Source organism: Alteraurantiacibacter aquimixticola, assembly GCF_004965515.1.
GTDB lineage: Bacteria > Pseudomonadota > Alphaproteobacteria > Sphingomonadales > Sphingomonadaceae > Alteraurantiacibacter > Alteraurantiacibacter aquimixticola.
In genome coordinates this window covers 1022232-1078126 of the sequence record NZ_SSHH01000001.1, presented here as the reverse complement: position 1 = coordinate 1078126, position 55895 = coordinate 1022232, and the positions used below count along the sequence as shown (strand labels likewise).

Annotated in this window: 56 protein-coding genes and 1 tRNA gene (2 of these 57 cut by a window edge); 39 read left to right on the top strand and 18 right to left on the bottom strand. The window is 64.8% G+C overall.

The genetic code is table 11. The features are described from left to right. Positions 1 to 1298, top strand: the 3' portion of a protein-coding gene (locus tag E5222_RS04885; RefSeq protein WP_136692571.1) for a formate--tetrahydrofolate ligase. The gene continues 367 nt to the left of window position 1, outside the view; only the last 1298 of its 1665 coding nucleotides appear in the window; its start codon lies beyond the left edge, outside the window; it ends in the stop codon at positions 1296 to 1298. Between the two features lie 175 nt (positions 1299 to 1473). Next, positions 1474 to 3516, top strand: a complete 2043-nt coding sequence (locus E5222_RS04880) for a spermine/spermidine synthase domain-containing protein (RefSeq protein ID WP_246021543.1) — start codon at positions 1474 to 1476, stop codon at positions 3514 to 3516. 162 nt (positions 3517 to 3678) lie between these two features. On the opposite strand, the gene E5222_RS16505 is transcribed toward E5222_RS04880, so the two are convergent. Continuing rightward, a complete protein-coding gene (locus E5222_RS16505) occupies positions 3679 to 3840 on the bottom strand; it encodes a hypothetical protein (RefSeq protein ID WP_169053485.1) in 162 nt (53 codons plus the stop codon). 318 nt (positions 3841 to 4158) lie between these two features. Here E5222_RS16505 and E5222_RS04875 point away from each other — a divergent pair, with 318 nt between their 5' ends. Both E5222_RS04875 and E5222_RS04870 read left to right on the top strand, forming a co-directional pair. Continuing rightward, entirely contained in the window at positions 4159 to 4371 is a 213-nt protein-coding gene (locus E5222_RS04875; RefSeq protein ID WP_136692570.1) for a cold-shock protein, read from the top strand. A gap of 71 nt (positions 4372 to 4442) precedes the next feature. After that, positions 4443 to 4736, top strand: coding sequence for a hypothetical protein (locus E5222_RS04870; RefSeq protein WP_211196088.1), 294 nt, complete (start codon positions 4443 to 4445; stop codon positions 4734 to 4736). Here E5222_RS04870 and E5222_RS04865 read toward each other — a convergent pair. From E5222_RS04865 to recR, 3 genes are read right to left on the bottom strand one after another with little or no spacing between them, the layout of a single operon-like run. Further along, positions 4717 to 5280: a nuclear transport factor 2 family protein gene (locus tag E5222_RS04865; protein WP_169053484.1), complete on the bottom strand. Its 564-nt coding sequence runs from the start codon at positions 5278 to 5280 to the stop codon at positions 4717 to 4719. The genes E5222_RS04870 and E5222_RS04865 overlap by 20 nt on opposite strands. A 46-nt stretch (positions 5281 to 5326) precedes the next feature. Beyond that, complete coding sequence (locus E5222_RS04860) at positions 5327 to 5893, bottom strand: peptide deformylase (protein WP_136692568.1); 567 nt, start codon at positions 5891 to 5893, stop codon at positions 5327 to 5329. A gap of 44 nt (positions 5894 to 5937) precedes the next feature. Continuing rightward, positions 5938 to 6534: a recombination mediator RecR gene (recR, locus tag E5222_RS04855; RefSeq protein WP_136692567.1), complete on the bottom strand. Its 597-nt coding sequence runs from the start codon at positions 6532 to 6534 to the stop codon at positions 5938 to 5940. Positions 6535 to 6580: 46 nt separating this feature from the next. Here recR and fmt point away from each other — a divergent pair, with 46 nt between their 5' ends. Continuing rightward, complete coding sequence (gene fmt / locus E5222_RS04850) at positions 6581 to 7486, top strand: methionyl-tRNA formyltransferase (protein WP_136692566.1); 906 nt, start codon at positions 6581 to 6583, stop codon at positions 7484 to 7486. Positions 7487 to 7607: 121 nt separating this feature from the next. After that, a complete protein-coding gene (gene truA, locus E5222_RS04845; protein WP_136692565.1) occupies positions 7608 to 8348 on the top strand; it encodes a tRNA pseudouridine(38-40) synthase TruA in 741 nt (246 codons plus the stop codon). 7 nt (positions 8349 to 8355) lie between these two features. Here the strand turns inward: truA and E5222_RS04840 are convergent, their stop codons facing one another. After that, positions 8356 to 10494, bottom strand: coding sequence for a transglycosylase domain-containing protein (locus E5222_RS04840; RefSeq protein WP_136692564.1), 2139 nt, complete (start codon positions 10492 to 10494; stop codon positions 8356 to 8358). A gap of 142 nt (positions 10495 to 10636) precedes the next feature. On the opposite strand from E5222_RS04840, the gene E5222_RS04835 reads away from it, so the two are divergent. The 3 genes from E5222_RS04835 to E5222_RS04825 are packed head-to-tail and all read left to right on the top strand — an operon-like array spanning position 10637 to position 12843. Further along, positions 10637 to 11023 (top strand): DUF6152 family protein, encoded by a 387-nt coding sequence (locus tag E5222_RS04835; protein ID WP_136692563.1) that lies wholly within the window; start codon positions 10637 to 10639, stop codon positions 11021 to 11023. 11 nt (positions 11024 to 11034) lie between these two features. Next, entirely contained in the window at positions 11035 to 11829 is a 795-nt protein-coding gene (locus E5222_RS04830) for a hypothetical protein (RefSeq protein WP_136692562.1), read from the top strand. Between the two features lie 27 nt (positions 11830 to 11856). Next, a complete protein-coding gene (locus E5222_RS04825; RefSeq protein WP_136692561.1) occupies positions 11857 to 12843 on the top strand; it encodes an SMP-30/gluconolactonase/LRE family protein in 987 nt (328 codons plus the stop codon). 9 nt (positions 12844 to 12852) lie between these two features. Here E5222_RS04825 and E5222_RS04820 read toward each other — a convergent pair whose 3' ends face one another. From E5222_RS04820 to cobS, 3 genes are all read right to left on the bottom strand, one after another. After that, a complete protein-coding gene (locus E5222_RS04820) occupies positions 12853 to 13149 on the bottom strand; it encodes a PilZ domain-containing protein (RefSeq protein WP_169053483.1) in 297 nt (98 codons plus the stop codon). 125 nt (positions 13150 to 13274) lie between these two features. Beyond that, positions 13275 to 14888, bottom strand: a complete 1614-nt coding sequence (locus tag E5222_RS04815; protein ID WP_136692559.1) for a M28 family metallopeptidase — start codon at positions 14886 to 14888, stop codon at positions 13275 to 13277. A 96-nt stretch (positions 14889 to 14984) separates the two neighbouring features. Continuing rightward, positions 14985 to 15968, bottom strand: coding sequence for a cobaltochelatase subunit CobS (cobS, locus tag E5222_RS04810; protein WP_425456233.1), 984 nt, complete (start codon positions 15966 to 15968; stop codon positions 14985 to 14987). A gap of 68 nt (positions 15969 to 16036) precedes the next feature. Between cobS and E5222_RS04805 the strand changes: the two genes are divergently transcribed. The 4 genes from E5222_RS04805 to E5222_RS04790 all read left to right on the top strand — a co-directional run bounded on the left by E5222_RS04805 (position 16037) and on the right by E5222_RS04790 (position 19036). Further along, on the top strand, positions 16037 to 16699 hold the full coding sequence (locus E5222_RS04805) for a glutathione S-transferase family protein (RefSeq protein ID WP_169053482.1): 663 nt from the start codon (positions 16037 to 16039) through the stop codon (positions 16697 to 16699). Between the two features lie 91 nt (positions 16700 to 16790). Then, the gene (locus E5222_RS04800) at positions 16791 to 17465 is read left to right on the top strand and encodes a glutathione S-transferase family protein (RefSeq protein ID WP_136692557.1); all 675 of its coding nucleotides are present in this window, start codon (positions 16791 to 16793) and stop codon (positions 17463 to 17465) included. 51 nt (positions 17466 to 17516) lie between these two features. After that, positions 17517 to 18122 carry a glutathione S-transferase family protein gene (locus tag E5222_RS04795; RefSeq protein WP_136692556.1) on the top strand — a complete coding sequence of 202 codons (606 nt, stop codon included), beginning with the start codon at positions 17517 to 17519 and terminating at the stop codon, positions 18120 to 18122. Between the two features lie 53 nt (positions 18123 to 18175). Further along, a complete protein-coding gene (locus E5222_RS04790; protein WP_136692555.1) occupies positions 18176 to 19036 on the top strand; it encodes an oxygenase MpaB family protein in 861 nt (286 codons plus the stop codon). Here the strand turns inward: E5222_RS04790 and E5222_RS04785 are convergent, their stop codons facing one another. After that, a complete protein-coding gene (locus E5222_RS04785) occupies positions 19037 to 19627 on the bottom strand; it encodes a J domain-containing protein (RefSeq protein WP_136692554.1) in 591 nt (196 codons plus the stop codon). A gap of 88 nt (positions 19628 to 19715) precedes the next feature. Between E5222_RS04785 and E5222_RS04780 the strand changes: the two genes are divergently transcribed. The 3 genes from E5222_RS04780 to E5222_RS04770 are packed head-to-tail and all read left to right on the top strand — an operon-like array spanning position 19716 to position 21570. Beyond that, entirely contained in the window at positions 19716 to 19970 is a 255-nt protein-coding gene (locus tag E5222_RS04780; protein ID WP_136692933.1) for a BolA family protein, read from the top strand. Next, complete coding sequence (locus E5222_RS04775) at positions 19967 to 20674, top strand: glutathione S-transferase (protein WP_136692553.1); 708 nt, start codon at positions 19967 to 19969, stop codon at positions 20672 to 20674. The genes E5222_RS04780 and E5222_RS04775 overlap by 4 nt, the downstream gene beginning before the upstream one ends. A gap of 11 nt (positions 20675 to 20685) precedes the next feature. Beyond that, complete coding sequence (locus E5222_RS04770; RefSeq protein ID WP_136692551.1) at positions 20686 to 21570, top strand: pirin family protein; 885 nt, start codon at positions 20686 to 20688, stop codon at positions 21568 to 21570. A 15-nt stretch (positions 21571 to 21585) separates the two neighbouring features. Here E5222_RS04770 and E5222_RS04765 read toward each other — a convergent pair whose 3' ends face one another. Further along, the gene (locus E5222_RS04765) at positions 21586 to 22197 is read right to left on the bottom strand and encodes a YceI family protein (RefSeq protein WP_136692549.1); all 612 of its coding nucleotides are present in this window, start codon (positions 22195 to 22197) and stop codon (positions 21586 to 21588) included. A 113-nt stretch (positions 22198 to 22310) separates the two neighbouring features. Here E5222_RS04765 and E5222_RS04760 point away from each other — a divergent pair, with 113 nt between their 5' ends. After that, positions 22311 to 22805 carry an FKBP-type peptidyl-prolyl cis-trans isomerase gene (locus tag E5222_RS04760; protein ID WP_136692547.1) on the top strand — a complete coding sequence of 165 codons (495 nt, stop codon included), beginning with the start codon at positions 22311 to 22313 and terminating at the stop codon, positions 22803 to 22805. A 174-nt stretch (positions 22806 to 22979) separates the two neighbouring features. Here E5222_RS04760 and E5222_RS04755 read toward each other — a convergent pair whose 3' ends face one another. Next, the gene (locus E5222_RS04755; RefSeq protein WP_342773164.1) at positions 22980 to 24068 is read right to left on the bottom strand and encodes a DUF2332 domain-containing protein; all 1089 of its coding nucleotides are present in this window, start codon (positions 24066 to 24068) and stop codon (positions 22980 to 22982) included. 42 nt (positions 24069 to 24110) lie between these two features. Here E5222_RS04755 and hisG point away from each other — a divergent pair, with 42 nt between their 5' ends. The 7 genes from hisG to E5222_RS04720 all read left to right on the top strand — a co-directional run bounded on the left by hisG (position 24111) and on the right by E5222_RS04720 (position 31726). Next, the gene (gene hisG / locus E5222_RS04750; protein ID WP_136692546.1) at positions 24111 to 24779 is read left to right on the top strand and encodes an ATP phosphoribosyltransferase; all 669 of its coding nucleotides are present in this window, start codon (positions 24111 to 24113) and stop codon (positions 24777 to 24779) included. Continuing rightward, a complete protein-coding gene (gene hisD, locus E5222_RS04745; RefSeq protein ID WP_136692544.1) occupies positions 24779 to 26068 on the top strand; it encodes a histidinol dehydrogenase in 1290 nt (429 codons plus the stop codon). The genes hisG and hisD overlap by 1 nt, the downstream gene beginning before the upstream one ends. Next, positions 26065 to 26508 (top strand): transcription antitermination factor NusB, encoded by a 444-nt coding sequence (nusB, locus tag E5222_RS04740; protein ID WP_136692543.1) that lies wholly within the window; start codon positions 26065 to 26067, stop codon positions 26506 to 26508. The genes hisD and nusB overlap by 4 nt, the downstream gene beginning before the upstream one ends. Continuing rightward, positions 26505 to 27377, top strand: a complete 873-nt coding sequence (thiL, locus tag E5222_RS04735; protein ID WP_136692542.1) for a thiamine-phosphate kinase — start codon at positions 26505 to 26507, stop codon at positions 27375 to 27377. Before nusB ends, thiL begins: the two co-directional genes overlap by 4 nt. Before the next feature lie 123 nt (positions 27378 to 27500). Next, the gene (locus E5222_RS04730) at positions 27501 to 29591 is read left to right on the top strand and encodes a sodium-translocating pyrophosphatase (RefSeq protein WP_136692541.1); all 2091 of its coding nucleotides are present in this window, start codon (positions 27501 to 27503) and stop codon (positions 29589 to 29591) included. A 306-nt stretch (positions 29592 to 29897) separates the two neighbouring features. Next, on the top strand, positions 29898 to 30788 hold the full coding sequence (locus E5222_RS04725; protein WP_136692540.1) for a transcriptional regulator: 891 nt from the start codon (positions 29898 to 29900) through the stop codon (positions 30786 to 30788). 32 nt (positions 30789 to 30820) lie between these two features. Beyond that, positions 30821 to 31726 (top strand): acyl-CoA thioesterase, encoded by a 906-nt coding sequence (locus E5222_RS04720; RefSeq protein ID WP_136692539.1) that lies wholly within the window; start codon positions 30821 to 30823, stop codon positions 31724 to 31726. A 14-nt stretch (positions 31727 to 31740) separates the two neighbouring features. Here E5222_RS04720 and uvrC read toward each other — a convergent pair whose 3' ends face one another. Continuing rightward, entirely contained in the window at positions 31741 to 33699 is a 1959-nt protein-coding gene (gene uvrC, locus E5222_RS04715; protein WP_136692538.1) for an excinuclease ABC subunit UvrC, read from the bottom strand. A 98-nt stretch (positions 33700 to 33797) separates the two neighbouring features. Between uvrC and E5222_RS04710 the strand changes: the two genes are divergently transcribed. The 3 genes from E5222_RS04710 to E5222_RS04700 are packed head-to-tail and all read left to right on the top strand — an operon-like array spanning position 33798 to position 37556. Then, entirely contained in the window at positions 33798 to 35099 is a 1302-nt protein-coding gene (locus E5222_RS04710) for an APC family permease (RefSeq protein WP_136692536.1), read from the top strand. 50 nt (positions 35100 to 35149) lie between these two features. After that, a complete protein-coding gene (locus E5222_RS04705; protein ID WP_246021542.1) occupies positions 35150 to 36325 on the top strand; it encodes a GGDEF domain-containing protein in 1176 nt (391 codons plus the stop codon). A 49-nt stretch (positions 36326 to 36374) separates the two neighbouring features. Then, entirely contained in the window at positions 36375 to 37556 is a 1182-nt protein-coding gene (locus E5222_RS04700; protein ID WP_136692534.1) for a BaiN/RdsA family NAD(P)/FAD-dependent oxidoreductase, read from the top strand. A 102-nt stretch (positions 37557 to 37658) separates the two neighbouring features. On the opposite strand, the gene E5222_RS04695 is transcribed toward E5222_RS04700, so the two are convergent. Then, positions 37659 to 40496 (bottom strand): TonB-dependent receptor, encoded by a 2838-nt coding sequence (locus tag E5222_RS04695; RefSeq protein ID WP_136692533.1) that lies wholly within the window; start codon positions 40494 to 40496, stop codon positions 37659 to 37661. A gap of 283 nt (positions 40497 to 40779) precedes the next feature. On the opposite strand from E5222_RS04695, the gene infA reads away from it, so the two are divergent. The 6 genes from infA (at position 40780) to E5222_RS04665 (ending at position 45844) form a co-directional block, all read left to right on the top strand. Further along, positions 40780 to 41028, top strand: a complete 249-nt coding sequence (gene infA, locus E5222_RS04690; RefSeq protein WP_136692532.1) for a translation initiation factor IF-1 — start codon at positions 40780 to 40782, stop codon at positions 41026 to 41028. Between the two features lie 14 nt (positions 41029 to 41042). Further along, positions 41043 to 41633 (top strand): Maf family protein, encoded by a 591-nt coding sequence (locus tag E5222_RS04685; protein ID WP_136692531.1) that lies wholly within the window; start codon positions 41043 to 41045, stop codon positions 41631 to 41633. Beyond that, a complete protein-coding gene (locus E5222_RS04680) occupies positions 41626 to 42585 on the top strand; it encodes an Rne/Rng family ribonuclease (RefSeq protein ID WP_136692529.1) in 960 nt (319 codons plus the stop codon). The genes E5222_RS04685 and E5222_RS04680 overlap by 8 nt, the downstream gene beginning before the upstream one ends. Continuing rightward, positions 42582 to 42755, top strand: a complete 174-nt coding sequence (locus E5222_RS04675; protein WP_136692528.1) for a DNA gyrase inhibitor YacG — start codon at positions 42582 to 42584, stop codon at positions 42753 to 42755. Before E5222_RS04680 ends, E5222_RS04675 begins: the two co-directional genes overlap by 4 nt. 90 nt (positions 42756 to 42845) lie before the next feature. Beyond that, positions 42846 to 42920: transfer RNA gene (locus tag E5222_RS04670), tRNA-Phe, on the top strand. 131 nt (positions 42921 to 43051) lie between these two features. After that, a complete protein-coding gene (locus E5222_RS04665) occupies positions 43052 to 45844 on the top strand; it encodes a bifunctional diguanylate cyclase/phosphodiesterase (protein ID WP_136692527.1) in 2793 nt (930 codons plus the stop codon). Positions 45845 to 45855: 11 nt separating this feature from the next. Here the strand turns inward: E5222_RS04665 and E5222_RS04660 are convergent, their stop codons facing one another. The 3 genes from E5222_RS04660 to E5222_RS04650 all read right to left on the bottom strand — a co-directional run bounded on the left by E5222_RS04660 (position 45856) and on the right by E5222_RS04650 (position 48387). After that, positions 45856 to 46059 (bottom strand): hypothetical protein, encoded by a 204-nt coding sequence (locus E5222_RS04660; protein ID WP_211196087.1) that lies wholly within the window; start codon positions 46057 to 46059, stop codon positions 45856 to 45858. A 128-nt stretch (positions 46060 to 46187) separates the two neighbouring features. Beyond that, entirely contained in the window at positions 46188 to 47960 is a 1773-nt protein-coding gene (locus E5222_RS04655) for a sodium:solute symporter family protein (protein ID WP_136692525.1), read from the bottom strand. 121 nt (positions 47961 to 48081) lie between these two features. Beyond that, a complete protein-coding gene (locus tag E5222_RS04650; protein ID WP_136692524.1) occupies positions 48082 to 48387 on the bottom strand; it encodes a DUF4212 domain-containing protein in 306 nt (101 codons plus the stop codon). A gap of 153 nt (positions 48388 to 48540) precedes the next feature. Between E5222_RS04650 and wrbA the strand changes: the two genes are divergently transcribed. Continuing rightward, the gene (wrbA, locus tag E5222_RS04645; protein ID WP_136692523.1) at positions 48541 to 49143 is read left to right on the top strand and encodes an NAD(P)H:quinone oxidoreductase; all 603 of its coding nucleotides are present in this window, start codon (positions 48541 to 48543) and stop codon (positions 49141 to 49143) included. A 22-nt stretch (positions 49144 to 49165) separates the two neighbouring features. On the opposite strand, the gene E5222_RS04640 is transcribed toward wrbA, so the two are convergent. Then, a complete protein-coding gene (locus E5222_RS04640; protein WP_136692522.1) occupies positions 49166 to 49906 on the bottom strand; it encodes an SDR family oxidoreductase in 741 nt (246 codons plus the stop codon). Between the two features lie 119 nt (positions 49907 to 50025). On the opposite strand from E5222_RS04640, the gene E5222_RS04635 reads away from it, so the two are divergent. The 4 genes from E5222_RS04635 to E5222_RS04620 are packed head-to-tail and all read left to right on the top strand — an operon-like array spanning position 50026 to position 52933. Then, positions 50026 to 50475: a winged helix-turn-helix transcriptional regulator gene (locus E5222_RS04635; RefSeq protein ID WP_136692521.1), complete on the top strand. Its 450-nt coding sequence runs from the start codon at positions 50026 to 50028 to the stop codon at positions 50473 to 50475. A 33-nt stretch (positions 50476 to 50508) separates the two neighbouring features. Next, a complete protein-coding gene (locus tag E5222_RS04630) occupies positions 50509 to 51801 on the top strand; it encodes a cation:proton antiporter (protein ID WP_136692520.1) in 1293 nt (430 codons plus the stop codon). Next, positions 51798 to 52127: a hypothetical protein gene (locus E5222_RS04625; protein ID WP_246021541.1), complete on the top strand. Its 330-nt coding sequence runs from the start codon at positions 51798 to 51800 to the stop codon at positions 52125 to 52127. The genes E5222_RS04630 and E5222_RS04625 overlap by 4 nt, the downstream gene beginning before the upstream one ends. Further along, positions 52127 to 52933, top strand: a complete 807-nt coding sequence (locus tag E5222_RS04620) for a formate/nitrite transporter family protein (RefSeq protein ID WP_136692519.1) — start codon at positions 52127 to 52129, stop codon at positions 52931 to 52933. The genes E5222_RS04625 and E5222_RS04620 overlap by 1 nt, the downstream gene beginning before the upstream one ends. On the opposite strand, the gene E5222_RS04615 is transcribed toward E5222_RS04620, so the two are convergent. Beyond that, on the bottom strand, positions 52930 to 55188 hold the full coding sequence (locus E5222_RS04615) for a TonB-dependent receptor (protein WP_136692518.1): 2259 nt from the start codon (positions 55186 to 55188) through the stop codon (positions 52930 to 52932). The two genes, E5222_RS04620 and E5222_RS04615, sit on opposite strands and share 4 nt — an antisense overlap. Positions 55189 to 55370: 182 nt before the next feature. Here E5222_RS04615 and purC point away from each other — a divergent pair, with 182 nt between their 5' ends. Further along, a protein-coding gene (gene purC, locus E5222_RS04610) for a phosphoribosylaminoimidazolesuccinocarboxamide synthase (RefSeq protein ID WP_136692517.1) crosses the window boundary here: on the top strand, positions 55371 to 55895 show its 5' portion. Its footprint extends 282 nt past the window's final position; only the first 525 of its 807 coding nucleotides appear in the window; its start codon is at positions 55371 to 55373; its stop codon lies beyond the right edge, outside the window.

The following is a 55895-nucleotide window of genomic DNA, read 5'->3' as shown; positions in this document are numbered from 1 at the left end:
TCACCGGTGACTTCCACGCCATCACCAGCGCGCACAACCTGCTGAGCGCGATGATCGACAACCACATCTACTGGGGCAATTCGCTCGACATCGACCTGCGCCGCGTCACCTGGCGCCGCGTGCTGGACATGAACGACCGCGCGCTGCGCCAGATCGTCGGCCCGCTGGGCGGCGTGTCGAACGGCTTCCCGCGCGAAACCGGTTTCGACATCACCGTGGCTTCCGAGATCATGGCGATCCTGTGCCTCGCTTCGGATCTCGACGACCTGCAGAAGCGCCTGGGTGACATCATCATCGGCTATCGCCGCGATCGTACGCCGGTCTTCTGCCGCGACGTGAAGGCGGACCCCGCCATGACCGTGCTGCTGAAGGACGCCATCCTGCCCAACCTGGTGCAGACGCTGGAAAACCGCCCGGCCTTCCTCCATGGCGGCCCCTTCGCCAATATCGCGCATGGCTGTAACTCGGTGATCGCCACCAAGACCGCGCTGCGCATGGCCGACTATGTCGTGACCGAGGCTGGCTTCGGCGCCGACCTGGGTGCGGAAAAGTTCATGGACATCAAGTGCCGCCTCGCCGGCCTGAAGCCCGATGCGATCGTGCTGGTCGCCACCGTGCGCGCACTGAAGATGAATGGCGGCGTCGCCAAGGCCGACCTGACCAAGGGTGAGAATGTGGACGCCGTGCGCGCCGGTTCGGTGAACCTGAAGCGTCACATCGAAAACGTGAAGAAGTTCGGCATCACGCCGACCATCGCGATCAACCACTTCTACCTCGACACCGATGCCGAAATCGCGGTGATCCAGGAAATGGCCAAGGAATTCGGCGCCGATGCCGTGATCTGCAAGCACTGGGCAGAAGGCGGCGCGGGCGCGGAGGAGCTGGCGCAGATCGTTGCCACCAAGGCCGATGCGGGCGCTCCGGACTTCGACCAGCTCTATCCTTCCAGCATGCCGCTGGCCGACAAGATCACCACGGTCGCGACCGAAATCTACCGTGCCGAAAACGTCGCCATCCCCACCGCCGTGCGCAAGCAGCTGAAGCAGTGGGAAGAGATGGGCTACGGCGAATTCCCGGTCTGCATGGCGAAGACGCAGTACAGCTTCTCCACCGACCCGACGCAGCTGGGCGCACCCACGGGCCATGAAATCGCCATCCGCGAAGTGCGCCTGTCCGCAGGTGCCGGCTTCGTGGTCGCCATCGCCGGCGACATCATGACCATGCCGGGCCTGCCCAAGGTTCCTTCGGCCGAGGGCATCTATCTCGACGAGAACGGCCAGATCGAAGGCCTGTTCTAAGCTTTCCCCGGATTACCGGACACACAGCAAGGGCCGCTCCTTCAGGGGCGGCCCTTTTTGCTTGCCCGACAACCACTCCCGCGACGGGTTGATTCAAAAGGCAGGTTTGGTGAATATTTTGGAAAGACTTGCCCCCCTATAGGGGTCTCATAACGGGATTCCGGGGGCATCTATAGTGACTGAAGCAGTAGCGACCGCAAGCGAGTTCGAGCAGGCGGCCAAGGAACAGACCGACGATCCGGCAGCGGTGAAGCGGCTGGTCATTTCGGCTTGCCTGATGCTGTTCCTGGAACTGGCCCTGATCCGCTGGCTCGGCTCCAACGTCATCCACCTGTCCTATTTCTCCAATTTCGTCCTGCTCGGCTCCTTCCTCGGCATCGGCGCGGGCTTCCTGATCAGCCGCAAGGACTGGTCGGTATGGCCCTTCTCGCTGCCGCTGCTGACGATCCTGCTGATCGGCGTGACGCTGTTCCCCGTCACGATCCAGCGCAGCGGGTCGGACATCATCTACTTCACCTCGCTGCAAGTGTCGGGCCCGCCTGCGTGGCTTGCCCTCCCCCTGGTGTTCCTGCTGGTCGCGGCGATCCTTGCCGGCCCGGCGGAGCTGGTCGGCCGCTGCTTTGCCAAGATGCGCCCGCTCTCGGCCTATCGCTACGACCTGATCGGTTCGCTTGCTGGGATCATCCTCTTCACCACGCTCAGCTTCCTGCGTGCGCCGTCGATCGTCTGGGGCGTGATCGCCATCGCGCTGTATATCGTGCTGAGCGAGAAGAAGCGGCGCATCCTCTCCGTGGGCTGGGGCGCCGCCTCGCTGGCCATGCTCCTGATGGAGACGCTTACGCCGGGCGTCAGCTGGTCGCCTTATTACAAGGTGCAGACCCACTCCACGAATCAGGCCGCCGATGGCTTCATGCTGATCGAAGCCAATGGCGTACCGCACCAGCTGATGGCGCCCGCGCAGTGGAAAATCGACGAGGGCGAGCGGATCTACGAGACGCCTTACCTGCGCCTGCCCGAAGGCCGCCAGCTGGAGAACGTCCTGATCGTCGGCGCGGGTTCCGGCTCGGACGTCGCCATCGCGCTGCGCAATGGCGCGCAGAATGTGGATGCGGTCGATATCGACCCGCGCATCATGGAGCTGGGCGCCGAATTCAATATCGACCGCCCCTACCAGGATCCGCGCGTCACCCGCCATGTCGATGACGGGCGCGCCTTCCTGGAACGGACGGACAAGAAATACGACCTGATCCTCTTCGCCCTGCCGGATTCGCTGACACTGGTGAGCGGCGCCTCGCAGATCCGCCTCGAAAGCTTCCTCTTCACCGAAGAAGCCGTGCAGTCGGTGCGCGACCGCCTGAAGCCCAACGGCACCTTCGCCATGTATAATTACTATCGCGAGGACTGGCTGATCGACCGGCTGGCGGGCACTGCCGCCAAGGTCTTCGGCCATGCGCCCTGCATCGATACTTTCAGCGGTGCACAGGCGGTGGTGACGGCGGGCATGACGGTGAACGACCAGTCATGCGCGCAGGAATGGCGGCAGACCTCCGCCGGGCCGGTGGAAACCGTGACCGACGATGCTCCCTTCCTCTATTTCCGCGGCGACACTTTCCCGCCGCTCTATGCCTTCACCCTCGCCGCGATCCTGATCGCCTCGCTGGTGACGGTGCGCACGCTGGGCGGCCCGCTGGGCCCAATGCGCCCCTATGCCGACCTGTTTTTCATGGGCGCGGCCTTCCTGCTGCTGGAAACCAAGAACATCGCGACCTTCGCGCTGCTGTTCGGCACGACCTGGTTCGTCAACGCGCTGGTCTTTGCCGGCGTGCTGGTAATCGTGCTGGCGGCGGTGGAGACGACGCGGCGGTTCAAGACGCCGCCGCTGCCGGTGGTCTTCGCCGCGATCGCCGCCTCGCTGGCGCTCGCATGGGTGGTGCCGGAGGAATGGCTGCTGTCGCTGCCCTTCGTGCCGCGCCTGATCATTGCGACGCTGCTGGCATTCGTGCCGATCTATCTCGCCAATGTCGCCTTCTCGAAGCGCTTCCGCGAGAGCGGGGATTCGCAGGCGGCCTTTGCGATCAACCTGCTGGGCACGATCGTGGGCGGCTGCTTCGAATATGCGGCGCTGGTGACCGGATACAACAATCTGCTGATCCTCACCGGTCTGCTCTACCTCGCAGCCTTCCTGCTGGTTCCCAAGGGCGCGGTGCGGTCAGCTTGAACCAGGTGAGATGCAAGGCATAGCCGTCCCTGTATCAATCGTCCGGGTCGGGTAGCAAATTGGCTGCCGTGATGGCGCAGGCCATCGCCGTCCCGAATTGCACATTCTCCTCGCGTAGCTTCACCAGTCGGCGAGCAGGCAGCTGCGGCCTGTCACTAACGGTCACAGGCGGCCCGACAGGCCGTTTTCCGCCCGATAACGCTGAATCCGGCGCACATAGTGCCGCGCAAGGTCGAAATAGATGGCGTCGGATGACGCGTCCGCCGGACGGCTGGCGTTCATCAAGGCGATCTGGTGGTGATAGAGAAGCTGGTTCAAGTCCATGATATTGCTCCCATTGATGCGGGAGCGCGCACGTCTCTCAGCCACTGGGCGCATCGGGGGCAGACCCTGTGATATGCGCATAATACACCAATTGCCCGAAATAGCGAGGCGAAAGATCACTCTACATTCATACCGGGCTGTGCTAAGAGCATATTGCTGACGTCGGAATATGCGACGGACTTCGGCATTTGACTTCTCGCCTTGCCCTATGGGCCTCGGTGAAAAACCAGACGGCGACTTCCTTTCATTCAACGATTTGACGCACGACCCGCGGGCAATTCTGCCTACGGGCAACTCGTTTTCCTGAAAGGAAACATCATGGCCAAGACTGGCACCGTAAAATTCTTCAACACCGACAAGGGCTATGGCTTCATCCAGCCCGATGACGGCTCGGCCGACAGCTTCGTGCACATCAGCGCGGTGCAGGCCGCCGGCATGACCACGCTCGATAAGGAGCAGCGCCTCAACTACGACGTGGAGCGCGGCAACAACGGCAAGGAATCGGCCGTCAACCTGTCGGCTGCCGACTGATCCAGTGCACCCCTTCCGCCGTATCGGCGGGAGGGGTTTTCCTTGTCTTCCAGCCGACCGGAGCCGCCGACATGAGCCTGACCTTCGACTTCTATGACGAACGCGCCCGCGAAGCCGCTGCCGAGGCGAAGGCCGCCACGCTGGAAAATGTGCGCGAACGTGCGCTGCGTTCGGAGAAAACATGGCGCGGCCTCGCCAACCAGGCGAAGAAGCTCCAGCGGGAGCGTGCCAAGGCGGATGCCGAACGGGCCGCCCGGCGTGAGCGCGAGGCGGAAGAGGCGCGGCAGGCCGAAGAGGCCCGGCGACTGGCCGAGCAGCAAGCGCCCGTCCCCTTCACCGGCTCGTTCAGTCCTCCAGACTATTGAGGCCGCGCGCTTCGATCTCGGCCACCCATTCCTCCGGTGTCGGCATCACCGTGTGATCGACGCGCTCGGCGATCTTCCAGCCTTCTTCGGTGCGCACCAGCCGGTCATGATACTGGCCTGACAGTTCGGGCATGGGCGCCCCGCCCTCGCCGCGCATGAAGAAGATGAAGCGCGATTTTGACCGCGCCTCGTCACCCTCCACGTCCACCTCGAAATTGGCGATATAGTGGAAGCTGGAGAGGTTGACGTAATCCTCCTCCACCTCGCCGAACAGGCCCTCCAGCATGGCGCGGATTTCCTCGCGCCCCTCGCGCCTTGTATTGCCGTTGGCCCAGACCCCATCCTCGGTGAAGAGGCCGACATAGCCATCGTAATCGCGCGCATCGAGATGGGCGGAATAGTCGGTGATGACGCGCTGGATCGCCAGCTGGTCCTCCACCGCCTGCACCCGCGCCTCCAGCGCCTCCAGCGCCTCCAGCGCCGACGTGTCATTGCATGCTGACAGCGCCAGTGCTGCAGCCGCTATGGCAAAGCGAATTTTCATGTGATCCCTCCCCCGAATCATGTTTCAGGAGAGGGAGACTAGCGCGTCACGCCGCCTTGCGCGCCTTTTCCAGCTTCTTGAGCGCCATGTTGCGCTTCAGGCGCGAAAGATGGTCGATGAACAGGATGCCGTTCAAATGGTCCATCTCGTGCTGGATGCAGATGGCGAGCAGGCCGTCCATCGCTTCCTCATGCTTGTTGCCTTCAAGGTCCTGCCAGCGCACGCGGCAGGTCTTGGGCCGGTCCACATCGGCGAAGATATCGGGCACGGACAGGCAGCCTTCCTGGTAGGTGCCCAGCTCTTCCGCCGGATCGAGGATTTCCGGGTTGATGAAGATGCGCGGCTCCTTCTTCAGGGGCTTGTGGTTGTGGCCGCAGCCCTCGTCACCGCAATCCTCTTCCTCCGCATCCTCGTCCTCGGGCTGGAGGTCGATCACCAGCACGCGGCTAGGCACACCCACCTGGATCGCAGCGAGGCCGATGCCGTTGGCGGCATACATCGTCTCGAACATGTCATCGACGAGCACTTTCAGCTCCGCGTCGAAAGTCTCGACGGGAGTGGATACGGTCTTCAGCCGGGGATCCGGCGCTTCAAGGATTTCACGAATAGCCATATGTTTAATATAGGCCCGGCCACTTCCTACGACAAGTGAACCAGTTACCCGACAGGCCGCCTTGCCCTGAGCGCCTGCGCGAGGGTGCCCTCATCAAGGTAATCGAGCTCGCCGCCCACGGGCAGGCCATGCGCCAGCTGCGTGATACGCACAGGGTAATTCTCCAGCTTTTCAGCGATATAGTGGGCGGTGGTCTGCCCCTCCAGCGTGGCGTTCATGGCGAGGACCACCTCGTCCACGCCGCCAGCCGCCACGCGGCCCACCAGCGCATCGATGGTCAGGTCCTCAGGCCGCACGCCGTCGAGCGCCGACAGCCTGCCGCCGAGCACGTGATAGGTGCCCGAAAACAGCTTCGCCCGGTCGAGCGCCCACAGATCGGCCACATCCTCCACCACGCAGATCTGCTTCACATCGCGGCGCGGATCGGCGCAGATGCCGCAGGGGTTCTGCGTGTCGACATTGCCGCAAATGTCGCATTCGGCCAGCCGGTCACGCACAGTGGTCAGCGCTTCCAGCACCTGCAGCAGCGACGTCTCGCGCCGTTTCACCAGCCACAGCACAGCCCGCCGCGCCGAACGCGGGCCGAGGCCGGGCAGCTTGGCCAGCGCCGATGCGAGGGTTTCGATCTCTTGCGATGCCATGACACGGGAGATAGGGCCGCTGGCGGACAAGGGAAAGGCCCAACGCATGCGCTTGATCTTCATGGGAACGCCGGATTTCGCCGTGCCGACCCTCTGCGCGCTGGTGGAGGCCGGACACGATGTCTGCGCCGTCTACTCGCAGCCGCCCGCCCGCGCCGGTCGCGGCAAGCAGCTGCGCCTCTCCCCCGTCCACAGGAAGGCGGAGGAGCTGGGGATCGAAGTCCGCACGCCTGCAACCATGCGCGATATCGCCACGCAGGCCGATTTCCACGCGCTGGAGGCCGATGCGGCGGTGGTCGTCGCCTATGGCCAGATCCTGCCGCTGGAGATCATCAACGGCCCGCGCCTCGGCTGTTTCAACGTTCACGGATCGCTGCTGCCGCGCTGGCGCGGGGCGGCGCCGATCCAGCGCTGCATCCTTGCGGGCGACAGCCTGACGGGCATCACCACCATGCAAATGGAAACCGGCCTCGATACCGGTCCCATGCTGCTGAAGGGCAAGACCGAGACCGAGGACAAGACCGCGGGTGACCTGCATGACGAGCTGATGGAGATGGGCGCGCGGCTGATGGTCGAAACGCTCGCGCGGCTGGACGAGATTCGCCCCGAAAAGCAGGACGATCGAGAGGCGACCTATGCCGCCAAGATCGAAAAGGCCGAAGCCGCGATCGACTGGACGGAGACGGCACTCCATATCGAGCGGCGGGTGCGCGCCTTCTCCCCCTTCCCCGGCGCCTGGTTCACGCTCGATGGCGAGCGGGTGAAGCTGCTGCGCGCGCGCATGGTCGGCGTGAACGGCGCGCCCGGCACGGTGCTCGACGAGCAAATGACGATAGCCTGCGGCAATGCAGCCATCCGTCCGGTAGAGCTGCAGCGCGCGGGCAAGCCGGCGATGAAGGCGGAGGATTTCCTGCGCGGCAAGCCTGCGCCTGTCGGGGCGGTGCTCCCATGACCCTGCGGTCGTCATTGCGAGGAGGCCCGAACTTGTTTCGGGGCGAGGCGGCAATCCAGGGCCGTTGTGCGCCTCGCCCTGGATTGCCGCGCTTCGCTCGCAATGACGGGAAAATCGCGGCGTGACCCGCTACGCCCTGACCCTCGAATTCGATGGCGGCCCCTTCATGGGCCTGCAGCGGCAGGTCCACGGCCCCAGCGTGCAGCAAAGCGTGGAAGAAGCGGTGCTCGCCATTACGGGTGAGGATGTGCGCATGCATTCGGCGGGGCGCACCGATAGCGGCGTGCATGCGCTCGGCATGGTCAGCCATGTCGATATCGAAAAGAGCTTCGATCCGTTCCGCCTGTCCGAAGCGCTGAACGCCAAGCTCCGGCCCGATCCGATAGCGGTGCTCGATTGCGAGGTGAAGCCCGATGACTGGCATGCGCGCTTTTCCTGCGTGGGCCGCGCCTATGAATTCCGCATCACCAACCGCCGCGCACCGCTGACGCTGGAACGGGGCAAGGCCTGGCACGTCGCCCGTCCGCTCGACCACGAAGCCATGCACGAGGCGGCGCAGCACCTTGTCGGTTGTCACGATTTCACCACCTTCCGCTCGGTCAATTGCCAGGCGAAGGACCCGGTAAAGACGCTCGACCGCCTCGAGGTGACGCGAGAGGGCGAGCATGTGATCATCCGCGCGGAGGCGCGCAGCTTCCTCCACCACCAGGTCCGCTCGATGGTCGGCACGCTCTCGCTGGTCGGCCTCGGCCAGTGGACGCCTGAGCAGGTGCGCGAAGTGCTGGAAGCGAAGGATCGCCAGCAGCTGGGCCTCAACGCCCCACCCGACGGGCTGTACTTCGTGCGGGCGGTCTATCCTTGATGCGGCCCTAATCCGGTGCCTCGGCCGGCTGGATCGAGAATTCGCCGTCCTGGCCAACGCGGATATCCACCGGCACGCCCTCGATCTCGGTCGATAGCGTTGCCCCGTCCTGTTCGATGGACAGGCGCGTGGAGCCGTCCTCGGTCAGCGGAATGTCCTGCAAATCGTCCACATCGAGCGGCACGATCGGGCCGCCCGGATCGGGCGAGGCGGTGGGATTGGGCGCGGGACGGCTGCTTTCGCCCAGCGCGGCGGCCATGAAATTGCGCCAGATACGCGCGGGTACGCCGCCGCCGGTCACACCACCCAGCGGCGAATTGTCGTCATTGCCGACCCATACACCCACCACCAGGTCCCCCGCATAGCCGACGAAAAGCGCATCGCGATTGTCCTGCGTGGTACCGGTCTTGCCGAAATTGGCGCTGCGCAGCATGGCCGCGCGGCCGGTGCCGCGATTGATCGCGCCGCGCAGCAGCTCCTGCATATCCTCATGCACCGAACTGCGCAGCGATTCCGGCCCGTTGAGCAGCCAGTCCCACCAGCCCTGTTCGGGCCGCGCAAAGGCATGCGGCTCCACCGGATAGGCATTGGCGGCAATCCCGGCATAAGCGGCGGTCAGCTCCATCAGGCTCATGGTCGATGTGCCCAGCGCCATGCTGGGATCGCCCCGGTCGAGCGGCGCGGTAATGCCCAGGTCGCGCGCAGTGGCGATCACCGCATCGTCCCCCACCAGTTGCTGCAGGCGCACCGCGGCAACGTTGGAGCTTTGCGCGAAACCGTCGGCCAGCGTGATGCTCTCCGAATAGCGGCCGCTGGCATTGCGCGGGCGGTAGGAACCCTCTGTGATCTCCGTATTGTCGATCGTATCATCGGGTGACCATCCCTGCTTCAGCGCAGTGAGATAGACGAAGGTCTTGAAGGTCGATCCCACCTGCCGGCGCGCCTGCGTGGCGCGGTTGAAAGGCGATGCGGCATAGTCGCGCCCGCCGATCATCGCCACAACTTCGCCATTGGGGCGCATCGCCACCAGCGCCACCTGCGCGCCGCCCAGCGGCGCGGACTGCGTGACCTGCCGGGCGATGTTCTGCAGACGCGAATCGAGCGTGGTGGTCAGCGTCTGGCTGACATAGCCGACCTCGCTGCGCTGCCGCGCCTCGGGCAGAGCCCAGTCGGCGAAATAGGTGCCGGTGGGCAGGTCATTGGTGGTCCGCACGTCGAGCGAGGGCACGGGCATCGCATCGGCCTGTGCCTGCGTGATGTAGCCCGCCGCGACCATGGATATCTTCACCAGCCGCATCCGCTCCGCCGCAAGGTCGGGGTTTCGCGTGGGAGCCAGCCGGCTGGGGGCCTGCAACAGCCCCGCCAGCATCGCCGCCTGCTCGGGCCGCAAGTTCTCCGGCTGGCGGTAGAAGTAATGCAGGCTCGCGGCGCGCAAGCCGTACATATTGTCGCCGAAATAGGCGTTGGAGAGATAGCGTTCGAGGATCTCGTCCTTGGTCAGCCACGCCTCCAGCCAGAAGGCGATCATCGCCTCTCTCGCCTTGCGGGTCAGCGTGCGTTCGGGGGTGAGGAAAGTGAACTTCGCCAGCTGCTGCGTGATGGTCGAACCGCCGCCCGTGCCGGTGAAGACGGCCCGCGCCACGCCGCGCGGATCGACGCCCCAGTGATCGTAGAAGCGCCTGTCCTCGATGGCGAGGAAGGGCTGGATCACATGCTCGGGCAGCGCGGACACCTCGACAGGCTCGTCCACCACCGCGCCATTGCGCGCGATGGGCGTGCCGTCGCTGGCGAGCAGGGTGACTTGCGGCGGTGCGATCGGCTCCAGCGACTTGGAAAGCGGCGCGGTGATCGCCAGCCAGCCGATCAGGACGATGAACAGCGCCAGCGCCGCCGCCACGCCGCGCACCGCCCACCACCAGCGGCTGCGCCCGCGCCAGCCGCGCCAGAAGCGCCAGTCGCGCTTCGGCGGTACGAGAGGCTCGCCAATATCGCCTCCCGATGGCGGAAGGTCGCCCCCGCCAGCGCCGCCATCGTCACCCCCGCGAAAGGAAGGGTGCCACGGCGCATCTTCCAGCACGGAACTCAGCTCGCCCGGCTGCCAATAGCCGTCGCGATCTTTCTTCCGGGAGCGCAAACTGAAGACCATGCCTTGTGTGTTAACCCAATAATACAGCAAAAGCGAGTCGCGCCCGCCCGGTGCCACCGATTAATACAATTCCGCTGATGACCTTGCCGATTTTTGCTGGCATGTTCCAGATTAACAGGGCCAAAAGGCTCGGGAGAGGACAATGAAGAAACTCATCGCATTGGCCGGTGCGGCCTGCGCGATGGTCGGGCTGGCGCTGGCGGCGCCATCGGCCACCGCCCACCATTCCTTCGCCATGTTCGACCGCAGCCACACCACCACGGTGCGCGGCACGGTACGCGAATTCCAGTGGAGCAATCCGCACGCCTATATCCAGCTGATGGCCAAGGACGCGCAGGGCCGCGACGTGGAATGGAGCCTGGAGATGGGCGCCCCCATGTATCTCTATGCCCGCGGCTGGCGTCCGCGCACGCTGCGCCCCGGCATGGAAGTCTCGGTCGATCTCTACCCGCTGCGCAGCGGTGAGCCGGGCGGCGTGGTCGTGACCGTCAGCGACGCCAGCGGCAAAGAAATCGGCACCAACGAATGAGGGCTTTCGCGATGAGGCCGATTGCCACCACCGTCGCCGTCCTTGCCTGCGCAATGCTCGCCGGTCCCGCCGTGGCCGAGCATCACGAGGAGCAGCACGCCCGCACAGAGGCCTTTGCCGGACTGCCCTACTGGCCCGGCTACTGGGTCTCCGAACACCAGGCCGGCACCACGATCACCGGCCTTGCGCCTATTTTCACCGAGCCGAACCCCGACCTCTCCAACTTCGCCAACGTCATGTCGCTGCGCGCGGACACGGCGAACTGGAACGAGGAAGGCCAGCGTCGCGTGGACCATGTGCGCGCGATTTCCGGCGGGCGGAAGGCCAATGGCTGGGGCTTCCCGATGATGATGAATTCGGCCACTCCGCTGCGCTTCCTCATCACTCCCGAGGAAACCATCATCATCAACGCCTATAACGAGGCGCGCTATATCTACACCGACGGGCGCGACATGCCCGACGAGCTGGATATGTGGCCCACCACCTACGGCACCAGCGTGGGCCATTGGGAAGGCGATACGCTGGTGATCGAAACCGCGATGGTGCAGACGCCGTCCGACTATTTCCACGGCGCCCCGCCCTTCTCCGAGGAGGCACGCTATGAAGAACGCATCCGCATGGACGGAGACCGGCTGGTGGCGGAATTCAAGGTCACCGATCCGGTCACGCTCAACGAGCCTTTCACCTCCAGCATCAGCTGGGTGCGTGACGAGGGCTTCGACCGGATGATCGTGATCGACTGGGACAATGATCGTACCGGGAATGACGGGCAGTTCAACACGATCGAACCCAACGCCGTCGACTAAACCGTCTTTCGGGGGAGAAGAGACGCCATGAAGAGCCTTGCAGTAATCCTCGCCGCCACGATGCTGGCCTCCACCCCTGTTGCCGCGCAGCAGCTTGAGCCGGGCGAAGTCGCGACTGACGTGCCCGCCATTCCCGGCGTCACCTCTGGCGATGCGGAGTGGGAGACCGTGTGGACCGGTCCGATGACGGCGGACGGCATGACCACCACGGCGGACGGGATGCTGCTCTTCGCGCAGGAACAGAGCAATGCGATCTGGAAGCTGTGGCCCGACGGGCGCGCTTTCGTGGAACTGCCCTATGTCACCGGCGCGGGCGCAGCCTCGGTCGATGCTTCGGGCAATGTCTATGCGGTGGAGCGCGGTTGCAGCGATCCCGGCCTGATGCAGCTCACCTGCGATCGTCCGGGCCGCGTGATGCAGCTGACACCCGAACGCAGCGTGGTGGCGAGCCAGATGCCCGATGGCACGCCGCTCGGTCGCCTGAACGACCTCCATGTCGATGGCCGCGGCGGCGCGTGGTTTACCGACGGGCCGCTCTATCACACCGATGCGGCGGGCCATGTCAGCGTGGTTTACGAGCCGCAGGCCTTCACCAATGGCGTGGTCTCCAACCCCGATGGATCGGTGCTCTATGTCACCGACATGCGCGAAATCATCGCCTTCGATATCGGCGAGGACGGCAGCGCCTCCAGCTCCCGCACCTTTGCCACGCTGTCGCAGGATACGCAGGGCTTTGGCGGCGATGGCATGGCTGTCGATGCCGAGGGGCGGCTCTATGTCACCGGCGATGCGGGCGTTTACGTCTTCGCGCTCGACGGAACCGAACTGGGCGTGATCCCCGCCCCGCGCCGCACGATCACCCTCGCCTTTGCCGGGCCGGAGCGCGACCAGCTCTATGTCGGCGCGATGGGAGCCTCCACACCCGATGGCGAGGCATGGGCGACGCCCGAGGGCATTCGCAATGTGGCGATGACGATCTACCGGCTGGAGATGCTCAGCAGCGGGATTCGCTAAAGGGTGAGATCAGGCAGGCGCGGATAGGCGCTGCCACAGGTTTTCCAGCACCGCTTCATGCAGAGCGGTCTCGAATGCGAGGCCCGCGCGCTCATCCTCCACCCAGACGATTTCAGCCGGCTGGGCAGACAGGCCCGGCAGCGTGACCAGCGCGCGTTCGCCCGGTTCGGCACTCCAGCGCTTGCAATCGACCATGCAGCCGCCCTCGCCAATGTCGAGGACTTCCAGCTCGTTCGTGCCGCCCGACTTGACGCGCACTTCAACCATCAGTTTCTGCTTGAGGTCCGAAACACGCCAGATCGTCATGGACATTGTTCTCCTGGGCCGGTCCGGGGCGGAACGGCGGGAATGCGAAGCGGTGCCAACGATGCGTCGCCGGCACCCAAGGCAAGGTAGACAGGCGTACCTAATGCCGCATTAATTCGCCGCGCTCAATGCTCTCCGCCCGTGCCGGCCGCAAAGGTCTCGCCGAAGAAGTCGCCCGCATTCCATTCGGGCCGCTCATCCATATTGGCGATATTGCGCGCGATGGCGAAATTGGCGCCGGTAAATCGTTCCAGCGCGGCAAAATCCACCAGCTCCACCTCATCGCTTGCCTGGTGATAGTGGGTGGACAGGAACTCGCCCTGCGCCGCCTCCCCGCCATTGCCGAAACCGATATCGAGATAGACGGCAGGCACGCCCTGCTTGACATAGGAATACTGGTCGGAACGGGTGAAGAAGCCCTGCTCCGGCTGCGGATCGGGGCTGAGGGTGAGGCCGTACTCCTCCGCCGCGGCGACAACCTGCGGATACATGTTGGACCGTTCCGCCCCGAAGGCGACGACGTCGCTGAAGGCATAGGAAGCGATCGGCATGTCGAGATTGACGTTGGCCACCACCTGCTCGGCCGGAACGGTGGGATTGGCGGCATTGTATTCGGAGCCGACCAGCCCCTTCTCCTCCGCCGTCAGCGCCACGAACAGCACCGGGCGGCGCGGCGGGTGTTCGGCCAGCAGGCGCGCCACCTCGATCATGCTCGATACACCCACGGCATTGTCCATTGCGCCATTGTAGATCTCGTCATCGCCCTCCTCCTCGGTCGGCTGGATGCCGACGTGGTCGAGATGGGCGGTGAGCACGACATATTCGTCCGTCAGCGAAGGATCGCTGCCCGGCAGCATGCCGATCACATTGGGTGCATCGATCCGGGTGAAGTGGCTGGCAAAACCGATCCGTGCGCTGCGGCCGGTGGCGAAGCTGGGAAAACGCTTCTCGGTGGTCATTTCGGCGGCGACGAGGTCGTCATAGTCGAAGTCCAGCCCGTCCAGCAGCGCGCGCGACACATCGGGATGCAATATGCCGGAGACGAGCAGGCCGGGTGAATCGCTATGCGGCGTGCCGTCGCCATTCAGCCAGGTCATTCCCGCGGAATGGCGCGCCTGCCCGGTCAACCGCTCCCATGTGTAGATATTGCTGAGAGCCGGGGTCCACACCAGCAGCATGCCGACAGCACCCTGCTCCGCCACGCGGGCTGCAAGGGTGGAGCGGTAATGCGCCGCCTCTTCCGTGTTGAGATTGGCCGGGCCGCCATAGACGCGCAGGGCGATCTTGCCGTCCAGGTCCACGCCATCGAAATCGTCGCGTTCCGGCAGGTCGAGGCCGTAGCCGATGAAGACCAGCTCCGCCTCCAGCTGGCCGCTTTCCTGCTGCGAGCTGCCGGTGACGTAGAAGTCCTCCCACATGGTGAGCGGTTCCATGCCGCTGATCGCCAGCGCATTGCCTTCCTCCGCGCGGTCCACGCGCAGCATCGGCACGGCCTGGAAATAGGTGCCGTCATCGCCCGCCGGCTCCAGCCCCAGCGCCGCCATGCGCCCGGCGACATAGCCCGCCGCCCGCGCATAGCCGCGCGTGCCCGCCTCGCGCCCTTCCATATTGTCATGCGACAGCACGGTGACGTCGCGCTGCAGGGCATCGCCATCGACTTCAGCCTCGTGAGCGAGAGCCGGGGTGGCGAGGAGAAGCGAAAGGGCGGTGCCGAAAGCGGCCACGGAAATGCGGTTCATGGATGCAAAGTCCCCGTTGCAAATGAAAGCACAGTGCTAGCCGCACAGGCGGCTGGCGCAAGCAGTCACTCGACGAACGGCAGACTCCCGCCGGGTTTACGCCTTGGCGACCACGCTTTCGGGCAATTCGGTACCGAACACGCGCTGGTAGTATTCCGCCACCAGCATCCGCTCCGCCTCGTCACACTTGTTGAGGAAGGTGACGCGGAAGGCGAAGCCGGGATCGTCGAAGATCTCGGTATTCTCGGCCCAGCTGATCACCGTACGCGGGCTCATCACCGTGGAGATATCGCCATTGATGAAGCCCTGGCGCGACAGGTCCGCCACGCGGATCATGTCCGCCACCAGCTTCTTGTCGAGCTTGGTCTTGGTACCGACGATCTCGCGCTCGGTTTCCTCGGGCAAATAGTTCAGCGTGGTGACGATGTTCCAGCGGTCCATCTGCGCCTGGTTGATCGCCTGGGCACCGTGATAGAGGCCGCTCGTATCGCCGAGGCCAACCGTATTGGCGGTGGCGAAAAGGCGGAACCACGGGTTCGGGCGGATCACCTTGTTCTGGTCCAGCAGCGTCAGCTTGCCCGCCTGTTCCAGCACGCGCTGGATCACGAACATCACGTCCGGGCGGCCAGCGTCATATTCGTCGAAGACCAGCGCCACCGGGTGCTGCAGTGCCCAGGGCAGGATGCCTTCGCGGAATTCGGTGACCTGCAAGCCGTCGCGCAGCACGATGGCGTCGCGGCCGATCAGGTCGATACGGCTGATATGCGCGTCGAGATTGATGCGCACGCAGGGCCATTTGAGGCGCGCCGCCACCTGTTCGATATGCGTGGACTTGCCGGTGCCGTGATAGCCCTGCACCATCACGCGCCGATTGTGCGTGAAGCCCGCCAGGATCGCCAGCGTCGTCTCCGGATCGAAGACATAGTCGGGATCGAGGTCGGGCACACGCTCATCCGCCTTCGAAAAGGCCGGCACCTTCAGGTCGATATCGACGCCGAAAGTCTCGCGCGCATCCACTTCGGTATCGGGCTCCGCCATCAGCGTGTCGGAGGTGTCGGTGTTGCTGGTCATCTCGTTCATCTCGCCGCGTTGCCTAGACGCGGGTGGCCATGGCTGCAACAAGCATGTGGCGCATCGGGAGAAAGGCCATGCAAATATTCGGATTTCCCACCAGCCCCTATGTCCGCAAGGTGCTGGTGATCGCGGCGGAAAAGGGGGTCGAGGCAGAGCTGGTGGAGGCGACGCCGCACAAGCCGACGCCCGAATTCCTAGCCGCCAGCCCCTTCCGCATGATGCCGGCGATGCAGGACGGGGATTTCACCCTGCCCGATTCGACCGCGATCGCCTTCTACCTCGACGCCAAATATCCCGACCCGCCGCTACTGCCGGAGGAACCGCAGGCGCGCGGACGGGCCATGTGGATGGACGAGTTCGCCGATACGATCCTGTCCAATTCGGCGCGGGCCATCGCCTTCAACCGTACCATCGGCCCCTCGCTGCTCGGCCTGGCGAAGAACGAGGATGCTGCAGCGGAGGCGGAGACGGCGGTGACACCGGCGCTCGACTGGCTGGAGGAGCAGGTGCCGGAGCAAGGCTGGCTGGTGAGCGATTATTCGCTGGCCGATATCGCGGTGGCGAGTTGCATCAAGACCATGACTTATGGCCTTGATATTACCTTTATCACCTCGCGCCCCAGAACCTTTGCCTGGTTGGAACGCGTCTTTCAGCGACCCGCCTGGATCGAGGTGACCGAGAAAGAGGTGGCCATGTTCAAGGAGGCCATCGTCAGCCGTCACCACCGGTCGGAATAGCGTCTCTACGCGCAAATCCCTGCACAACCAGCGATTTGAGTGGTTATGATGAGATAAATGGGGCGAATCGCCACCGCAAGGGGAATGCGCCATGGCACAGGCAGACGACGCAGCAATCACCATCAGCGCCTTTGAATGGGTGCCCGATTTCGCACGCGGTCAGGTGCGCGACCTGGTGGCGCGCTGGGCGCTGGAAGAGGCGGAGATTCCCTATCGCGTCCACCTGATCCATGCCGGGGCGCCGCGTCCGGCGGATTACCTGCACTGGCAACCCTTCGACCAGGTCCCCGCCCTGCGCGACGCGACGGGCGAGATGTTCGAAAGCGGCGCGATCCTCCACTATCTGGGCGAGAAGGACGCGCGCCTCCTGCCCACCGACCCTGCCGTGAAGATGCAGGCGATGAGCTGGCTTTTCGCTACGCTCAGCTCGGTGGAACCGGTGCTGCGCCCGATCACGCTGATGCCGCTGTTCAATGGTGACAAGGACTGGTGCGCCCCGGCAGTCGCCTCGATGATGCAGCAGGCGGAGCGGCGGCTGGAACAGCTTTCCGCAGCGCTGGGCGACAAGGAATGGCTGGCGGGCCAGTTCAGCGTCGCCGATATCATGATGGCCTTTGTCCTGCGCAGCTTCGGCGGGCAGCTGATCAATGATTGCTCCAACCTCCTCGCCTATCGCGCCCGCGCGCTGGCCCGCCCCGCCTTCGCCCGCGCCCTGCAGGCCCAGCTCGACGATTTGACCGGAGAGCCACCGCACGGCCACGTTTGACCGCAGTTTTTTGTTCGCGTATTGTTCTCACCTTCCAGCAGGAGATTCGCGATGGCCGACTATACCCTTTTCTTCAATCCGATGAGCCGCGCGCTGATCGCGCAATGGGCCTTTGCCGAAGTCGGCGTGGAGCCGGAACTCTCCCTGGTGACATGGGAGGACAAGCCCGCCGCGCTGCTGGAGGTGAACCCGATGGGCAAGGTACCCACGATCATCCATCACACCGCATCGGGTGAGCGGGTGGTGACCGAATGCGCCGCGATCTGCCACTATCTGGGTGAGATGGAAGCGCCCGACCTGCTCCCGCGCGAAGAGGAAAAGGCCGACTATTTCCGCTGGCTGTTCTTCGCCGCCGGTCCCGTGGAAACCGCCGTGACCAACAAGGCCATGGGGTGGGAACCGAAGGATGAGAAGCAGGAGATGACTGTCGGCTTCGGCAATTACGACCGCGTGGTCGATACGCTCGACAAGTGGCTGACAGCCCATGATTTCGTGTGCGGGGACCGCTTCACCATGGCCGATGTCTATGTCGGCAGCCAGGTCGACTGGGGGCTCAATTTCGGCACCCTGACCGACCGCCCCTCCTTCCGCGCCTACCAGTCGAGGCTGCAAGGCCGCGATGCCTATAAGGCGACACTGGGCGCGATAGGCGGCTGACCCCCAGCGCAATCGAACTCGCAATCACGCGCGACCTGCGCCACATTGCGGAAATGGCACGGCGCCCCTTCCCCGATCCGGTTGAATTCGCCCGGCTCAAGCTGGTGGAGGGTGTGCGCGGCATCTTCAACGATCGCGCCAATGGCGAACAGCCGGTGCCGATCTCCGACAACGCCTTGTTCGAGCGGGACACGCCGATCCGCATGGTCCATGCCGATGTCGTTAGCATGATGGTGGGCGGGATGGCCGCGCTGCTCTTGCAGATGCTCCACCCGCATGCCTTGCGCGGCGTGCTCGACCATTCGAATTTCCGTACCGACATGCATGGCCGCCTGCGCCGCACCGCGCGCTTCATTGCCGTCACTACCTATGGCGACCGCGAGGATGCGGAGGCCGCCATCGCGCGCGTCAATGCAATCCACGCCAAGGTCAGCGGCACGCTGCCCGACGGCACGCCCTATTCCGCGCAGGATCCGGCCACGCTCGCCTGGGTGCATCTGACCGAGGCGCGCATGTTCCTTGCCGCCTATCTCGCCCATGTCCGGCCCGACATGCCGCCTGCCGAGCAGGATGAATATTATCGCCAGTTCGCCCTCATCGCCCGCAAGCTGGGATGCGATCCCGTGCCCGAGACCGTCGCCGATGCCGAAAGCCTTTTCAGGCAGATGCGCGGTAATCTTCGCACCGGCTCCGAGGCACGCGAGGTGGCGCAGCTCATCCTGAAAGGGAATAGCGGAGGAGCAGTGGGCGCGATCCAGCCCGCGCTCGCCAATGCCGCGATCTCCCTGTTGCCGCCCTTCGCCCGCACCATGCTGGGGATAGAACCGCCGGGCCTCGCCGCCCTGCCTGCAAGGCTGGCAACCAATGCGCTGGGCGGGACCCTGCGCTGGGCCTTCCGCCAGCAGCGCAGCTAGTCAGGCGAAAGCGTCCGCCTTGCGCAGCAGCTGGTAGGCCTCGACGACTTTCTGCAGGCGCCCCTCATGCCGCCGGTCCCCGCCATTGCGGTCCGGGTGATAGCGGCGCACCAGTTCCGAATAGCGGCGGCGCAGCCTTGCGCGATCGTCCTTCGGGGTCAGCCCCATCACGTTCAGCGCCTCGCGCTCCATCGGGGTGAAGCGGCTGAACTGCTCGTGCTGGCGGCCCTTGGCCTGCTGCCTGATCCCTTCCGCCCGCGCACCGATGGCATCGAGCGGATCGTGGAAATCGGCCCAGCGCGGCAAGCCGTCCACGCCCGCGGTGGGACGAAAGGCCCGGGTCTCTGTCTGCCAGCCGGAAGTCGGCGACTGGGCGGAGTGGATCTCATCCGCATTCATACCGTCGAAGAAGTCGTATCCGGCGTTGAATTCGCGAATATGGTCGAGGCAGAACCAGCGCCATTCGCCCGGCCCGTCAAAGCCGTGGCCGCGATTACCAGGCGCGCGGAATTCACCCGCACCGTCGCATTGGGGCGCCTCGCAGGTCCGGCCTCCATGCTCGTATCGTCCGTGGAATTTGCTTGAGCGCATTCGCTTGAAACTGGGGTATGGGGGCCCAGATGAAAACCCCCGAAGCGCCGATCGGAGAAGAATTTTGGCCGGACCCGTACAAGTTGAAATGGAACAGCTGCTGACCAAGGCCTTCGCGCCGACCCGGTTGGAGGTGATCAATGACAGCGCCATGCATCACGGCCATGCGGGCGACGATGGCAGCGGAGAATCGCATTTCACCGTCGTGATCGAAAGCACCGCTTTCGAAGGCCAGAACCGCGTCAATCGCCAGCGCATGGTCAACAAGGCGCTGGGCGACATTCCGGGCGACCGCGTCCATGCGCTCGCCATCAAGGCCGGCGTGCCGGGAGAGCTCGGGTGAGCTACCAGCTCTGGTACTGGCCCGAGATTCCGGGCCGCGGCGAATTCGTGCGTCTGTTCCTGGAAGCGGCCGAGCTCGATTACGATGATGTCGCGCGTGAACAGGGTGCCGATGCGCTGGTGGAGGACCTGCACGCGCGGCAAGGCATGCGCCCCTTTGCCCCGCCCTATCTCATCGATGGCGATGTGGTGATCGGCCAGACAGCGCTGATCCTGCTCTACCTGTCGGACCGCGAAGGGCTCGGCTCGGGCGATCTCGCCACCGATTTGAAGCTGATGCAGCTGCAGATGGATATCTCCGATCTGGTGGAGGAGGTACACGCCACCCACCACCCGATCGCGCCCGGCCTGTATTATGCCGACCAGATGGATGCCGCCTTCGAAAAGGCGCATGACTTCCGCGAGAACCGCCTGCCCAAATACCTCATTCATTTCGACAATGCGCTGGCCGGCAATGGCGGCCCCTTCATGCTGGGCGAGCAGTGGAGCCATGTCGACACCAGCCTGTTCCAGCTGTTGGAGGGCCTCGATTACGCCTTCCCCAATTTGATGGCCCATCTTCAGGGGAGCTTTCCGAACCTTGAGGCGTTGCAAGGCACAATACCCGATATCGAGGGTGTGGCCGCCTATCTCGCATCCGAGCGGCGGCTGGAATTCAATGAAAACGGCATATTCCGGCACTATGAGGAGCTGGACCAGGCATAGGAGCGCGCGCCATGGCCATCATGCAGACTGTTTCCCCCACCACGCATGATCTGGGCGGCTTTTCCGTCCGTCGCGCGGTGCCCAGCCGCGATTGCCGCATGGTCGGCCCCTTCGTCTTCATCGACCAGTTCGGCCCCGCGCGGCTCGAAAGCGGCGAAGGCATGGATGTGCGCCCGCACCCGCATATCAACCTCGCCACCGTCACATGGCTGTTCGAGGGGGCGATCGACCATCGCGACAGCCTCGGCACTTTCTCCACCATCCGGCCGGGTACGGTGAATTTGATGACCGCCGGAAAGGGCATCGTCCATTCCGAACGCTCGCCGCAATCGGAACGTGACGCAGGCCCTGCCATGTACGGCATGCAGACCTGGCTCGCTTTGCCCGACGGCAAGGAGGAGATCGACCCCGCCTTCGAAGCGGTGAGCGACTTGCCGGTGGTCGAGGATGCGGGCGCCACCGCCACCGTCATCATGGGCGAGCTATGGGGTAGCCGGGCCGAGACTACCTGCCATGCACAGACGATCTATGCCGAGATCAATCTGGAAGCAGGCGGGATGATCCCGATCGATGCCAGCGCGGACGAGCGCGCGGTCATGCTGGTGGGCGGCGACGGCTCGCTCTCCGGCGAGGAATTGCAGCCCTACACGCTCTATGTCCTGAAGCCCGGCGAGGTGATGATGCTGACCAGCGAACATGGCGGCAAGGCCATGCTGATGGGCGGCGAAGCCTTCCCCACCCGCCGCCATGTCTGGTGGAACTTCGTCAGCTCCGACCGCGACCGGATCGAGCAGGCGAAGGAAGACTGGCGCGCAGGCCGCTTCCCCAAGGTGCCGGGCGACACGGAGGAATTCATCCCCCTGCCCGACAAGCCCAAGACCGTCAGCTACCCCTGATCGGGGGCGCGAAACCTATTGCTGTTCGAAGGTGAGGGAGAAGGTCACCGGCACCTGCCCGGTGATCGAATCGAGCCCGGCCAGCCCGCGCAATTCCTCCACGCCCTCGGCGAGGTCGAAAGCGTCGGCGCCGACGATGATCGGGGCGATCGTCGCAACCTTCACCTTGCCTTCGTCCACGCGCGTCACGGCAAGCTCGGTCGCGATCTCGCCGCTGGCGCCATGCAGATCGAGCGTGGCGGTAACCGGCTGGATCAGGCTGTCCCCGGTCTTGAGCGCCGCGAAAGCGGCCGGGTCGAGCGAGGTGGTGACCGTCGCGGCCGGGAATTCCGCCACGTCGAAGAGGAAATCGCGCATCCGCTCGTCGCGCACGTCGATATTGGTCTGTACGCTGGCGAGGTCGATGGTGAGCGTGGCGCTGCCATCGGCGGAAACCGAACCGGTCAGGCCATCGAAGCGATGCGCCTCCGCCACCTGCCCCGCCTTCACGGTGACGAAGGCGAGGTTGGATTCGTCCCCGGCCAGCACCCAGTCGCCGGCCAGCGGCGCTTCCTCCGCAGGTGCTTGCGAACAGGCCGCAAGGGCAAGCGAGGCAAGGATGATCGAAGAACGGGCTGGCAGGGACATGAGGGTACTCCATCGTCGCGAATGTCTTGGTGGAGAATAGGGCATTTGCAGCACGTTTCCACCCGGCAAAAGGGGGTGACGTCCCGCCCCATGCCGGTTAGACGCTCCGCCCTATGAAACACGCCACGCTAATCGCCGCCATGGCCGCCCTGACCCTCGCCCTTCCCGCCAATGCCCAAGATGAGGAGGCTTTTGATATCGCCCAGTCATCCGAATGGTTCAACCAGCAGCAGGCCGCGCTTGCCGCACTCACTCCCGCAGACGGCTGGAGCACGCTTGAAGGCGGGGTGAAGTTCCGCCGCACCGGCGGCGACGGCACCGGCCCCGCGCCGACCGTGCGCGATATCGTGACCGTGCATTACACCGGCAAGCTGACCAATGGCGAGGAGTTCGATTCCAGCCGCGGCGGCGATCCGGCCACCTTCCCGCTCGCCCGCCTCGTGCCCGCATGGCAGGTCGCCATTCCCTATATGGGCGTGGGCGACACGGCGGAGATCATGGTGCCTGCCGAGATGGGCTACGGCCCGCGCGGCGCCGGCCCGATCCCTCCTGCGGCGACGCTGTTCTTCGAGATCGAGCTGATCGATATCATGGTGCCGCCGGGTTGAGTCTGACGTTTGATTGCGTGCGCCCATCCGGGCGCACGTCCTCGGCGCTATTCCCTCCCCCTTCGACAAGCTCAGGGTGCGGGGCAACGCAGTTTATTGTGAGCGGCTGCTGCAAACAGCCAGCCGAAGGGGGCGGCCGGTTGGCCTTGCGGTCGCTAGCGACCGTTTGACAGCCTAGCCCGCCAGCCACTCCACCCATGCACCGTGGGGATGCGCTTCGGCGAGTTGCACCACCTCCTCGCCGCCCGCTTCGTTCATGGGCCAGTATTTCACCTTCAGCTCATGGCGGAAGGTTTCGCGATTGGTCTCCAGCCGCACCCAGGCGAGCGGCTTGTCCGGCGTTGCCGCAGCGCCCGCCTCGTCCATCATCGTGGTGATGTCGGCGCGCGTCTCGGCGGGCAGGTATTGCCACATGATCGTGTGGAACAGCACGCGGGTGACACCGCTCTCCTGCGGGCGCGCGAGCCGCTGGCGGACAAACTCGCCGGCGTCCCTGCGCACCAGCTCGGGCGGCATCTTCGTCGCCATCGCGATCGCGGCATCCATGCGCGCCATGCGTTCCTGCGCATCGGCCCAGATATAGGCCTTGAGCCGCTGCGCCTGCCGCTCATCGGTCAAATCGACCGGGGCAATGTCGCAACCGGCGATATCGGTGATCTCGACATCGGCCTGCGGTGGCGGAGGGCCGCGCCATTCGGGCCGCAGCTGCATGCTGGACAGGCTCGGCCCCGCCTTGGTGCCGCCAAGGTTGTAATGATAGCGGCCCATCATCGTGTTGATCCCCGCCGACGCGCCGATCTCGGTAAGCTCGAATTTCGGCCCCAGTCGTTCGGAAAGCCACAGCAGCGCCGCCATCACGCTGGAGGAGCGCCCCGCCTCGTTCGTCTGCGGCGGTCCATCGAACCATGGCAGCAGCTTGTGATCGAAGGTTTCCACCGCTTCCACCACGATGGCGTCCACCTGCCCCTGGTCGGTGACGAGGCCGGTATAGACCGGCTCTAGCCGCTTCTCCTCGCCCGACAGGTGCAGCGCATGGATGCCCGCCGCGACGCGCAGCGCCAGCGCATCCTCGATCGCCTGCCCCGCCCAGCCGTTGAGCCGCCGCGCAGTAGCCGTCTCGCCTGCCATCACCGCGACCAGCGCGCGGATCACCCGCGCGGTGATCGGCGCATCGGCGCGATCCGCATGGTCGGCATGCCACTCAAGCGCCTCCGCCACGCTGGGAATATCCATCGCCCCCACCCGATCATCTTTCGCTGCCAATGAAGTTGCCCTTTCCGTCCTCCGCGCCTATCTGCCGCGCCTATGAGCGAGACTGCAAACCGCCTGCTGACCTTTGCCGTGCCCAAGGGGCGCATCCTCGATGAAGCGCTGCCCGTGATGGCGCGTGCCGGCGTCGTGCCGGAAAGCGCATTCCACGACAAGGCCGACCGCTCGCTTTCCTTCGCTTGCGAGGCTGCGGACATGCGCATCATCCGCGTGCGCGCTTTCGACGTCGCAACCTTCGTTGCTTTCGGCGCGGCGCAGGTGGGTATTGTCGGCTCCGACGTGATCGAGGAATTCAATTATTCGGAGCTCTACGCGCCCGTAGACCTCGACATCGGCCATTGCCGCCTGTCGGTGGCAGAACCGGCCGAGGGCAATCCCGCGCCGCTCGGCAATGCCAGCCATTTGCGCGTCGCGACCAAATATCCGAACATCACCAGCCGCCATTTCGAACGGCAGGGCGTGCAGGCCGAATGCGTGAAGCTGAACGGCGCGATGGAGCTTGCGCCTTCGCTGGGCCTTGCCGGCCGTATCGTCGATCTCGTCTCGACCGGCCGCACGCTGCAGCAGAACGGGCTGGTCGAAAAGGAGCGGATCATGGACATTTCCGCCCGCCTGATCGTCAATCGCGTGGCGCTGAAGACCGATCCGCGCGTTGCCGCGCTGGTTGAGCGGTTCCGTGCCAATGCGGTTAAGGACGCCGCCTGATGGACTGGCTGAAGACCACCGATCCCGATTTCGAGCGGCGCTTCGCCCGCATCGTCGACGACCGGCGCGAGAGCGACGAGGACGTGGCGCATGTCGTGCGCGACATTATCGCCAAGGTGCGTGCAGAGGGCGATGCCGCGCTCAGCCGCCTGACCGATCGCTACGACCACCACGATCTCGACAAGGACGGCTGGCGGATCGATGCGGAGGCTTGCAAGGCGGCTTTCGACGCACTCGCCCCTGATCTGCGCGCGGCACTCGAACTCGCTGCCAGCCGCATCCGCGCCTATCACGAGGCGCAGCTTCCGGCCGATCGCGACTATACGGACGATGCCGGGGTGCGCCTCGGCGCGCGCTGGACCGCGGTGGACGCGGCGGGGCTCTATGTGCCCGGCGGACGCGCGGCCTATCCCTCCAGCCTGCTGATGAACGCCATTCCGGCCAAGGTCGCGGGCGTCGAACGCCTTGTCGTCACTACCCCCACGCCGCGTGGGCAGATGAACGAGCTGGTACTCGCCGCCGCGCATCTGGCGGGCGTGGACGAGGTCTGGCGCATCGGCGGGGCGCAGGCTGTCGCCGCGCTCGCCTATGGCACCGACACGATCGAGCGGGTCGACGTGATCACCGGCCCCGGCAATGCCTTCGTCGCCGAAGCCAAGCGCCAGCTCTTCGGCGTGGTCGGCATCGACATGGTCGCCGGGCCGAGCGAGATCCTGGTGATCTCCGACAAGAAGTCCGACCCGGACTGGATCGCCGTCGACCTGCTCAGCCAGGCCGAGCACGACCCGACCTCGCAATCGATCCTGATCACCGACGATGCTGTTTTCGCCGCCGAGGTGGAGGATGCGGTGGACGTCGCCTGTGCCCAACTCTCCACCAAGACCACCGCTCGCGCCAGTTGGGACGATTACGGCGTGATTATCGTGGTCGAGGACCTGCTTGAGCAAGGCGTTGCCCTCGCCAACCGCCTCGCCGCCGAACATGTCGAGCTGGCGGTGGACGATCCCGAAGCCTTCTTCGCGAAGCTGCGCCATGCGGGCAGCGTGTTCCTCGGCCGTCACACGCCCGAGGCCGTGGGCGATTACGTCGCCGGGCCCAACCACGTGCTGCCCACCGGCCGACGCGCGCGCTTTTCCAGCGGGCTGTCGGTGCTCGACTTCATGAAGCGCACCAGCTTCATCGCTCTCGACAAGGCTTCCATCGCCGCCATCGGCCCCGCAGCGGTCGCCATGGCCGAGGTGGAAGGCCTTCCCGCTCACGCCAAATCCGTTCAGGTGCGCCTCAAATGAATACCCGTTCCACCGCCCGTTCCGCCGCACGCCTCGCCGCCGTGCAGGCGCTCTACCAGCGCCATATGGAGAAGACCGCGCTCGCGAAATTGCTCGACGAGTTCCACCAGCACCGCCTAGGCGAAGTGATCGACGAGGAACCGCTGGCCGATGCCGAAGTCGATTTCTTCGACGACGTGGTGAGCGGCGTGGTCGCCCGCGAGGAGGAGATCGACGCGCTCGTCTCCGCCAAGCTCGCCGAAGGCTGGACGCTGGCGCGGCTCGACAAGACCATGGTGCAGATCCTGCGCTCCGGGACCTATGAACTGCTCGCCCGCGCCGATGTGCCGACGGGCGCGGCGATCAGCGAATATGTCGATGTCGCCCACGCCTTCTTCGACGCGCGTGAGGCGAAATTCGTGAACGGCGTGCTGGACGCGATCGCGAAAGAGGTGCGGTGAGCAGCGAGGCCGCCTTCATCTCCTCCCTGCGCGCGCTGGCGACCCATCCCGCCGCGCGCAATTTCGAAGACGATTGCGCCGTGCTCGAACTGGGTGGCGAGACGCTGGTCCTCACGCATGACATGATGGTCGAGGGTACGCACTACCCTCCCGGTGCCGACATGGCTGACGTCGCTTGGAAGCTGGTCGCGGTGAACCTGTCCGACCTCGCCGCCAAGGGTGCGGAGCCCATCGGCGTTCTGCTCGGCCATATGCTGGGCAATGGTGACGATGCCTTTGCCAAGGGGTTGGCCGAAGTGCTGGGGCATTACAACGTGCCTCTGCTGGGCGGCGATACGGTGTCGGGCAAAGGCCCCAAGTCGCACGGCCTCACCGCCATCGGGCGTGCCACGCATGTCCCCGTCCCCTCCCGCACCGGCGCGCAGGTCGGCGATGCATTGTGGGTGACCGGCGAACTTGGCGGCGCGATGATGGGCCTGGAGGCTCTCCAGCGCGGCGAGAGCGGCCACACCGCCTATTCGCACCCCGTGCCACTGCTGACCGAGGGGCAAGCGCTCGCGCCCCATGTCACCGCGATGATGGACGTGTCCGACGGATTGCTGCTCGACAGCTTCCGCATGGCCGAGGCGAGCAGGGTCTCCATCGCCATCGACAGCAAATCCGCGCCCATCGCCGCACCCGAGGAGCGGCGGATGGAGGCGCTGACCTGGGGTGACGATTACCAGCTGCTCTTCACCCTCCCCGCAGGCGAAGAACCGCCCGTCCCCGCCACGAATATCGGCCAAGTAGAACCGCGCGGCTTTGCCCCGCTCTTCCTAGACGGCGAGCCGCTGCTCAACTCCGAAGGCCTCGGTTACAGTCACAATTAGACCGCTTCCGGGGAAAACGCCCCTTTAAGCTTGCGAGTCCTTCTCTCCACCGATAGCCCTGTTGTCCTCAACTCGGACCCGGGCAAACCGGGCCGTTTTCATTTGGAGAGGGGGATACGGGTCATGGACCTCGTTATCGTTTCAATAATTCTAGGTGCGCTGGCCGTAGTCTACGGCTTCATCACCAGCCGCCAGGTTCTCGGCGCGGATGCCGGGAACGCCAAGATGCAGGAAATCGCTGCAGCTATCGAGGAAGGCGCGCAGGCCTATCTGCGCCGCCAGTACACCACCATCGCCTTCGTCGGCGTGGCGGTGGCCGTGCTGGTCGCGCTGTTCCTCGGCGCCATCCCGGCGATCGGCTTCGTCATCGGCGCGATCCTGTCGGGTGTTGCCGGTTTCATCGGCATGAACATCTCGGTGCGTTCGAACGTGCGTACGGCGCAGGCAGCCAGCAAGGGCCTGCAGGAAGGCCTGACGCTGGCTTTCCGCGCCGGTGCCATTACCGGCATGCTCGTGGCCGGCCTCGCCCTGCTCGCGATTGCGGTGTTCTACTGGTACATGACTGCCGTTGCCGGCTACTCGGTTGGCGGTGAGGACCGCACGGTGGTGGACGGCCTTGTCGGCCTCGCCTTCGGCGCCTCGCTGATCTCGATCTTCGCGCGTCTGGGCGGCGGTATCTTCACCAAGGCCGCGGACGTCGGCGCCGACCTCGTCGGCAAGGTGGAAGCGGGCATCCCCGAGGACGACCCCCGCAACCCCGCCGTGATCGCGGACAATGTCGGTGACAATGTGGGCGACTGCGCCGGCATGGCCGCCGACCTGTTCGAAACCTATGTCGTGACGGTGGGCGCCACCATGGTGCTGACCGCGCTGCTGCTGAAGGGCGCGGGCGACCTGCTCAACCCGCTGATGGCGCTGCCGCTGCTGATCGGCGGCGTGTGCATCGTCACCAGCATCATCGGCACCTATTTCGTCCGCCTTGGCGGCGGCACGAATGTGATGGGCGCGATGTACAAGGGCTTCCTTGTTTCCGCAGTGCTCTCCGTTCCGGCGATCTGGTTCGCGACCGATATCGCTATCGGCACGGGCACGACCATTCCGGGCACCGAGTTTACAGGACGCCACCTGTTCTATTGCTCGCTCATCGGCCTGGCGCTGACCGGCATCATCATCTGGATCACCGAGTATTACACCGGCACGGGCTTCCGTCCGGTCCGCTCGATCGCCAAGGCTTCGGAAACGGGCCACGGCACCAATGTGATCCAGGGCCTTGCCATCAGCCTTGAATCGACCGCCCTGCCGACCCTGGCGATTATCGCCGCGATCATCGGCGCCTACCAGCTCGCCGGGCTGATCGGCCTCGCCTATGGCGCGACCGCGATGCTGGCGATGGCGGGCATGGTCGTTGCGCTCGACGCCTATGGCCCGGTGACGGACAATGCCGGCGGCATTGCCGAAATGGCCGGTCTGGACGACTCCGTTCGTGAGAAGACCGACCTGCTCGATGCTGTGGGCAACACCACCAAGGCGGTGACCAAGGGCTATGCCATCGGTTCCGCTGGCCTTGCCGCACTGGTGCTGTTCGCTGCCTACACGGCCGATCTGGCGGAGTTCTTCCCGACGCTGACCGTCGATTTCAGCCTCGAGAACCCCTACGTCATCGTCGGCCTGCTGCTCGGCGCGCTGCTGCCCTATCTCTTCGGAGCCATGGGCATGACCGCCGTGGGCCGTGCTGCGGGCGATGTGGTGAAGGATGTGCGCGAACAGTTCGCGGGCGATCCGGGCATCATGGCGGGCACCAGCAAGCCCAACTATGCGCGCACGGTGGACCTCGTCACCAAGGCGGCGATCAAGGAGATGATCATCCCCTCGCTGCTGCCGGTGCTGGCCCCCGTGGTCGTCTACTTCGTGATCGCCGCGATCGGCGGGCAGGAGAACGGCTTTGCCGCTCTCGGCGCGCTGCTGCTGGGCGTGATCGTCGGCGGCCTCTTCGTCGCGCTGTCCATGACTGCCGGTGGCGGCGCGTGGGACAATGCCAAGAAGTATATCGAAGACGGCAATCACGGCGGCAAGGGCAGTGAAGCCCACAAGGCCGCAGTGACCGGCGATACGGTCGGCGATCCCTACAAGGACACCGCTGGCCCGGCCGTGAACCCGATGATCAAGATCACCAATATCGTGGCCCTGCTGCTGCTCGCAGCGCTCGCCGGGTGACCTGATCGCAAGGTACAAGCCTAACGGCCTGTCATACGGTCGTATGAATTTTCTGACCCTGCCCGGAGAAGAGATGCTCCGGGCAGGGTTATCTTTACCCTATCGCTTAAGCCTTCTTCCGCCATGCTCCCCTAGGAGGGAGGGGCGGATCTCTTGGGGTATCCGCTGAAAGGATTAAGCGATCTTGGGCCGGATTTTAATAATTACACGCGGTAATCATACCCGCGCGCATTCGGTTCTGTTTCCAGGCCAGGCATCTGCCGTGTGGCGGATGTCGCGTGGCTTTGCCCGCCGCATGGATGCCGGATGATCCATCAGTTCGCCGGTTTCGAGGATCCGCACGAGGAGATACGTGACGGGTCGGTTTTCGGCCCCGTAGCGCGCGCCGACTTCCTCGCGTCCTATCCGGCGGGCGCGCACCTGCTGCGGCACGGATTGCGCGACCACCCGCTGCTGAACCTGGACGCGCTGGCGCAACTGGCATCGCAGCTCGAAAACCGCCACGTCACCCATCATCGCGGCGACGCGCCCGAAGGGCTGTGCGAGAAGCCAGGTGAATCCGGCCAGGCCATCGGCAGTGTCATCCGTTCGATCGGCAAGGATGGCGGCTGGGCTTCGCTGGAGCAGGTCCAGCGCCTGCCGGGCTATCGCGAATTGCTGGACGAAGTGCTCAAGGAACTGCGCCCACTGATCCAGCAGCGGACCGGCAAGGTGCTGCGTGCGCAGGCGACGATCATCGTCCTCGGCCCCGGCGCCTCCATGCCCAACCGCTTCGCGCCGGAACACCAGCTGCTGTTGCAGGTGGAGGGACAGCAGGTGATGACCATCTTCCCGCGCAGCGAAGTCCATTTCGGGCCCGACGGATATGCTGCCGATGACGATAACGAGCACGAAGCCGAGCTCGCCTGGCACGACAGCTTCTCGCGCGACGGCATGCCCTTCTCGCTTGCCCCAGGGCAGGCGATCTACCTGCCGGCGCGCGAGCCGCATATGCAGAGCAATGGCGAGACGATCTCGATTTCGCTCGCCATCACCTGGTGCAGCGAATGGAGCGCGGCGGAAGCAGATGCCCGTTCTTTCAATGGTTTATTGCGAAAGTGGGGAAGGAAGCCGCAACCGCCGCAACGCTGGCCCGGCCGCAATTACGGCAAGGCGCTGGCCTGGCGCATCCTGAAACGGATTCCCTGGCTGCATTGACGAATGCGCTCTCGCCGCGCATGGGCATGGCGATGGCTACGATTACAAGCCCGACTCCGACGCCTGAACAGCTGGTCGCTGACTTCATGCTGCTGCTCGATCTCGAACAGCGCGGAGGTGATTTGTTCATCGGACGCAAGCATCCCGAAGGCATGGGCCGCGTATTCGGCGGACAGGCCATCGCACAAGCGCTGGGCGCGGCGCGGCGCACTGTTCCCGACGATCGGCACACCCATTCGCTGCACGCCTATTTCCTGCGTCCGGGCAATGATGAATACCCGATCGAATTCCGCGTGAAGCGCGATCTCGACGGACGCAGCTTCTCCAACCGCCGCGTGGTGGCCAGCCAGCGGGGCGAGCCGATCCTGAACCTGACCGCGAGCTTCCAGGTCCCGCAGGAAGGGCTGCACCACCAGGCCGCCGAAATGCCCGACGTTCCCGGTCCGGAAAGCCTGCGCTCAGACGCCGAAATCCGCCGCGAAGTGGCAGCGCAACTGCCCGACGGCACGATGAAGAAGCTGCTACTGCGCCCGCGCGCGATCGATTTCCGCAGCGTGGAACCGCGCGACTGGCTCGATCCGGAAAAGCGCGAACCGCGCGCCCATTGCTGGTTCCGCACCGTTTCCACCCTGCCCGATTACCGCCCGATCCATCGCGCGGTTCTGGCCTACACCACCGATTTCCAGCTGCTGGCCACCGCCATGCAGCCGCATGGCCTGTCCATGCATCGCGGACAGGTAAAGGCGGCCAGCCTCGACCACGCCGTGTGGTTCCATGACGATTTCCGCGCCGATGACTGGTTGCTCTATGTCACCGACAGCCCGTGGTCCGGCCTAGCGCGCGGTTTCGGGCGTGGGCAGATTTTCTCCCGCGACGGACGCCTGATCGCCAGTGTCGCGCAGGAAGGCATGCTGCGCGCGGTTAATCCCAAGGGTTAACCCGGCGCAGGGCGCTACCCGCCCGCGTGGTAGAAATCGTAGATTTGCTGCGCCACGCTCTCGCTGACGCCGGGCACACGCTTCAAATCCTCCAACCCCGCCGCGCGCACTTTCCCCGCCGTGCCGAAATGCAGCAGCAGCGCACGCTTTCGTGCCGGGCCGATGCCGGGAATCTCGTCCAGCGGTGAGGCGGTGATCGCACGGCTGCGCTTCGCCCGGTGCGCGCCGATGACATAGCGGTGCACCTCGTCGCGCAGGCGCTGGAGATAGAACAGCACCGGAGAATTGGTCGGCAGCATCTTCTCCCGCCCATCGGGGAAGTGGAACACTTCGCGCCCCTCGCGACCGTGATGCGGGCCCTTGGCGATGGCGATCAGCGGCACATCCTCGATCCCCAGCTCCTCCAGCGTGTCGCGCACCGCGCTCATCTGCCCCTTGCCGCCGTCGATCAGGACGAGGTCGGGCCAGACGCCCGCCTTTTCGCGATCCGGATCCTCCTTCATCGCGCGGGAAAAGCGCCGCTCCATCACCTCGCGCATCATGCCGAAATCGTCATTGGTCTGCGCCGACTTGATGTTGAACTTGCGATACTGGTTCTTGATGAAGCCTTCCTGCCCCGCGACCACCATCGCGCCGACCGCCTTGGCGCCCTGGATATGGCTGTTGTCATAGACCTCGATCCGCTGCGGAATCTCCGCCAGTTCGAGGAACTCGGCCATTTCGCGCATGATCTTCGCCTGCGTGCCGCTTTCGGCAAGGCGGCGGTCGAGCGCTTCGACAGCGTTACGACTGGCCTGCTGCATCAGCTTGCGCCGTTCCCCGCGCTGGGGGACGGAGATTTCAACCTTGCGCCCAGCCAGCTCGCCGAATGCCTCCTGCAACAGCTCGCAATCCGGCAAGTCGCGGTCGACCAGGATGGTGCGCGGCGGCGGCACTTCCTCGTAGAATTGCGCCAGCACGCGGGCGAGCACCTCGGCCTCCTCCACGTCCTTCGTGTGGCTGGGGAAGAAGGCGCGATGACCCCAGTTCTGCCCGCCGCGCACGAAGAAGCCCTGTATGCCGACCTGCCCGCCCTTGGCCGCCAGCGCGAAGACGTCGGCATCGCCCACGCCTTCGGCATTCACCGCCTGCGAACCTTGGATGAAAGTGGCTGCACGCAGCCGGTCGCGCAGCATGGCAGCAGTCTCGAAGTCGAGGTCCTCGGCAGCCTTCTGCATCTGCTTTTCGATCTTCTTCTGCACCGCGTCGGACTTGCCGGAAAGGAAGGCCTTCGCCTCGTCCAGCAGCTCGTCATAACCCGCCTTGTCGATCCTCCCGACACAGGGCGCTGAGCAGCGCTTGATCTGGTAGAGCAGGCAGGGCCGGTCGCGGCGGCTGAAAAAGCTGTCGGTGCAACTCCTCAGCAGGAACAGCTTCTGCAGCGCATTGATCGTCGTGTTGACCGAACCGGCGCTGGCGAAGGGGCCGTAGTAATTGCCCTTCGCCTTCCTCGCCCCGCGATGCTTCATGATGCGCGGGAAGTCATGCCCCTCGCGCAGCAGGATGAAAGGAAAGCTCTTATCATCGCGCAGCAAGACGTTGTAAGGAGGGCGAAATCGCTTGATGAACTGCGCTTCCAGCAGCAGCGCCTCAGCCTCTGAATTGGTGGTGACGATCTCCATGCCGCGCGTCTGCGCCACCATGCGCTGGAGCCGGTTGGTGAGGTTCGCCACCTGCGTGTAGTTCGCCACGCGGTTCTTCAGCGCCCGTGCCTTGCCCACGTAAAGCACGTCGCCCCGCGCATCGAGCATGCGGTAGACGCCCGGCTTGGGCTTCAGCGTCTTCACCACATTGCGGATCGCCTCCACGCCCGCCTGCAAGTCCGGCTGACCGGAACCTCCCGACGCTCCGCGCACGGTATAGGTGGCGCGCTCCTCGTTGAAGCGCTCCTTGCCACGGGGATCATGCGGGGTTCCGGCAGGGGTACGGGACATGGGAGGGGAGATAGGCAATGCGCCGCTTTTGCACAATCGCCCGCGCTTGCGCTCCCCGGAGAATGCGGGCAGCAATACCCGGCAAACCGGGGAGCCTGATGTCCACATTCACCGCGCCGAAGCGCACTGTCGGCTTCTGGGGCGCGAGCCTGTTGCCGGTGAACGGCATGATCGGCGCGGGCATCTTTGCCCTCCCCGCCGTGCTGGCGGGCGCGCTGGGCAGCTTCGCGCCGTGGATGATGGCGCTGGGCGGGCTGCTCTTCATGCCGCTGGCGCTGTGTTACGCCTGGCTCGCCACCAAGTTCGACCATAGTGGCGGGCCGGTGCTGTATGGAGAGGCCGCCTTCGGGCGCTTCCTCGGCTTCCAGGCCGGCTGGGGCCGCTATGCCAGCGCCATCGTCACCAGCGCGGCGAACACGCATGTCATGGTCACTTATCTCGCCGCGCTCTTCCCGGTGCTTGACGGGCCGGTGGCGACGCCGGTTGCGGTTGCGGTCATCCTGGCGCTGACAGGCATCATCAACCTGCTCGGCATGCGCGGCGCGATTGGCACGCTGGGGGTGATGACCGCGATCAAGGTGCTGCCACTGCTGGCGCTCGTCGTCTCCGCCTTCTTCACAGGCAATCCCGCCATCGGCTTCGTCCTGCCCGAATTCTCGCAATTCGAAACGGTCGTGCTGCTGACCTTCTACGCCTTCATGGGGTTCGAGACGGTGGTCGAACCGGCGGGCGAGATGCGCAATCCCAAACGCGACCTGCCGCGCGCGATCGTCGCCATGGTGGCGGCGGTGACGGTGCTCTACATGGCGGTGATCTGGGCCTATCTGGCGATCGCGCCGGGTGATGATGGCGAGAATGCGCTGGCCGCCGCAGCGCTTGCCAGCATGGGACAAGCCGGATCTGTCGCCATCGTGGTCGCCGCCGCCTTCAGCATCGGGGCGAACACATTCGGTGGCCTAACCGCACTGGCAAGGCTGGTCTATGGCATGGCGGAAAGGCGCATGCTGCCGCGCTGGTTCATGGCGGTCTCCCCGCGCTTCGGCACGCCCGCCAATGCGATCATCTTCATCACGGTGGCGGCGATCCTGCTCGGCTTCTGGGAGGGATTTGCGGTGCTCGCCATTGCTGGGACGCTGATCCGGCTCGTGACCTATGGCATTTGCGCCGCCGCCCTGCCTGTGATCGAACAGCGCGAGGGGCGCGTGGTGCCGCTTCACCTCGCCATGGCGATTGTCGCGCTGGCAAGCTCGATCTGGGTCGCCACCCATGTCGATGCACGGGCAGTGACAGTGCTGGTCGGCATATTGCTGGGCGGCGCGCTTCTTTATGCCATCGCCGCGCGCACCACGCCGCTGCCGCAGGACAATGCTGGGGAAACAGAAACCTTGCCGCACACATAGGGGTTCTCCCGCTCTGTAAACCGGGTGCCGGGAAGCCGTATTCTGCCGTAATGGCACAGGCGCTCGAACAGGACGATCCGGCAGGCGGAAACTGGCTTGGCTGGCTGGGACTTGGGCGCGCAAGCTCTGACTCTGCCCCCCGACGCGAACGCGGGAGACGCTCCAGCGACGCGCGCGCACGCGAACACATGCTGGAAGCGCGGCAGCAACTGCTCTCCGAAATTGCCGAGTTCGTACTGGCCAACGATCTGGAGGTCACATCCGGCACCCTCACCATCGCCCTCAGGCTGTGCTGCGGTGAGGAACCGTCGCTCGAACGACGCATTGCCCGGCGTCGGAGTGAAGGGATGCCGATCACCAGCGACTGGCTGCAGGAAATCACCAGCGACTACTCGCATGGCGAGGAAGAGATGCTCAACAAGCTGGTCGAGCGTCTGGAGACCGGCATCAACGATTTCTCGCGCACCACCGAAACCGCGCGCAGTGCCACAAACGACTATAATGAGGCGCTGGAGCGGCATGTGGACGACATCAAGTCCTCGGACGGGGACGGCCCCAAGCTGCTCTCGGAACTGGCCGGCTACGCCCAGGCCATGCTCGAACGCTCGCGCAAGGCGGAAGCGGAACTGCGCCATGCGGAGGAGGAGGCGGAGGGACTGCGCCGCAACCTGGAACGCGCGCGCCGCGATGCGGAGTTCGATTTCCTCACGGGCTTGCGCAATCGCCGCTCTTTCGAAGTCATGCTGGAAGAGGAATACCGCTCCGCCCGCGCCAATGGTGAAGCGCTGAGCGTGGCCTTTTGCGATATCGACCGGTTCAAGGTGATCAACGACACGCATGGCCACGCCGCCGGTGACCGGGTGCTGTGCGTGGTGGCCGAAACGCTCGCGAAGATTTCCGACGACAAGTGCCATATCGCCCGCCATGGCGGCGAGGAATTCGTGATGCTGTTTCGCGGGTCGAGCACTGTCGAGGCGGCGGAAGCGCTCGATGGAGCGCGGCGGGCGCTAGGTGCACGGCGCCTGATGAACCGGCGCACCGGCGCACCTTTCGGCAAGGTCACCTTCTCCGGCGGCGTGGCCAATGTCTTCGCCTATGACAGCCCGCGCGCGGCGCTCTCCGCAGCCGACCAGGCGCTCTACATGGCTAAGGAAAACGGGCGCGACCGGATCATGCTGGCCGAGGACTGCGACAGTGTCGAAACCGGCGTGGAGGAAAGCGGCTAGGGCCGACCCCCCTTCCCTCCCCGCCCGAACACGCCTAACGCGCGCAGCCATGGAACAGGCGTGGGACGCGATCATTCTGGGCGGCGGGGCGGCGGGCCTGTTCTGTGCAGCCGAAGCCGCCAAGCGCGGGCGCAATGTGCTGGTGCTCGAACGCGCCGAAAAGGTCGGCAAGAAGATCCTGATCTCCGGCGGCGGACGCTGCAATTTCACCAATGTGGGCGCGGGTCCCGCCAACTACCTCTCCGCCAATCCGCATTTCGCCAAGTCCGCGCTCAGCCGCTACCGGCCGCAGGATTTCGTCGCGCTGGTGGAGAAGCACTCCATCGCCTGGCACGAAAAGACGCTGGGCCAGCTGTTCTGCGATGGCAGCGCGCGGCAGATCGTCGACATGCTGCTGGAAGAATGCGCCGCCGGCCCCGGCAAGGTGACCATTCGCTGCAACGAGGAAGTATCCGAGGTCGCGCATAACGGCGCGATGTTCACCGTCACCACCCAATATGGCAGCTTCACAGCGCCGAAACTGGTGATCGCGACGGGCGGGCCCTCCATCCCGAAAATGGGCGCGAGCGATTTCGCCTACCGGCTAGCCCGGCAATTCGGCCTCAAGGTGGTGGAGCCGCGCCCCGCCCTCGTCCCGCTGACACTGGGCGGCGAGGAAGTGCTGTTCCGCGAACTGTCCGGCGTCGCCGCCCCGGTGGAGGCGAGCACCGGCAAGACAGCCTTTCGCGAGGCGGCTTTGTTCACCCATCGCGGGCTGTCGGGTCCGGCGATCCTGCAGGTCTCCAGCTACTGGAAGGCGGGCGATCCGGTGCATATCGACTTCTTCCCCGACCGCCCGAAGGACTGGCCGCTCGACGCGAAACGCGAGAACCCGCGCAGTACCTTGCGTGCGCAGCTACGCGACGGCCTGCCCGCGCGGCTGGCCGATGTGCTGGCGGACCAGCTGGCGATCGACGGCGACCTCGGCAACGTCCCCGACAAGCCCCTGCGAGCGGCGGGCGAGCGGCTGGCGCGCTGGGCCTTCCACCCCAATGGCAGCGAGGGCTTTGCCAAGGCTGAGGTCACTGCGGGCGGCATTTCCACTGCCGAACTCTCCTCCCAGACCATGGAGGCGAAGAAGGTCCCCGGCCTCTACGCGATCGGCGAGGCGGTGGACGTTACCGGCTGGCTGGGCGGCTACAACTTCCAATGGGCCTGGGCGAGCGCCCACGCGGCGGCGCAGGCGCTGTAGGTTCCACCATTCGTCATTGCGAACGACCGAAGGTCGCGCGGCAATCCAGAGGCGGTGTGGCGTCGCCCTGGATTGCTTCGCTTCGCTCGCAATGAGGAGGTGTTAGAAGAGCTTCCGGAATTCGATCTCGAAGCTGCGCCCGGTCGGATCGATCAGGAAGGGCTGGTAGCGGATCGGCACGCTGCCGGTGCTGTCCGTCACGCGCTGGCGGGCATCGAAGATATTGTCCACGGCGATGCCGATGCGCGATCCCTTGAGGAAAGGCACGGCTTCCACCAGCTTCTCGCGCTGGCCGAGGTCCGCAAAAGCGCGCACATCGAAAGTGACATAGTCGTTGAAGGTCAGGTCCGTGCTGCCCGGGTCACCCGACCCGTCGAGCGTGGCAGAGCCGGTATAGCGCCCGCTCCAGATCATGCCGAAGCCGTTATAGAAGGTGCCTACGCGCAAGTCCGCGCTGTGGCGCGACTGGTTGCCGTCACCATCCAGCAGGTCGAGCAGCGGCAGGCCGTCGGCGATCAGCACCTCGTTCTGCAGCTCGTAATTGTACTGGAGGTTGACGAACCAGCGACCGCCACCGCCGCCGGGGCCGCCACGACCGAAAGGCAGGCCGGGAGGGCCGCCACGGCCACCGCCGCGCGCACCGGCAGGTGGGCCGCCCTCGGGGGCGCCCTGCGGCCGGCCGCCTGCACCGGGCGCACCGCCAGCGAATTGCGGCGGGCCGTCGGCGGAACAGATCCGTTCGCGCATCGTGGCGAATTCCGCTTCGTCGATCACGCCGTCTTCGCCTGCCAGCCGTTCAAGCATTTGCGGCGGCAGGTTGATCGGCTGGCCGTCCTCGCCCACCGGCGGGTCCTCGCCATTGGCGGCGGCCGCGATCACCGCATTCATCTGGCCGCGCAGCACGTCGGGCTCCGCCTCGCAGAAGGTCGCGCGCATCTGGGCAAAGCGCTCGGGATCGGGGCGGAATCCTGCGGGCGGACCACCCTGCCCGCCAAATTGCGCGCCGCCTTGGCCGCCAACGGGTCCGCCGACCGGGCCACCCACTGCCGCTCCACCGCCGGAAGCGGCATTGTCATCGCCGCCCCCGCCGATCTGACCCGACAGGTTGAGCCCGAATTGCAGCCGCCGCTGGTCCTCGCGCGCGAAAGTCACCGGACGCTGGTCCAGCTGCACCAGCGTGCCCGATCCGTCGCGGACGAAGCGATCGGGGAAGGCCGCCTCGATATCCTCGGTCAGCAAAGGGAAGCCGGAAGCGACATCAGTGCTGCTATTGTCGATATAGTCGACCGAAAAACTGGCCTGGTCGAGGATGGGTAGCTGCCATTGCAGTCCGATCTTCCAGTCGCTCTGGTTCTGCGCGGGCAGGAAGGCATTGCCGCCGGTGATCACGGTCGCCAGCACCGTCTCATTGTTCACCAGGTCGAAGATCGACACGTTGGGCGTGGCGACTTCCGGGCTGCCGAGCATGGAGAGCGAAGGCGCTTCGTCGCGGTTGATATAGGTGGCGTTGAAAGTCAGGCTGTCGGTCACGCCCCAGACCAGCGTCGAATTCCAGTCATACAGCGTGCCGAAGTCCGAAAGGTCGTCCACCCGCGCGCTGAGATTGAGGCTGAGATCGCCGATAAAGCCGAGGAATTCCTCGTCGCGGCTGGTCAGCGGGATGCCGACATTGACGCTGCCGAACAGGCGCGTGCGCGACAGCTCGGTCTCCACGCCGGGATTGCGTGTGTCCGAACTGTCGATGCCATTCCAGCGCGCGCCCGAACTCAGCGTCAGCGAGACGTCGCCCGCAGGCATGACGAACGGATTGGTCCGTCCCGTCGCCAACGCATTCACCGTATATGTATCGGTCAGCGCCTCGTCGAAACCGGCGTCGGTAAAACTGCCAAGGTCGCCATCGAGCGCCAGCGTACCCGCCGCCGCATCGGCCACCAGCGCAGAAGTATCGACGCGACGCGCGGTGAGGGTCCGCAGTTTGGACAGGGTGGCATCGACCGTCCCCGTCACTTCCCAATCGCCCAGGCCCAGATTGAGCGTGCTGCCGGTGGAGTAGCTCTGGTTGCGGTTGTCCACCGTCAGCGGATCGGCGGCGTTGAAGGTGCGGAAGGCCCTCTCGCCGACCGGATCGAACAATGTGACGGAATCGAGCCCTTGCAGGCGCAGGCTGTCCTCGCGCTCATAGGTCGCATTGACCGACAGCGAATTGCCAGCGCCCAAGGTGGTCGACCAGTTGATCGTGCCTTCGAGGCCCGCGGTATCGCTCACGAGGCTGCGGTAAAGCGCCGGATCGGGATCGGTGGCGAATGTCGGGACGAAGGACTGGACGACGCCGCGATCCGCCTCCGTCAGCGAGCTGGAATTGTTCCACTCGACATTGACGTTGAGGCGCGAGGGACCGTCGATACGCAGGTATGTGCCCTCCACCTCCTGCGTCGAATAGCCACCATCGAAGGGCTGGCCATATTCCAGCTCGATCTCGCGGCTGGAGAAATTGTCCTTGAGGATGATGTTCACCACCCGCTGGTCCGGCGAATAGCCGTATTGCAGCGCCACTTCCTCGGGGAAGACCTCGAACTTCTCGATCGCTTCGGGCGGATAGCTGCGCATTTCACGGAAGGAGGAGATGCGCACGCCGTTCACCAGGATAACGGGAAAGCCCCCGCCGCCGCGCCCGCGCGCACTGGTGACCTGCGGTCCCAGCTGCTGGATCAGCTCTGCGATCGAGCCGACGCCATAGGCGGCGATATCTTCCTCGCCCAGTTCCAGCACCGGCGGCTGCGCGGCTTCGACCGCACCCAGCGACAGGGCGCCAAGGACGACGATCGTATCCTCGTCGAATTGCTCCTCCGGAACGGTGGAGTCTGCCGGAGTATCACCGCCCTGCTGCGCCACGGGCGCTGCCTCGCCATCCTGCGCGGCGGCGGGCAGTGCGGGAAGCATGATAAGGGCGGCTGTCAGGGCAGTCAGGCTAACGGAACTGGAAAGACGCAAGTCGACACTCCATTACAAGCAATTGTCCGGTCCCACCGGCAGCGCATATGTGCCGGGTGTGCACCTGTCAGCAACTGCTCTCAGGGTAATAAAGTGTCGCACATGTATCGCGCCTGTCGCATGTATTACCGAAGGGTGAATCGGCCCCATGTCACGCAGGCGCTTCCCTTTTTCCCCGCGCGCGGCTAAAGCGCGCCGCCAAGACACAACTGCATACGGATCAGACAACTCGATGGCGAAAGAAGAACTCCTCGAAATGCGCGGCAAGGTGGTGGAATTGCTGCCGAACGCGATGTTCCGGGTTGAGCTTGAAAACGGCCACGAAGTGCTGGGCCACACGGCCGGCCGCATGCGCAAGAACCGCATTCGCGTGCTGGTGGGGGACGAGGTGCTGTGCGAACTCACCCCCTATGACCTGACCAAGGCGCGCATCACCTATCGCTTCATGCCGGGACGCGGCGGCCCCGGTCCGCAATCCTGACCGAAGGTGCGGGCATGACCCCGCCCTCATCCCAGACTCGACGCCTGATCCTCGCTTCGGCGAGCCCGCGTCGTCGCGAGCTGATCGCGCGGCTGGGCATTGAACCCGATGCCGTCGCGCCTGCCGATATCGACGAAACCCCGCACAAGACCGAAGTACCGCGCGCCTATGCCACGCGCATGGCGCGCGAGAAGGCACAGGCCGCAGCCGATCCATCCGGCCACGTGCTGGCGGGCGACACGGTGGTGGCCTGCGGGCGGCGCATCCTGCCCAAGGCGGAGGACGAGGCGACTGCGCGCGAGTGCCTGGAGCTGGTTTCCGGCCGCCGCCACCGCGTTCTCTCCGCCCTCGCCCTCCTCTCCCCCGACGGAACCTTGCGCGAGCGGCTGAGCGAGACTCAGGTGCGTTTCAAGCGCCTCTCAGCCGAAGAGATCGACGCTTACATCGCCAGCGACGAATGGCACGGCAAGGCGGGCGGCTATGCGATACAGGGCCGCGCCGAAGGACTGATCGCCTGGATCCAGGGCAGCCATTCGGGAGTGGTCGGCCTTCCCCTTTATGAAACGCGCGCGCTGCTGAAAGCGGCGGGGTTCGACATTGGCTGAGTGGCTGATCGAGGACGGGATCGGCGAGGAGCGCGCACTTCTGGTCGAAAACGGCCATGCAATCGCCGCGCGCTTGCAATGGCCCGGTGAATTGACCGCGGGCGCCATTCTCGAAGGCGTGCTGACCTCCCGCCGCAAGGGCTCGCCGCGTGGACAGGCGCGTTTCGAGAACGGCGAAGAGGCGTTGGTCGACCGCCTGCCCCGCGATGCCGCCGAAGGATCGCAAATGCGCTTCGAGATCATGCGCGGCGCGGTGGGAGAAGCAAAGCGACGCAAACTCGCCCATGCGCGCCCGACCGATGCGCCCCTTTGCCCCGCGCCCACGCTGGCCGAACGGCTGGGCGGCAAGCTCGTCCGCCGCTTCCCCGATGATTTATGGGAAGAGGTGCTGGACGAATGCTTGAGCGGCACTGTCGATTTTCCCGGCGGGTCGCTCCATTTCAGCCCTACACCGGCCATGGTGCTGGTGGACGTGGACGGACAGCTGCCCCCGCGCGAGTTGGCGCTAGCCGCCGTCGAGCCGCTGGCCCGCGCGATCATGCGCTGGAGCCTGGGCGGGGTGATCGGCGTCGATTTCCCCACCTTGCAGGCGAAGGAAGACCGTAAACCCATCGATAGCGCGCTCGGCGTGGCGCTGGCCGATTGGGACCATGAGCGCACCGCTATGAACGGTTTCGGCTTCGTGCAGCTGGTGGCGCGCATGGAAGGGCCCTCTCTGCTCCACCGCACGCATTTCCAGCGCAGCGCGGCGGCGGCGCGCCTGTTGCTGCGTCGGGCGGAAGACGTGGGCGATCCGGGTGTGATCCTGCTCACCGCCCATCCCGCCGTGCTGGCAGCGCTGCGGGAGGAATGGCTGGAGGAACTCGCCCGCCGCACCGGCCGGCAGGTCCGCACCCAGGCCGATCCCGCCCTTGCGCTCGCAGCGGGATTCGCGCAGGCGGTGTCCGCATGAACACGCCCAAGGTCAAAGCCTGTCCGATCTGCAAGAAGCCGCGCAGCCAGGAATTCGCGCCCTTCTGCTCAGCGCGCTGCAAGGATCGCGACCTCGCGCGCTGGTTCAATGACAGCTATACCGTGCCTGGCGAACGAGTGAATCCCGAGGATATCGCGCAAGAGGATTGAAAAGCCCCTTGCCAAGCGGCGGAGGCTTCGCCATAGGGCCGCTTCCAATCGCCCGCCGGTCCTTTTCGCAAGGATCGTCGCCGCAGCGATGCCCGGGTAGCTCAGTGGTAGAGCAGACGACTGAAAATCGTCGTGTCGGTGGTTCGACTCCGCCCCTGGGCACCACTGCGGGCGGTGGGGAAAGGGCCCGCACCGGCCAAATGTTCCCCCGCCCCTTCACGCCAATCCCTAATGGCGCTTAACCAATTGCACACCCCGGCAAACTAGGTTCGGTCTCGTTACGAGACCGTATCCAGATGTCGCATGATCACAACCTATGGCTGGCACTGGCCGGCGGCTTGATTTGCCTTGTCACCGCGCTGGGCGCGGTGACCGTGCTGCGCAATGCCGTTCGCGCCGAGGAAGGCGAACGCGGCTGGTGGCTGGCCTGTTCCACCCTGGTGATCGGCATGGGTTTCTGGACCACGCATTTCGTGGCCATGCTGGGTTACCAAAGCCCGGGATCGATCCGCTTCCTGCTTGGCCTGACGGTCCTCTCCCTACTCGCCGGGATCGCCGGGGCCTGGCTCTCCCTGGCTATCGTCAGGACCAAACTGAACGATTTGCGCGCGGGCCTTGCTGGATTCGGCATCGCGCTCAGCACAGCTGCGCTGCACTACATTGGTATGAATGCCCTGGTCATGCCACATCACGTGGCCTGGAACATGCCGCTGGCGGCGCTCTCGGTGATCGCCGGATCCGCGCTGGCCATCCCCGCCTTCATCCTGATCTTGAGGCCGCGGGCTCGGCGCGGAACGCTGCTGGCCGGCAGCGTACTTCTGGCCGGATCGGTGCTGGCTCTGCACTTCTTCGGCATGGAAGCGATGAAGCTCACCAGCATCGCCGCAGGCCCCGCCTCGGGCGTGGCCGTTTCGCATGTCGTCCTGGCGATCATCCTCGGCATCGTCGCGCTGGTGATAACGGGCTGGACGGGCACTCTGCTGCTGCTGGGCAGGCGCAAGGACAGGCAGGAGCGCGCGCGGCTGCGCGAATTGCGCCTGCTGATGGACGGGGTGAAGGACACCGCGATCTACATGCTCGATCCCGGGGGCCGGGTCATGACCTGGAACGAGGGTGCCGCCCATCTGAAGCAGTACAAGGCGGCAGAGATCATCGGGGAGCACTTCTCGCGCTTCTACCTTCCACATGACATCGACAGGGGCCGCGCAGACCGGGTCCTCGCACAGGCACGCAAGGATGGCGTCTTTCGCGATTTCGGCGAGCGCGTGCGTAAGGATGGCAGCACCTTCTTTGCCAGCATCACCATCGAGCCGATCCTGAACGAGCGGGGCAAGCTGCATGGCTATGCCAAGATCACCCGCGACATTTCCGCCATCAAGCAGGTACGCGACCAGCTCGACCTTGCTCTCGACAACATGCAGCAGGGCCTGCTGGTACTCGACGCCAATCGGCGGCTGGTGCTGCATAATCGCCGCGTGCACGAACTCTACGGCCTCGACAGCGACACGCTGAAAGCGGGCATGAACATACGCGATATCTGTGCCAACACGCTGGGCCGTGCAGTGCCGGCCGACCACTTCGAAAGCAGCATCAGGTCGGCGAGGATCATCTACCAGGACCTGCTCAGCGCCGACGACCAGCACCCCATCATCGCCGAAAGCGACAATGACATGGTTCATTCGCTCGCCGCCAGGCAGCTTGACGATGGCGGCTGGGTGGTGACCATCGATGACGTTACGGAGCGGCAGAAATCGGCCAAGCGGCTGGAATATATGGCGACGCATGATTCGCTCACCGGCCTGCCTAATCGCGAGCGCTTCTACGAGTTGATGGACGAGGCGCTGACTCGCGCCCGCATGCGTGACGAAGCGCTTGCCGTCGCCATCCTGGATCTCGACAACTTCAAGGAAATCAATGACACTCATGGCCACAGTGCAGGCGATTTCGTGCTGCGCGATGTGGCCATGCGGCTCGAAAAGGCGCTGGCTGGCCGCGGCAATGGCGCGCGGCTGGGCGGCGATGAATTCGCCGTCTTCGTCAGCCTCGGCGATGGTGCAACCATTGACGACATCGCCGATGTGCTGAGCGAAGCGCTCAACTTCTCCGTCAACATGGATGACAGCGTGCTAGCCGAATCCATCGATTGCGCGGGCAGTATCGGCCTCGCGCTCTACCCCGAAGACGGGGCGACAGGGCGCGAGTTGATGATCAATGCCGATCTGGCCATGTATCGCGCCAAGGCCAGCCCCTTGCGCAGCTGGTCGCGCTTCCTGCCCGAAATGGACGAGGAGATGCGCGAGCGGCGCAGCCTGCAGGCCGATTTGCGGCTGGCGATGGATCGCAACGAGTTCGACATCGTCTACCAGGTGCAATGTGCGGTCAGCGACGGCCGCGTGCTGGGTTATGAGGCGCTGCTGCGCTGGAACCATGCAACGCTGGGTGAAATCCCGCCCACCGAATTCATCGGCCCGGCAGAGGAAAGCGGACTGATCCTGCCGATCGGCGAGTGGGTGCTGCGCCGCGTCTGCCGCGAGGCGGCAAGCTGGGCCAATCCGTACAAGGTGGCCGTCAATGTCTCGCCCGTGCAGCTGGTGCAGCCCAACCTGCCCGATATCGTGACCGAGGCGCTGCTCGATGCCGGCCTGTCACCCAGCCGGCTGGAAATCGAGATCACCGAAAGCGCGATCATCTCCGACAAGCTGCGCGCGCTGCACAACCTGCGGCGGATCAAGAACCTCGGCGTATCGGTGGCGATCGACGATTTCGGCACCGGCTATTCGTCGCTCGATACGCTCAGCTCTTTCGCCTTCGACAAGATCAAGATCGACCGCTCCTTCCTGATGGGCGTGAAGAAGGACAGCCATTCGCGCAATATCGTGAAGGCGGTGCTGGGCCTTGGCCGCAGCCTCAACCTGCCGGTGCTGGCGGAAGGCGTGGAGACTGAAGAAGACCTCGAGCTGCTGCGGCAGGAGAACTGCCACGAGGCGCAGGGCTACCTCTTCGGACGCCCGCAAAAGCTGTCTTCAAGCGATCTCGCCAGCCATCCGCAGGCGGACGACACCGAACCGGACCAGCGCAAGTCCGCCTGATCGCCCCATTATTACAGCGGCGCTTCGCCTTCCGGGGGCAGCGGCAGCTCTCCCATCGGATCGCTCGCGACCAGCTGGGCGACCTGCTCGAACATCTCGGCATTCTGGTTCATCTGCTCGCTCACGCCGGGATTTTGCTGACCCACATCGCGAAAGAAGCCGGCGGCATCCTGAAGCAGCTTGGCGGCAAGGTCGGCATGGGTGGGCATAGGCATGGTCCTGTCAGGGCAATGGCACGCGGGGACAGACGGCCGGAATGCCGCCACGTCGGGAAAAGGCCGCGCGATAGGTGATGCGCGGCACTCTACCCACTTGAGCGCTGCGGTCAAAGCCGCAGTGGCGCTTAGTGCATATGCGGGGTTTCCGCTCCCTTCGGCACGCGAATGGTCGCCACCAGCCGTCGCACATCGGGGGGCACCGGCGCGGTCAGCTTCGCCACACCTATCGCGACGGCGAAGTTGATCACCATGCCGACCACCCCGATCCCCTCGGGCGAAATGCCGAACAGCCAGTTCGCTTCCACATTGCTCTCGGGCGACCACAACTTGAACCAGGCGATATAGAGGAAGGTGAAGCCAAGGCCCGCCACCATGCCCGCAATCGCGCCTTCGCGGTTCATCCACTTGGTGAAGATGCCCATGAAGATCGCCGGGAACAGCGAAGCGGCGGCAAGGCCGAAGGCGAAGGCCACCACCTGTGCCACCCATCCGGGCGGATAGACCCCGAGATAGCCCGCCACCAGGATCGCCGCCGTGGCCGCGATGCGCGCGGCCAGCAGCTCTCCCTTTTCGGTGATGTTGGGCCGGAAAGTCCGTTTGAGCAGGTCGTGGCTCACCGACGCCGAGATCACCAACAGCAGCCCCGCCGCGGTCGATAAAGCCGCCGCCAGCCCGCCAGCCGCCACCAGCGCGATCACCCAGCCGGGGAGCCTGGCGATTTCCGGATTGGCGAGCACCATGATGTCGCGATCGACATAGACCTCGTTCTCACCCGGAGGCGTGGCATTCTCGGTCAGCCGCTCGCCCGAGGCTCCGCGCTCCTCAAGGAAGATGGGCGCGCCGACGATGGCATCGCCGCTGCGATATTGCATCACGCCATCGCCATTGCGGTCGCGGAAGGCGATGAGGCCGTTATCCTCCCAATTGGTGAACCACTCCGGTGCCTCGGAATATTCCTTGTCGTTCACCGTATCGATGAAGTTGAGCCGCGCGAAGGCGCCCACGGCTGGCGCGGTGGTATAGAGCAAAGCGATGAAGATCAGCGCCCAGCCCGCGCTTCGCCGCGCATCCGATGCCTTGGGCACGGTGAAGAAGCGCACGATCACATGCGGCAGGCCCGCCGTGCCGATCATCAGCGCGGCGGTGATGCAGAACACGTCGATCATCGACTTGCTGCCATCGGTATAGGCGCCAAAGCCCATGTCCTGCAGCACCAGGTCCAGCTTCTGCAGCACGAACAGGCCCGATCCATCCTCCACCCGGCTCCCCAGCCCGATCTGCGGGATGGCATTGCCGGTGACGATGAAGCTGATGAAGAATGCGGGCACCAGATAGGCGAAGATCAGCACGCAATATTGCGCAACCTGCGTATAGGTGATGCCCTTCATGCCCCCCATCACCGCATAGACGAAGACGATCGCCATGCCGATGATCACACCCAGCGTCACATCGACATCGAGGAAGCGCGAGAAGACGATCCCCACCCCGCGCATCTGCCCGGCGATATAGGTGAAGCTGATGAAGATCAGGCACACCACCGCCACCACGCGCGCAGCCTTGGAATAATACCGCGCGCCGATGAAATCGGGCACGGTGAACTCGCCGAATTTCCTCAGGTAAGGCGCCAGCAGCAGCGCCAGCATCACATAGCCGCCGGTCCAGCCCATCAGGTAGACGCTGCCGTCATAGCCCGAAAAGGCGATGATCCCGGCCATGGAGATGAAGCTCGCCGCGCTCATCCAGTCGGCGGCGGTGGCCATGCCGTTGACCACCGGGTTCACCCCTCCGCCCGCGACATAGAACTCCGAAGTCGAACCCGCGCGGCTCCAGATCGCGATACCGATATAGAGCGCGAAGCTGAGGCCCACGAAGAGGTAGATCAGGGTCTGCGTTTCCATGGCCTACACCCCCACCCCGTCATTCCCGCGAAGGCGGGAATCCAGTGCCGACAGTGTGCGAAGCTCGCCCTGGATCCCCGCCTTCGCGGGGATGACGACCAAGAGATGTCTGTCCATCGCCTCAGTCCTCGAGGTCGTATTTGCGCTCGAGGCGGCGCATGGCGAAGCTGTAATAGAAGATCAGCGCGATGAAGACGTAGATCGATCCCTGCTGCGCGAACCAGAAGCCCAGCGGATATCCGCCCAGCATGAACTGGTCCAGCCAGTCGCGCAGCAGGATCCCCGCACCGAAGCTGACCACGAACCAGATCGCCATCAGCACCCCCAGCAATTTCAGGTTCGCTGCCCAATAGGCATTGCTCTCGGCGCTTTCGCCGGTTGCCTGCTCGTCGCCCGCTTCGGGCGTTTCGTTAGCGCTATCGCTCATGCTGTCATGTCGGGCCGCCGTGGAACCCCTTTGCGGTGCCTGCATTCAGACTACCGGACAAAGGGCACGCTTCCCATTCCTCCCCATCTCTTCCTATAGGGGGAGTTGTAACGAAGCCGCATCGCCCGGCAAGCTCTATCGGAAAGGTTATCCATGGCCCGCATCCTCGTTCTCTATTACTCCTCCTACGGTCACAACTCGCAGATGGCCGAAGCCGTCGCGGAGGGCATTCGCGAGGCCGGGCAGGAAGCGGATATCCGCCGCGTCCCCGAAACCGCGCCGGAGGAGATCGTGAAGAACTTCGGCTTCGCCGTGAACGAGGACCATGCGGTGATCGAAAGCCCCGATGCGGTGGGCGGATATGACGGCGTTGTCCTGGGCGCGCCGACGCGCTTTGGCCGCATGCCCAGCCAGATGGCGAGCTTCCTCGATACCTGTGGCGGCCTGTGGGCATCGGGTGCGATGATCGGCAAGGTCGGCGCGGCCTTCTCATCCAGCAATTCGCAGCATGGCGGCACGGTGCCGACGCTGTTCGACCTCATCACCAACATGCTGCATTTCGGCATGACCATCGTCGGCCTCGACTATGGCTTCGACGGCCAGAACGGCGTGGACGAGGTCAAGGGCGGCTCCCCCTATGGTGCCACCACCATCGCCGGCCCCGACGGCAGCCGCCAGCCGAGCAAGGACGAGCTCGACGGCGCGAAATATCTCGGCAAGCGCGTGGCGAACACGGCGGCCAAGCTGAGCGCTTAAGCCGCCGAGTCCGCTGGCAGCCCTAGAGGTTGCCGAGCATTTCCAGCACTTCGTCCATACGTCCTTCCTTCTCCGCATTGCGCAGGGGGAGGACGTTAGCGACAAGGTTTTCGCGCGGCGTGGGCTGCTGTTCGAAGCTCACCATGGTTTCGGCGATGTAGTCGTCCAGCGGCATATAGCCTTCGCGCGTCTCCTGCCCCGGCGTGAGGCCTGTCTGCACTGCAGGCGGGGCGATCTCGATCACCTCGACCTCGCCCTGCAGCCGGTGGCGGAGCGACAGTGAATAGCTGTGCACGGCCGCCTTGCTGGCGCTGTAGGCCGGAGCCGAGGGCAGTGGCGCGAAGGCAAGGCCGCTGGAGACGGTGCAGATCGCGGCATTCTCCTTGCCCTCAAGCTGCGGCAGCAGCGCCTCCACCATGCGGATCGTACCCAGCAGGTTGATGTCGATGATCTGCTGCGAGATCGCGATGGTATCTCCCGTCAACTCGTCCCGCCGCATGATGCCCGCTGAATGGATCAGCATGTTGAGCGCCGGGAAGTCGCTAGCCAGCCTCTCCGCACAGGCGGCGACTGACGCATCATCGGCCACGTCGAGCACCACGGCATACATATTGTCGCGCCCGGCGACGGTCTCCTCCAGGCTTGCCAGCGTGCGGCCCGCGACGATCACCTCATTGCCGCGATCGGCGAATTGCCAGGCCAGCGCCTGCCCGATGCCCGAGCCGCCGCCGGTGACGAGAATGGTGTTTCCAGTGAGTTTCATGGGGGTCTCCTGTCTGGGATGCTGTGCTGGACAGGAGATCGCTTCAACGCTACCCAAATGAAAGAAGGCACCCAAAAGAATTATACTTACCAAAAAGAGAGCGTCGGAATTTCAATACGATGAGCCAACTTCCTTTCGCATGGGATGAGATCGCCGAGGCCAAACGCATACGCGACGAGACCGCGCCGCCTCCGAATGAGGAGATCGATCCCAAGCTGGAAGCGCTGGTCACGCAGATCATCGGACAGGTCGCCGACAAGTGGACCATGCTGGTGCTGGAGGAGCTGGAGGAGCGCGGCTGCCTGCGCTTCACCCAGATCGCCCGCGGCATTCCCGACATCAGCCAGAAGATGCTGACACAGACCCTGCGGCAAATGGAGCGCGAGGGGCTGCTCACCCGCACCGTCCACCCCGTCGTCCCCCCGCATGTCGATTACGAACTGACCGATCTCGGCCACAGCCTGGGCGCGGCTTTCTGCGGCGTGTGGTTATGGGCGGAGGAGAACATGGACCGCATCGAACGCGCCCGCGCCGATTTCGATGCGCGTGCCGGTGTCGTAAAGGCCTAGGCCAGCGCGCCCGCAGCCGCTATCCCCTCCCCCATGCACGGAGAAACTGGCGGCCTGACCCCGTTCGACCTTGCGGCCATGCTGGTGGTCGCTTCCGCCCTGTTGGGCTGGTTCAACCATCATTTCATCAAGCTGCCGCATGTCATCGGCCTTACCGTGATGGGCGCGGTGGCGGCGGTGGCGCTGTTGCTCGCCAATGCCTTCATCCCCGGCGTGACGATGGACGACACGGTCGCCCGGCTGCTGGAGGAGATGAACTTCACCGACACGCTGCTCGACGGCATGCTCAGCTTCCTGCTGTTTGCAGGCGCGCTGCATGTCGATCTCGACCGGCTGCGCGCGGACTGGGTGCCGGTGCTGCTGCTCTCCACCGTCGGCGTGATCATTTCCACGCTGGTGGTGGGCCTCGCCATGTGGGGCGTGGGCACGCTGCTGGCGCTTCCCATCGGCACAATCTGGTATTTCGTCTTCGGCGCGCTGATCGCGCCCACCGATCCCGTCTCCGTCCTCGGCGTGCTGAAGGAGGAGAAGGTGGAGGAGAGCCTGCAGGCGACCGTCGCGGGCGAGAGCTTGTTCAATGACGGCGTTGGCATCGTCGTCTTCGTGATCCTGCTGGGCGCGGCGGTAACAGGGCAGGATTTCAGCCTGGCCGAGGGCGCGCGGCTGTTCGTGATGGAAGCGGGCGGCGGCATCCTGATCGGCCTGATCTTCGGCTATATGGGATATCGCGCGATGCGGTCGATGGACGAATATGCGCTGGAAGTGACGATCACGCTGGCGGTGGTCATGGGCGGCTATGCGCTGTGCAGCTGGCTGCATATCTCCGGCCCGCTGGCGATGGCGGTGGCGGGCCTCCTGATCGGCAATCACGGCATGACCTATGCGATGAGCGACGTGACGCGCGATTACACGATCAAGTTCTGGGAAGTGGTGGACGAACTGCTCAACTCCGTCCTCTTCCTGCTGATCGGGCTGGAGATGATCGTGCTGGTGCCCGGCCTCAGCCACCTCTGGCTGGCGCTGCTGGCAATCCCGATCACTTTGGGCGCAAGGGCGATCGCGGTGACGCTGTCCACCAAGGTCGTCCCTGCTGCGAAGCCCAAGGCGGAAGGCGCCTGGGGCGTGCTATGGTGGGGCGGATTGCGCGGCGGTATCTCCATCGCGCTCGCCCTCTCCCTCCCCGCCGGCGAGACGCGCGACCTGCTCGTCGCCGCCACCTTCGCCGCCGTGCTGTTCAGCGTGCTGGTGCAAAGGGCGACGCTGGGGCGGTTTATCGAGCGTGGGCCGGTGCCGCATGGCGATGGCGCGCCGGAGAGTTTGGGGTGAGCGCTCCTGCCAACAAAGACGCACAGGCTGACGCCGATAACTATCGTAGGTTGCGCGAAGCGCGCGATCCTGAAGACGGCATGCAGTGGATCCTGTTTGTGAAGGAAACGCGCTTGCGTAACGGCTGCTCGATCGAAGAAGCCCACCAGATCGCTCACCGCGATCTTCAATGGCGTAGATGGGTCCAGCGAAGGATCAATGTCGACCCGCAATGCCGAAAGATGGCTCTTCGTCACATCCGGGATACCGGAGATGGCGCACTGATCGTCAAGGATGGAAATAGACTCAGGGTGAAAGAGCCACGCGATGGAGGTGAATCTCTCTAATGCCCGAAACGCCCCACCCGCTCGACGTTGTCGCCCCGGCGCAGATTGCGCGGCTGGTGGAGGAGGTGGGCTTGCGCAAGGTCGCCCTGCCCTTCTGGCCGCTGCTGACGCTGGGCGTGCTGGCGGGGGCCTTCATTGCCTTTGGCGGGATGTTCTACACCGTCACCGTGACGGGCAGCGAACTGGGGCTCGGGCCCACGCGATTGTTGGGCGGCATGGCCTTCTCGCTCGGCCTCGTTCTGGTGATCGTCGGGGGAGCGGAGCTGTTCACCGGCAACAGCCTGATCGTGCTGGCGCTGGCCGATGGCAAGGTGACGCTGGCGCAGCTGCTGCGGAACTGGGGGATCGTCTATCTCGGCAATCTGATCGGCAGCCTGGGAACGGCGGCACTGGTGCACTTCTCCGGCACGCTGGGACTGGGCGATGGCGCGGTGGGCGCGACTGCCGTGGCGATTGCCGAGGGCAAGCTGTCGCTCTCCGTCACCGAGGCCTTTGCCCGCGCGATATTGTGCAATGTGCTGGTGTGCCTGGCGGTATGGATGTGCTTTGCCGCGCACAGCGTTTCGGGAAAGGTGCTGGTGATCCTCTTCCCCATCACCGCCTTCGTCGCGCTCGGCTTCGAGCACTCCATCGCCAATATGTACCTGATCCCGGTGGGCATGCTGCATGCAGGCGAGTTCGCCCTCGCCCCGGCATTGCAGAACCTTGCCGTGGTGACGGCGGGCAATGTCGTGGGCGGCGGCGTGCTCGTCGCGCTGGTGTACTGGCTGGTCTATCTCAGGCCCGGGAAGACCGGCGGCAGCTAGAACTCGTAGCCCAGCTCCACGCCCAGCACCCGGCCCTTGTTGATGGGGGAGAAGGTGCCGGCATTGGGCGCGGGATCGAAGGGCGCATCGTCACCGTCGGAGAATGGGCCGCCCGCGAAGGGCAGGCCCGCATCGGCACCGAACTGCACCTCATCCAGCAAGTTGCGCGCAAACACCGTCAGCGTCACGCCGCATTCGGTGCATCCGACCGACAGCGAGGCGTCGAGCATGTCGGAGGCGTAATTGAAGCCCCAATTGTTGTCCGTATAGGCGTAGCGCGAGCGGTGCTGATAGAAGATGTTCGCGGTCAGCACCTTCGTGTCGGACAGCGCCACGTCGTAGCTCGCGCTGCCGCCATAGGTCCAGCGCGGCGCGCGCGGCAGCTCGAGCGCGAGGTCCGCCGCGTCGATCACATTGTCGCCCGACAGGTCCTGGTAAATGCGCGTGTAATCGGCATCGGTGAAACCGAGATTGGCGGTGAGCGATAAACCGTCGGCAGGCTCAACCGCCGCTTCCAGCTCCAGCCCTTTGATGCGCGCATCGGCGGTGTTGTAGATCGACTGGGCGAGGCCTGCGGTAATGCTCGGCAGAACCACTTCGCGCTGGATATTGTCGACTTCCATCCAGAACAGTGCGCCCTGCAGGAAGACGAGGCCGTCGGGCGACTGCCACTTGGCGCCCAGTTCGAAACTGTCCACCAACTCGCGATCGAAGGCGGGCGAGCCGAGCATCATCGAGACTTCCTCGAATGCGTCAGGCTGGGTGATGCGGAAGTTGTAGCCGCCAGAACGGTGCCCGCGCGACCAGCCCAGATAGATGTTGGCATCTTCGGACGCGCGCAAAGTCGCGACGAGGCGCGGCGAGAAATTCTCCCAGCTGCGCTCATCCGAAAAGCCGTTATTTTCGCCCGGCACACGCTCGCCGGTGAAGGGACAGGTACCCGCGATCACCGAACATGCAGGCCGGGTGCGGACATAGGTGATGTCGGCCGCCTTTTCCTCGCGCGACCAGCGCAGGCCGGCCTTGAGCGAGAGGATCTCGCTGACGTCGAAATCGACCTGTCCGAACAGGCCGTAGACGTCATGGTCCTGCCGCCCGCCGCCAAATTGCGGCGCGGCGCCGAAGAAGCTGAGGTCGCGCTGCTCGTCATAGCCGATCTGCTGGTGGAACAGGTAACCGCCCGCCACCAGGCGCAAGGGACCGGTCTCGACCGCGTAGGACAGCTCGTTCGACCACTGCTCCTGCTCGGTCACCGTGTCCGACTGGAAGATCGGCGTGGGCGAGGAATCGATGTCGTTGCGCGTTGCCTGGCGATAATCGCGCCAGCCGAAGATATTGGTCAGCTTGCCCGCGCCAAGGTCGAGCTCCGCCCGCAGCGATCCGAACAGGTTCTCGCTATCGTTGAAGCCGCGCTGGTTGACGGAGATTTCGAACGTGTCGCGCGCGAACAACCCGTTATTATGCGTTGCCGCACCGTCGCCCGTGCTCTCCATCCATTCGAGCTTGCCGGTAATCTCCAGCGGGCCCTTGTCGTATTTCAGCCCGCCGCGCAGCACGGTGGTGTTGGCGGCACCATAGGATTCGCCGTCGAACTGGTTGGTGAAATAGCCGTTGTCGTCGCTCTTCAGCGCCGCAACGCGGAAGGACAGGCCATCGGTGATCGGACCGGAAATCGCGCCGCGCGCGGTCAGCATGCCGGTGCCACGGCCACTATCGACCGGGCCTTCATAACCGATCCGGGCGAAGCCTTCCCAATGCTCGGTGGGATCGGCGGTCTGCACCATCACCGCGCCGCCAGTGGTGTTCTGCCCGAAGGAGGTGCCCTGCGGTCCGCGCAAGATGTCAATCTGCGCGAGGTCCACCGTGTCGAACACGCTGCCGGCATTGAGGCCCATATAGACGCCGTCGACGAACAGGCCGACCGCCGGGTCGATCGAGGGGATCGAGCTGTTCACGCCCAGCCCGCGAATGGCGAAGTTGGATACGCCCTTGAACGTCCCCACCGTTTCCAGCTGAACATTCGGCGCGGCATAGGACAGCGAGGTAAGGTCGCGGAACTGGCGGGCTTCCAGCGCCTCGGCATCGACGGCCGTCACTGCGCCGGGGAATTCGAGCACGGAGGAGGCGGCATCGATCGTCGCCTCGATCACGATCACATCGTCGGATGCTTCGCCTGCGCTCTCCTGCGCCATTACCGGTAGCGACACCAGCATCGCCACGGCGGATATACCGCTGCGCAAAACCTGCCTGTTCATGGACGACCCCTCATTCTTCTCTGCGCGCCGCTTAGCCGCGTTACGCGGTCACTGCAATTGCCAGCCTCACCGCTTGGGTGTATAGGCCGCGCGCAAGTGCCCCGGCCCTTGCGAAGCGAAGCGCTTCGTCCGCCGGGGCCTTGTCGTTTATACGCCGAAGCGCATTGAAGAAGGTCACGCCCATGTCCCGCCGCCGCCAGATCTACGAAGGCAAGGCCAAGATCCTGTACGAAGGCCCCGAGCCGGGCACGATCATCCAGTATTTCAAGGATGACGCCACCGCTTTCAACGCGGCCAAGAAGGGCACGATCAACGGCAAGGGCGTGATCAACAACCGCATCAGCGAGCATGTGTTCACGCGCCTGTCGCATATCGGCATCCCCACCCACTTCATCCGCCGGTTGAACATGCGCGAGCAGTTGGTTCGCCAGTGCGAGATCATCCCGCTCGAAGTGGTGGTGCGCAATGTCGCCGCCGGTTCCATCGCCAAGAAGCTGGGGCTGGAAGAAGGCGAGGCGCTGCCGCACACGCTGATCGAATATTACCTCAAGTCGGACGAGCTGAACGATCCGATGGTGGCCGAAGAGCATATCGCCTGCTTCAACTGGGCGAGCCATGAGGAGATGCATGACATCGCCGCCATGGCGATCCGCATCAATGATTTCATGTCCGGCATGTTCGCCGCGATCGATATCCGCCTAGTCGAT

Coding starts and splice junctions, on each gene's coding strand:
- E5222_RS04815 (WP_136692559.1), bottom strand. CDS start 14,888: ATGAACCGCATTTCCGTGGCCGCTTTCGGCACCGCCCTTTCGCTTCTC.
- E5222_RS04800 (WP_136692557.1), top strand. CDS start 16,791: ATGGCACAGGCAGACGACGCAGCAATCACCATCAGCGCCTTTGAATGG.
- E5222_RS04825 (WP_136692561.1), top strand. CDS start 11,857: ATGAAGAGCCTTGCAGTAATCCTCGCCGCCACGATGCTGGCCTCCACC.
- E5222_RS04720 (WP_136692539.1), top strand. CDS start 30,821: ATGGCTACGATTACAAGCCCGACTCCGACGCCTGAACAGCTGGTCGCT.
- E5222_RS04695 (WP_136692533.1), bottom strand. CDS start 40,496: ATGCTTCCCGCACTGCCCGCCGCCGCGCAGGATGGCGAGGCAGCGCCC.
- E5222_RS04785 (WP_136692554.1), bottom strand. CDS start 19,627: ATGCGCTCAAGCAAATTCCACGGACGATACGAGCATGGAGGCCGGACC.
- E5222_RS04760 (WP_136692547.1), top strand. CDS start 22,311: ATGAAACACGCCACGCTAATCGCCGCCATGGCCGCCCTGACCCTCGCC.
- E5222_RS04615 (WP_136692518.1), bottom strand. CDS start 55,188: ATGAACAGGCAGGTTTTGCGCAGCGGTATATCCGCCGTGGCGATGCTG.
- E5222_RS04710 (WP_136692536.1), top strand. CDS start 33,798: ATGTCCACATTCACCGCGCCGAAGCGCACTGTCGGCTTCTGGGGCGCG.
- E5222_RS04705 (WP_246021542.1), top strand. CDS start 35,150: ATGGCACAGGCGCTCGAACAGGACGATCCGGCAGGCGGAAACTGGCTT.
- E5222_RS04685 (WP_136692531.1), top strand. CDS start 41,043: ATGACCCCGCCCTCATCCCAGACTCGACGCCTGATCCTCGCTTCGGCG.
- recR (WP_136692567.1), bottom strand. CDS start 6,534: ATGGCATCGCAAGAGATCGAAACCCTCGCATCGGCGCTGGCCAAGCTG.
- E5222_RS04780 (WP_136692933.1), top strand. CDS start 19,716: ATGGAACAGCTGCTGACCAAGGCCTTCGCGCCGACCCGGTTGGAGGTG.
- E5222_RS04730 (WP_136692541.1), top strand. CDS start 27,501: ATGGACCTCGTTATCGTTTCAATAATTCTAGGTGCGCTGGCCGTAGTC.
- hisG (WP_136692546.1), top strand. CDS start 24,111: ATGAGCGAGACTGCAAACCGCCTGCTGACCTTTGCCGTGCCCAAGGGG.
- E5222_RS04620 (WP_136692519.1), top strand. CDS start 52,127: ATGCCCGAAACGCCCCACCCGCTCGACGTTGTCGCCCCGGCGCAGATT.
- E5222_RS04660 (WP_211196087.1), bottom strand. CDS start 46,059: ATGCCTATGCCCACCCATGCCGACCTTGCCGCCAAGCTGCTTCAGGAT.
- E5222_RS04640 (WP_136692522.1), bottom strand. CDS start 49,906: ATGAAACTCACTGGAAACACCATTCTCGTCACCGGCGGCGGCTCGGGC.
- E5222_RS04870 (WP_211196088.1), top strand. CDS start 4,443: ATGAGCCTGACCTTCGACTTCTATGACGAACGCGCCCGCGAAGCCGCT.
- wrbA (WP_136692523.1), top strand. CDS start 48,541: ATGGCCCGCATCCTCGTTCTCTATTACTCCTCCTACGGTCACAACTCG.
- E5222_RS04820 (WP_169053483.1), bottom strand. CDS start 13,149: ATGACGATCTGGCGTGTTTCGGACCTCAAGCAGAAACTGATGGTTGAA.
- E5222_RS04840 (WP_136692564.1), bottom strand. CDS start 10,494: ATGGTCTTCAGTTTGCGCTCCCGGAAGAAAGATCGCGACGGCTATTGG.
- fmt (WP_136692566.1), top strand. CDS start 6,581: ATGCGCTTGATCTTCATGGGAACGCCGGATTTCGCCGTGCCGACCCTC.
- E5222_RS04790 (WP_136692555.1), top strand. CDS start 18,176: ATGGCACGGCGCCCCTTCCCCGATCCGGTTGAATTCGCCCGGCTCAAG.
- E5222_RS04795 (WP_136692556.1), top strand. CDS start 17,517: ATGGCCGACTATACCCTTTTCTTCAATCCGATGAGCCGCGCGCTGATC.
- nusB (WP_136692543.1), top strand. CDS start 26,065: ATGAATACCCGTTCCACCGCCCGTTCCGCCGCACGCCTCGCCGCCGTG.
- E5222_RS04865 (WP_169053484.1), bottom strand. CDS start 5,280: ATGAAAATTCGCTTTGCCATAGCGGCTGCAGCACTGGCGCTGTCAGCA.
- E5222_RS04635 (WP_136692521.1), top strand. CDS start 50,026: ATGAGCCAACTTCCTTTCGCATGGGATGAGATCGCCGAGGCCAAACGC.
- E5222_RS04835 (WP_136692563.1), top strand. CDS start 10,637: ATGAAGAAACTCATCGCATTGGCCGGTGCGGCCTGCGCGATGGTCGGG.
- E5222_RS04805 (WP_169053482.1), top strand. CDS start 16,037: ATGCAAATATTCGGATTTCCCACCAGCCCCTATGTCCGCAAGGTGCTG.
- E5222_RS04655 (WP_136692525.1), bottom strand. CDS start 47,960: ATGGAAACGCAGACCCTGATCTACCTCTTCGTGGGCCTCAGCTTCGCG.
- E5222_RS04630 (WP_136692520.1), top strand. CDS start 50,509: ATGCACGGAGAAACTGGCGGCCTGACCCCGTTCGACCTTGCGGCCATG.
- E5222_RS04830 (WP_136692562.1), top strand. CDS start 11,035: ATGAGGCCGATTGCCACCACCGTCGCCGTCCTTGCCTGCGCAATGCTC.
- E5222_RS04665 (WP_136692527.1), top strand. CDS start 43,052: ATGTCGCATGATCACAACCTATGGCTGGCACTGGCCGGCGGCTTGATT.
- E5222_RS04860 (WP_136692568.1), bottom strand. CDS start 5,893: ATGGCTATTCGTGAAATCCTTGAAGCGCCGGATCCCCGGCTGAAGACC.
- hisD (WP_136692544.1), top strand. CDS start 24,779: ATGGACTGGCTGAAGACCACCGATCCCGATTTCGAGCGGCGCTTCGCC.
- E5222_RS04875 (WP_136692570.1), top strand. CDS start 4,159: ATGGCCAAGACTGGCACCGTAAAATTCTTCAACACCGACAAGGGCTAT.
- E5222_RS16505 (WP_169053485.1), bottom strand. CDS start 3,840: ATGGACTTGAACCAGCTTCTCTATCACCACCAGATCGCCTTGATGAAC.
- E5222_RS04770 (WP_136692551.1), top strand. CDS start 20,686: ATGGCCATCATGCAGACTGTTTCCCCCACCACGCATGATCTGGGCGGC.
- cobS (WP_425456233.1), bottom strand. CDS start 15,968: ATGAACGAGATGACCAGCAACACCGACACCTCCGACACGCTGATGGCG.
- E5222_RS04700 (WP_136692534.1), top strand. CDS start 36,375: ATGGAACAGGCGTGGGACGCGATCATTCTGGGCGGCGGGGCGGCGGGC.
- infA (WP_136692532.1), top strand. CDS start 40,780: ATGGCGAAAGAAGAACTCCTCGAAATGCGCGGCAAGGTGGTGGAATTG.
- E5222_RS04650 (WP_136692524.1), bottom strand. CDS start 48,387: ATGAGCGATAGCGCTAACGAAACGCCCGAAGCGGGCGACGAGCAGGCA.
- E5222_RS04725 (WP_136692540.1), top strand. CDS start 29,898: ATGATCCATCAGTTCGCCGGTTTCGAGGATCCGCACGAGGAGATACGT.
- uvrC (WP_136692538.1), bottom strand. CDS start 33,699: ATGTCCCGTACCCCTGCCGGAACCCCGCATGATCCCCGTGGCAAGGAG.
- E5222_RS04675 (WP_136692528.1), top strand. CDS start 42,582: ATGAACACGCCCAAGGTCAAAGCCTGTCCGATCTGCAAGAAGCCGCGC.
- E5222_RS04765 (WP_136692549.1), bottom strand. CDS start 22,197: ATGTCCCTGCCAGCCCGTTCTTCGATCATCCTTGCCTCGCTTGCCCTT.